Source organism: Allobosea sp. P4_H5 (genome assembly GCF_056400825.1).
Genome location: NZ_JBFUKM010000010.1, coordinates 224,854 through 279,820, shown reverse-complemented (window position 1 = coordinate 279,820; position 54,967 = coordinate 224,854). Strand labels below are relative to the sequence as shown.

Sequence of the window (54,967 nt, the reverse complement as noted above, 5' to 3'; positions counted from 1 at the left end):
GTCTTCTTCACCGGTTCCTCGCCGGCGCCCATCAGCGAGCGGATCGCGGTCGGGGCGGTGTAGAAGATGTTGACCTTGTGCTTGTCGATCACCTCCCAGAAACGGGAGATCGTCGGATAGGTCGGGATGCCCTCGAACATCAGCGTCGTCGCGCCATTGGCGAGCGGGCCGTAGAGGATGTAGCTGTGGCCGGTGACCCAGCCGACATCGGCGGTGCACCAGTAGATATCACCGTCATGGTAGTCGAAGACGTATTGATGTGTCATCGCGGTGTAGACGAGATAGCCGGCGGTCGTGTGCAGCACGCCCTTCGGCTTGCCGGTCGAGCCCGAGGTATAGAGCAGGAACAGCGGGTCCTCCGCCTTGACCTCGACCGGCGGGCAATGGCCGGAAACCTTGGCGACCTCGTCATGATACCAGACGTCGCGGCCGTCCTTCATGGTGACGTTGCCACCAGTGCGCTTGACCACGATCACCGTCGCGATGCCGCCCTTCACCTTGTCGTCGGCGGCATCGACATTCTTCTTCAGCGGCACGGAACGGCCACCGCGCAGGCCTTCATCGGCGGTGATTACGATCTTCGAATCGGAATCCTCGATCCGGCTCGCGAGCGAATCCGGCGAGAAGCCGCCGAACACCACCGAATGCATCGCGCCGATCCGGGCGCAGGCCAGCATCGCATAGGCCGCTTCCGGGATCATCGGCAGGTAGATCGTGACCCGGTCGCCCTTCTTGACGCCCTTGGCCTTCAGCACGTTCGCGAACTTGCAGACCTCGGTATAGAGCTGCCCGTAGCTGATCTTCTTCGACTCGCTGGGGTCGTCGCCCTCCCAGATGATCGCGGTCTGCTTGGCCCGCGTCGCCAGGTGCCGGTCGATGCAGTTATAGGCGACGTTGGTCGTGCCGTCCTCGAACCATTTGATCGAGACTTTGCCCGGCTTGTAGCTGGTGTTGCGGACCTTCGTATAGGGCTTGAACCAGTCGATCCGCTTGCCCTGCTCGCCCCAGAACTTGTCCGGGTCCTTGATCGAAGCCGCATACATCTTCTTGTACTTGGCGTCGTTCAGATAGGCCTTCTTGGCCCAGGAAGCGGGCACATCGTAGATCATCTCGGTCATAACAGGCGTCTCCCCGGACTTCGGCCGTCATCAGGGCCGGCGTGCAGATCGCGACGGCGATGCCACCGCGATCCGACCAGCCTTTTTCAAGTTGGTCGCATCATAGGGCGCGAAGTCTCGCCGACAAGCGCCGCGGGCTCGCACTTTCGTTGCTGCGACTTTCGGCGGAAATCGGAGCCGTCAGAGCCCGCCCATCTTGCAGACGAGGGCCCATTCCTCGTCCGTCACCGGCTGCACCGAGAGGCGGAACGAGGTGACGAGCGACATCTTGGCGAGCTTCGGCTCAGCCTTGACCGCAGCGAGCGAGACCGGCTTCGGCAAGGGCTTCAGCGCCTTGAAATCGACCAGCACCCAGGGCGGGCCGGCCTCGACCCAAGGATAATGCTCCTTGATGACCTCGGCGATGCCGACGACCTCGAGACCCTCGTTCGAATGATAGAAAAAGACCTGGTCGCCGGTCTTCATCGCCATCAGGTTGAGCTTGGCGGTGTGGTTCTTCACCCCGTCCCAATGCGTGCCCTTGGCGCCGGCCTTGACCAGGTCGTCCCAGGAGTAGACCGAGGGTTCCGATTTGATCAGCCAGTGCGCCATCAGCCTTCGTCCTCTTCCTTCAAGGGCACCGGCGGCCGCGATGCCGCCTCGCCCTGCTCGTTCCAGAATCGCACCATCTCACGCGTCAACCCGGCATAATCCTGTGGGCTGAGCTCGACGCGGACCTCGGCTTCGCCGAAGGGCAGGATCAGCACGAAGCGATGGGTGTCCTCGGCGCGCCGGCGGCGCAGCTCGATCACCCGCCCGGCGATGCGCCCGGCCAGCGGCACCGGCTGGCTCTCGGCCACCAGTTCGGCACCGGTGGTCTTGCGCACCTCGGCGATACCGCGCGCGACGCGCTTCGTCAGGTCGGACCAGTCATTCGCCATGCGCCCTCTCCGCTCAGTTTTCCGACCGCACCGGCCGCGCCAGCAGATCGGCAACTGCTTCCCGCACACCGACCCTCCCGGCGATGATGCTCGACACCGCCTCGGCGATCGGCATGTCGATCGCCTCCGCCCGCGCCATCTCGACCAGTACCGAAGCGGTGAAGGCGCCTTCGGCGAGCTTGCCGCCGGCGGCTTCAGTCGGCGCCTTGCCCTGCCCCAGCGCCTGGCCATAGGCGAAATTGCGCGATTGCGCCGTGGCGCAGGAGAGCACGACGTCGCCCAATCCCGAAAGCCCCATCAGCGTCTCGGCCTGGGCGCCATGCGCTTCGCCGAAACGGCGCAGCTCGGCAAAGCCGCGCGCCACCAGAGCAGCGCGAGCGCTCTCGCCGAGGCCGAGGCCGATGGCGATGCCGGCGGCGATGGCGAGCACGTTCTTGGCGGCACCGCCAATCTCGACGCCACGCGGATCATTGCTGTGATAGATGCGCAGCGCCGAGGAATTCAGCGCCTCCGCCAGCGCCTTGGCCAAAGCCGCGTCGGTTGAGGCCAGCGTCAGCGCCGTCGGCAGGCCGCGCGCGATGTCGGCGGCGAAGCTCGGCCCTGACAGCACCGCCGGAACCGCCTGCGGCAGCGCCTCGGCGATGATCTGCGTGGTGAAGCGCCCGCTGCCCTGCTCGATGCCCTTGGCGGCCGAGATCACCGGCAGCCCTTCCGGCAGCGCTGGAGCGAGCAGTGTCGAGGCCGAACGCAGCGCCTGCGTCGGCACGGCCAGGATCAGCGCCTCGACCTTTCCCAGCGTCGCGATGTCCGACACCGGCTCGATCGCCTCGGGCAGCTTCGCGCCGGGCAATCGCGGCGCCTCGCGCTGCTCGCGCAGGCTCGCCACGGTCTCGGCATCACGGGCCCAGAGCAGGACGCGCCGCCCTGCCCGCGCCGCAGCGAGCGCGAGCGCCGTGCCGAAGGCGCCGGCACCGGCGACGCCGATCGTCCGGTAGCGGCTTTTTGCGCTCACGCCTGGGCCCTGAGTTCGTCCAGCGGCCAGCGCGGACGCGCCACCGCGCTCATGTCGTCGACGAGACCGAGACGCAGGCGCTCCAGCCCGGCCCAGGCGATCATCGCACCATTGTCGCCGCAGAGTGCCGCCGGCGGGGCGACCATCGGCAGGCCAGCCTCGGTCGCGAGGCGCACCAGGCCGTTGCGGATCTGCTGGTTGGCAGCGACGCCACCGGCCACGACCAGGGAGGTTGGCTTGATTCCGGCTTCACGGCAGGCGCGCAAGCCGGCCCGCGTCCGGTCGACCAGCACGTCGACCACCGCGGCCTGGAAGGAGGCGCAGAGGTCGGCGACATCGCGGTCGGACAAGGGCGCGATCCGCTCGGCGACCAGCCGCACCGCCGTCTTCAGGCCCGACAGCGAGAAATCCGGATTGGGCCGCCCGCTCATCGGCCGCGGGAACTCGAAGCGCTCGGGATCGCCCTTCAGGGCCTCGCGCTCGACCGAAGGGCCGCCCGGATAGGGCAGGCCGAGCATCTTGGCGATCTTGTCGAAGGCTTCGCCGACGGCATCGTCGATGGTCGTGCCGAGCCGGAGATAATCGCCGACACCGCGCACTGCGAGCAATTGCGTATGCCCGCCGGAGACCAGCAGCAACAGATAGGGGAAGGCGAGGTCGTCGGTCAGCCGCACCGTCAGCGCGTGCCCTTCGAGATGGTTGATCGCGATGAAGGGCCGGCCCGTCACCAAAGCGATCGCCTTCGCCGTGGTGAGGCCGACCATGACGCCGCCGACCAGCCCCGGCCCGGCCGCTGCAGCAACGCCGTCGATCTCGGACGGCTTCATACCAGCGCTCTCGAAGGCGCGCGCCACGATCCGGTCGATCGCCTCGACATGGGCACGCGCCGCGATCTCGGGCACGACGCCGCCATAGGCGGCATGCGCCGCGATCTGGCTGAGAACCTCGTTCGACAGGATCTTGGCCTCGCCGGAGCGTTCGACGCAGACGATCGCGGCGGCCGTCTCGTCGCAAGTCGTCTCTATGCCCAGAACTCGCATGCTCGTCATGGTGTTGGGCGGGCATCGGCACTGGTCGCCGGGCTGCCGCCGAGGTGCGCGGTTTCGCGCGGGGATTTCCTCCGTATAGTGCTGCATGAAGGAGAAGGCCAATGCCCCGCGCCGGCCCATCTGCACAGAACCGGAGACCTCGCAGCACATGACGGACATGCCGATCGCCGGTTACGCCATCCTTGTCGGCGAATGCCTTGGTTCCGTCACGGAGGCCGCGCAGGGAGCGAGGATCGGGCGCGGATCTCGCGTCCGTATCCAGCCCGGCAGCTTCGATCCGGCCTGAGCCCGCCCGAGGAGACGATATGCGCGTTTTGGTGTTCAGACCGCTTGAGGATGCCGAGCGCAGCGCTCAGAGCTTGCGCGAGCGTGGCAAGGACCCGGTGGTCGCGCCGCTGTTCCAGGTCCTGCCAACAGGCGAGAAGCCGCCCAAGGGACCGTTCGACGCGCTGGTGCTGACCAGCGCCAATGCCGTGCCGGCGCTGGAGGGCCTGCCGAAGAGCTGGCGCGGCGTCCTGCCCGCATTCTGTGTCGGCACGCGCACTGCGGACGCTGCCGGCAAGCTCGGCTTCACCGCCCACAGCGCCAGGGGTGGGCGCGCCGAGCTGCTGGCGCTGATTCTGGAACAGTTGCCGAAGGGCCAGAAGCTGCTCCTCGTCGCCGGCCGCGACCGGCACGAAGACCTGCCGCAGCAACTGGGCGACGCCGGCCACGAGGTGACGATCTGGACCGCCTATGAGGCCAAGGCGGTCGAGGCCCTGCCCACTGCTGCCGCCGATGTGTTGCGCGACGGCTCGGCCGATGCCGCCCTGCACTATTCGCCGCGCAGCGCCGAGGTCTTTTTCGACCTCGCTGGCAAGGCCGGGCTCACCGAGCAGGCGCAGGCCCTGCCGCAGCTGGCGCTCTCGGCCGCGATCGCCGCACCGCTGATCTCGGCCGGGTCCGACACCGTGCTCGTCGCCGAGCATCCCGAGGAGGCCGCGCTCTTCGCCGCGCTTGATCAGCTTCCCGCTCGCACTTTGCTGACCGGCGATGCTAAGGAGCCGGCAGCGGCGGACGACAAGGCGGACAAGGACGAGATGACGGCGGGACCGAGCAGCGACCAAGGCCAGACCGGCAAGCGCCGCAATCGCTCCGGCCGGACGCCGCCGACCATCGAGCTTGCTGCCACCCAGGCCGTGGAGACGCCGCCTGTGGAGGCTGCCGCCTCGGCTACGACCGCAGCCGAAGCCGAACGCATCGAGACCGCCGCCGAAGCGGTCTTGCCGACCGAGGCGCTTCCTGAGGAGTTCACGCCGCCGCCGGTGCCCGAGCAGCAGCGCCGCTACAGCCTGCCGACCGTCGCACTCGCCGGCCTCGCCGGTGGGGTGATCGGCGCCGGCCTGGTGCTGCTGGCTTTACGCCTGGCCGGTCCCGATGAGGGCGCGCGGCTGGCCGAGCTCACCAGGCGCGTCGAGAGCCTGCAGGCGCAGAGCGCCGCGATCGGCGCCATCGACCGCAAGGCGGCGGCGGCGGCCGAAAGCGCCGCCAAGGCGGGCAGCGAGGCGCAGGCCAATGCCGCCCGGCTCGCCGAGCTGGCCAAGACCGCCCCTGCCGGCGCAACCATCCCCGCCGGGCTCAACGAGAAGCTCGACCGCGCCGACAGCACCGCCGCTGCCGCCCGCGATGCGGCCGCGACGCTCGGCCAGCGCCTCGCCGGCGTCGAGGCCGCGACCAGGAGCGCCGCCCAGCCGAGCAGGCAGGCACTCGCCGCGGCGCGCGTCGTCCTGGCCGAGCGCATCCGCGACGCGATCGGCTCCGGCCGGCCCTTCCAGGCCGATCTTACCGCGCTCGGCGATATCCCGGCCGATCAGAAGACGGCGCTCGCCGCCGTCGCCGGCACCGGGGTCGCGACGCGCGACAAGCTGCTGGCGCAGTTCAAGAGCCACCACGCTTTGTTCGTGCGCGAGACCACGCCGGCAGCGAACAGCTGGGAAGACAAGCTGCTCGGCCTTGCCAGCCGCATCGTCACCATCCGTCCGGTCGGTGACTCCGGCTCCAGCGATCCTGCGACCCTGCCGATCCGGCTGGAGGGTGCGCTCGCCCAGAACAACGTCGTCAAGGCGGCCGATCTCTGGACGCAATTGCCCGAGCCGGCGCGGCGCGGCAGCGAAGCCTTCGGTGCGGCGCTGAAGCAGCGCGCGAGCGCGGAGACGACGATCAACCGCATCGCGCAGGATGCGGTCGCGGCGCTGGGCACGGCAGGCTGAGAGGATAGATCCCGATGGTTCGCGTACTGGTCTATCTCCTCGTCATCGCCGCCCTCGCCGCCGGCGCCGTCTGGCTCGCCGACCGGCCGGGCGAGGTCTCGATCCTCTGGCAGGGCTACCGCATCGAGACCAGCGTCGCGATCGCGGCGATCGGCGTCGTCGTGCTCGCCTTCCTCGCTCTGGTCGCTTGGGCGGTGATACGCTTCGTCTTCGGGCTGCCTACGGCCTTCGGCTTCGCCTCGCGAGCCCGGCGCCGAGCCCGCGGCTTCGAAGCGATCTCGCGCGGCATGGTCGCGATCGGCGCAGGCGATCCCATCGCCGCCGGACGCCATGCCGTCGATGCCCGCAAATTCGTTGCCAACGAGCCGCTGACCTTGCTGCTCGAAGCGCAATCGGCCCAGCTCTCCGGCGATCGCGGCCAGGCCGAGGCCGCCTTCAAGGCGATGCTCGACAAGCCGGAGACGCGCGTGCTCGGCCTGCGCGGCCTCTTCGTCGAAGCCCGCCGGCGCGGCGACATGACCGCCGCCCGCGCCTTCGCCGACGACGCGGTGCGCCGCTCGCCCTCGCTTGCCTGGGCCAATGACGCCCTGCTCGATTTCCACACCGCCGCCGGCGACTGGCAGGCGGCTCGCACCGCGGTCGAGCGCCGCGCTGCGCTGCGCCTTGCCGACAAGGGCGAGGCCAAGCGCCAGCGCGCCGTCCTCCTCGCCGCCGAAGCGCTCGAGGCCAAGGACCGCGAGCCCGAAAAGGCGCTCGCCGCGGCGCTCGAAGCCGTCAAGCTCGCACCAGGCCTCACCCCGGCCGCGGCGCTCGCCGGCCGGATGCTCTCCGAGCGCGGCGACATCAAGAAGGCGGCGCGCCTGCTGGAGGCGGCCTGGAAGCAGGTCTCGCATCCCGACATCGCCGGCGCCTATCTCGATGTCCGTCCCGGCGACAGCGCCCGCGACCGCCTCGCCCGGGCGGAGACGCTGACCAAGCTCAGGCCGGCCGATCCCGAGGGCGTGCTGGCGCTCGCCGGCGCCGCCATCCATGCTCAGGACTTCGCCCACGCCCGTACGACCTTGAAGCCGCTGCTCGCCGGCGGCGCCTCGGTCCGCGCCTGCCTGCTGATGGCCGAGCTCGAGGAGGCCGAGCACGGCGCCACCGGCCGCGTCCGCGAATGGCTGGCGCGCGCCACCCGCGCCCCGCGCGACGCCGCCTGGGTCGCCGACGGGCTCGTCTCCGACCAGTGGCTGCCGATCTCGCCGATCTCGGGCCGGCTCGACGCCTTCGTCTGGACGGTGCCGCCGGCAACGCTCGGCAGCCAGGGCTCCCATCTGGACGACGACGTCCTCGCCGATCTCGACGACCCCTCTGCGCCGCTGCTCGAAGGCAAGGCGGAGGTCGCGGAGGCAGTGACGGTTCGCGCCGCCGCCGGGCTTGCTCCTCCCGTGACGGTCGAGCAGCCGAAGGCCGAGGCGAAGCCGGAGCCTAAGGCTGAAACCAAAGCGGAACCGCCCGTCGTACCAACTCCGCCGCCGGCTGAGCCCGTCGTCGAGATCGCTCCGGCAACGACCAAGCCGGCGCCGCAGCAGGCCAAGCCTGCTCCGGTCATCTTTCCGGTCGCGCATGCGCCCGACGATCCCGGCCCGGAGCAGCAGGCGCCGGGCGAGACCAAGGGCCGCTTCCGGATCTTCAGCTAGTGTCGCAACACCGCTGCTGAGTCTCGGCGCAGCTGAATCGCACATAGGAATTTTTGTGAAATAATCACAGGAATGCTACATTGGCCCGGAATGGAGGCCAATATGGCGACTATGACCATCTCACTGCCTGATCCGATGAAAGACTGGATCGAGGCCCGGATCCGGCAGGGCGACTACGCAAGCACCAGTGACTATGTCCGCGATCTCGTGCGCCGTGATCGTGAGCGATCCGCCCATGCCGAGCTGACGCTCACGGACTTGCAGCGCATCGTGGCCGACGCGCGCGCGAGCGGCGTGACTGAGCAGAGTGTTTCTTCCATCCTGGCCGAGGCAAAGGCTGCGGTGGAGGCCAAGCGTGGAGGGCGGGCCTAGCTACGGCCTGACGCGGCGCGCCAGGAACGATCTCTTTGATATCTTCGTCTACGGATACGATCGGTTTGGCGCGCGGCAAGCGGAAACCTACGCCACCAGCCTTGAACACGCGTTCGAGCTTCTTGCCGCGAACCCACGAATGGGGCGTGAAGCAAGATCGATCGGACCAGGCGTACGTCGCCACGAGCACGCATCCCACATCATCCTTTATGAAGAAGCGCCGCCAGGAATCCTGATCCTCGCCCTCGTGCACTCTCGCAGTGTGCTAAGACTTTCCTTGTGAGAGCGTCGCAGGCGACCAATGTTCTGAACCGACGACAGCGCCTGATGCGGTTCTCTTCAAGCGCGCCTATAGAACCCTCATGACCGCTTCCACATCCTCATCTTCTTTCTCATCCACCGCCACCGAACTCGTCATCGCGCCCGAGCAGGCCGGACTGCGCCTCGACAAGGCGCTTGCTCTGCTCGGCGGCGAGGTCTCGCGCGCCCGCCTGCAGCAGGTGATCAAGGAAGGCGGCGTCAGCATCGACGGGGTGGTGGTCGCCGATGGCAGCCGCAAGGTCGCCGCCGGCCAGCGGCTTTCCCTCGTCATGCCCGAGGCCAAGCCCGCCGCGCCGATCGGTCAGGACATCCCGCTCACCGTCGTCTTCGAGGACGAGCACCTGATCGTCATCGACAAGCCGGCCGGGCTCGTCGTCCACCCCGCCGGTGGCCATGAGGATGGCACGCTGGTCAACGCGCTGATCGCCCATTGCGGCGAGAGCCTTTCGGGCATCGGCGGCGTACGCCGGCCGGGCATCGTCCACCGGCTCGACAAGGACACCAGCGGCCTGCTCGTCGTCGCCAAGAACGATAGGGCGCATCGCGGCCTCGCCAAGCAGTTCGCCGATCATGGCCGGACCGGCCCTCTCGAACGGGCCTATCTCGCTCTGGTCTGGGGTTCGCCGCGCCGGCAGACCGGCACGATCGACGCTCCGATCGAGCGCTCGAATCGCAATCGCGAGAAGATGATGGTGGTTGGCGAAGGCCGCGGCCGCGAAGCGATCACCCATATTGAGCTGATCGAACGTTATCCGCCCTTGCTGCGCGGCCATGAGGAGGTCGAGGCGCTGGCGAGCCTGGTCGAATGCCAGCTCGAGACCGGCCGCACCCATCAGATCCGTGTCCATATGAGCCATATCGGCCACCCGCTGCTCGGCGACCAGCTCTACGGCTCCGGCTTCATGACCAAGGCGAGCCGCCTGCCCGAGAAAGCCCGCGCCGCGCTCGCCGATCTCGGCCGTCAGGCGCTGCATGCGCGCCTGCTCGGTTTCGAGCATCCGGTCACCGGCGAGGAATTGCGCTTCGAGTCGGAACCACCGGCTGACTTTGCACGTTTGCAAGCAGAACTCTCGATCCTGTGACCGATTTTTGCTGCGCCGCCCACTTTCCGCCACCCTCGCATCGTCTATACTGCGTTGCGAAAGCGGATGGCTAAAGGGGCGCCGCTAGGGTGTCATCGCGGGCGACAGGGCGAAGGTCGTCGTCAACGCACAGCACCGAACGATCCTGCCCGATGGAACATCGGGTGGTTGGCTCGCCGCAGAGCGGGAGCCGGAAAGGAGTACGAGCATGGCGACTGCGTCGTTGCCCGTCATGTCCGCGGAGGGCGGACTTTCACGTTATCTTGACGAGATCCGTCGGTTCCCGATGCTGGAGCCGAATGAGGAATTCATGCTGGCCAAGAGCTGGCGCGAGCATGGCGACCGCAACGCGGCGCACAGGCTCGTGACCTCGCACTTACGCCTCGTCGCCAAGATCGCCATGGGCTATCGCGGCTACGGGCTGCCGATGGGCGAAGTCGTATCGGAAGGCAATGTCGGCCTGATGCAGGCGGTCAAGCGTTTCGAGCCCGACAAGGGCTTCAGGCTCGCGACCTATGCGATGTGGTGGATCAAGGCCTCGATCCAGGAGTACATCCTGCGTTCCTGGTCGCTGGTGAAGATGGGCACCACCGCCAACCAGAAGAAGCTGTTCTTCAACCTGCGCAAGGCCAAGAGCAAGATCTCGGCACTGGGCGAGGGTGATCTCAAGCCCGATCAGGTCAAGACCATCGCGACCAAGCTCGGCGTCAACGAGCAGGACGTGATCGACATGAATCGCCGCCTCGGCGGCGATGCTTCGCTGAACACGCCGCTGCGCGAGGATGGCGAGGGCGAGTGGCAGGACTGGCTCGTCGACGACAGCGAGAGCCAGGAGCGCCGCCTCGCCGATTCGGAAGAGAGCGACAACCGCCATCTGGCGCTGCGCGAGGCGCTGGGCGTTCTGAACGACCGCGAGCGCCGCATCTTCGAGGCGCGCCGCCTCGCCGAGGACCCGATCACCCTGGAGGAGCTCTCCGAGGAGTTCGGCGTGTCGCGCGAGCGCGTCCGCCAGATCGAGGTCCGCGCCTTCGAGAAGGTGCAGGACGCGGTCAAGAAGGCGCTGGTGAAGATCGAGGCGCCGCGGGCGGCCCTGCCCGCGGCCTGATCAATAGAGCGGCAGCAAGGGCTGCAGAGGCAGCCTGAGCGGGCCGAGAAAGACCCTGCCCTCGCGCAGGACGAGCGGCGGCAGCGGCGAAAGCCCTGCCGCCGTATTGCTTTGCCCGCCATCGCCGGTGCGCCCGCCGAGCAGGGCGCCGAGCCCCGCTGTCAGCCCGCCGACCTTGATGCCGGCGATGCGGTCGACGCCGGCCACCGCCGCCACGACCTTGCCGGCCGGCCGGTGCGCCTCGTCGAGCGTCACCTGGCCGCTCGCCTCCAGCCGCGTCGGCCCCTTGACCAGGACGAGCTTGGTCACATCCAGGATGCCGCCGGCCGTGCGCCAGGCTTCGAGCGCATCGGGGTTGAAGCCGCGCCGGAAGGACGGGGCGCGCGACAGGCTGGTCTGCAGATCGAGATCGGCAGGCTGGCCATTGCCGATCAGCACCTCCAGCGCCGGCAGCACGCCGCCCTTGGCGTTGACGGCGAGATCGACCGTGCCGTCGCTGGCAAAGCGCTGTGGATTGGGGCGCAGATGCGCCTCGGCGGCGCTCGCACGCCAGGTCTCGGCGGCACCCTGCCCCGGCTCTGTGACGGTCAGCACCGGCTCGCCCAGCACCAGCGAGAAGCGCTCGAAGGCGAGCCCGCTGAGATGCAGGCTCGCGGCCAGTTCCTTCCAGTCGAGCGCGGCCTTGCGGCCTTGCGGCAGGTTGGCCAGCATCGGCCCGGTCATCTGCAGGATGATGTGGCCGGGCGTCCAGACCTGTGCGACCGCGACGGCCGGCCCGGCGTCGACCTTCACCTCGTCACCCCAACGCGAGGAGGTCAGCGTCAAGCTGGCGCAGCGCACCTCGATGCGGAAGGGATAGCCACCGACGCTGCGGTCCCGGCAGGTCCAATTGCGGCCGGCCCGTGCCTCGCGGGCGATGCCGGCATCGAGTTCCTGGTCGACCTTGCTGCGCGCGAAGCCCCAGACGCCCGACCAGCCGGCGGCGAGGAGCGCCAGCAGCACGAAGGGCGCGTAGAGCCAGAAGCGGCCATGCCGGCGCACGGGCGTGGTATCGGACATGCGCGGGCGCTCCATTGCGAAAATCTCGGCAGGTTGATAGCGACCGGGGCCGCGGCACGCCAGCGCTGACGCAGATTATCCGCCAACCGGTCGCGAAGCCTCTCTGGCGAGGCAAACGGGCTAAATTGTGAGGATCGGATGACGGCGCCGCTTCCGCCGGAAGATCTCTGGGTGTTCGGCTACGGTTCGCTGATCTGGCGTCCCGGCTTCGCCTTCGTCGAGCGCTCGGGCGCCCGCCTGCACGGTTATCACCGCGCGCTCTGCATCTACTCGCATGTCCATCGCGGCACGCCCGAGGTGCCGGGACTGGTGCTGGGCCTCGATCGCGGCGGCATCTGCCGCGGCGTCGCCTTCCGCATTCCAGCCGACCAGGCGGAGGAGACGATCGATTATCTGCGCGCCCGGGAGCAGGCGACAGCGGTCTATCTCGAACGGCGGCTGGCGCTTCGGCTCGACGACGGACGGCGGCTCAACGCACTCACCTACATCGCTGACCGCAACCACGAGCAATATGCCGGCCGCCTGCCCGAGGAGGCGGTGCTCGCCTTCGTGCGCCAGGGCAAGGGCGTCTCGGGCGAGAACCCGGACTATGTCCGGCGCACCCATGAGCATCTGCACGAAATGGGCATCCACGACCCGCTGTTAGCCCATCTCGTGGCGGAGCTGGATAGAGCGAGCAGGCCAGCGATCGGCTGAGCTCCCTCTCAGCCCTCATCCTCAGGAAGCCCGCAGGGCCATCTCGAAGGATGAGGCCTGAGGAATAGGCGACACGGCGCTCACGCCTCCGGCATCAGGTCGCAGAGCGCAGCACGGCGGCCGGCGCTGTCTTCCGCCAGGAGATGGACATGGATCTCGCTGGCGCCGGCCATGGCGACGGCGTCGCGCCAACGCGTCAGAGCCGCATCGATTCCGAACGGGCCACTGTCGCGCGCCGCAACGATCTTGCGGTCCGGCGACACCGCCAGCAGCACCGCATCGGTGAAGCCGAGCGCATGCCCATCCTGGATGGCGAAGACCGAAGCGACATAACGCCGCCCCGAGCGACCGCGCCAGGCGGTGAAGCGACGTTCTGCAAGCTGAGCGGTGGCGCGCAGCGGCATCTCGCGAACCTGCCCCGGCAAGGCTGAAGCATCGTCGAACAGCGAAGCCGCGCGCTCCGCCTTGGCAGGCTGCAGCGCCTCCAGCAGGTTGAGCTGGCGCGGCATCTTGTCGAGTGACCGGTTGCGGTCGAATGGGAAACGGGCTCGGGCCAAAGCAGCCATGTCGTTCCTCCTTTGTTCTAGAACAAAATCGGAACAGAACGATCCAATGTCAAGGCCGATCAGGCGCCGGCCTGCGGCTCCTGCCGTATGCTGACAGGAGCAGGCACCCCGAGCCGCTCGAGTTCGGCCAGCCCGTCCGCGAGAAGACGGTTGCTCGCAGTCTCGATCTGCTCCTGCAACAGGGCGTGGAACGCCGTCTTGTGCATGCCCGGCGGGATCGCCGGCATGATCTCGACCTTGACCGTGCCCGGCCGCTTGATCAGGCTGCGCCGCGGCCAGAACAGCCCGGCATTGAGCGCGACCGGCACGCAAGGCACGCCCAGCTCGGTGTAAAGATGGGTGACGCCGTATTTATAGGCCGGCTCGGCCCCGGCCGGCCGGCGCGTGCCCTCCGGAAAGATCATCAATTGGCGCCCGTTCTGGCCGAGTTCGATCTTGGCGCGCCGGGTCACGGCCTGCAGAGCCCGGCTACGGGCGCCGCGATCGACCGGGATCATCCTGAGCTTCAGCAGGCACCAGCCGAAGAACGGCAGCCAGGTCAGTTCGCGCTTGAGGATGTAGACGGGATTGCGGAACACCGTGATCAGCGCGAAGGTCTCCCAGGTCGACTGGTGCTTCGCCGCCATGATGATGCCGCCGGGCGGGATGTTCTCGAGGCCCTTGATCTCGTAGCGCGTGCCGACGATCACCCGCATCCACCAGAGCGAAGTCTGCGCCCAGCACAGCGCGATCTTCAGCAGGAAGCGCGGCGGCAGCACCATCGTCACCATGGCTGCGAGCAGCCAGAATGCGAGGTTCAGGTAAAAGGCGATGTTGAACAGGATCGAGCGGATCAGCAGCATGGTCCGCAAGAACCCCGGCCACCGATGCGCGTCAAGAGCCCGCCGGAAAGATCAGGCGCCGCGCGCCGGTGCCGGCGCCCGCGAGCGCTTGTCGTAATCGGGGCCGATCAGCTCGCCCGGCTTGGGCGAGATCGGCTTGCGGCCGCCGATGATCACTGAGAGCCGCGAAGTCTCGGGGTCGGTCTCGAGCTTGCTGCGCAGCGCGGCGACCAGGTATTTGAGGTATTCCGGCACCAGCAGGCGGATCGCGTGCCAGTCGCGCCACCAGCCGGCGACGTCGACCTGATCGGTCACCACCGGGTGCGGCACGAAGCGCACGCCCGGCATGGCATGGCGAAGCTCGAGCAGCGTGCGTGGCATGTGGTAGTTCGAGGTCACCACCAGCAGCGAGCGGAAATCGTGGCGGCGGACCCAGCGTCGCGTCTCGATGGCGTTGCCGATCGTGTTGCGGGCGCGATAATCGAGATCGACGCAGCAGGCGAGCGCCTCGCGCGCGCTCGGATTGAGCTTGGCCAGTTCGTCGCGGCCGGTCCGCTCGTTGACGCCGCTGATCAGCAGGCGCCGTCCGCGATCGGCATTGAGCAGGCTGACGGCGTCGCCGATGCGCTGCGCTCCCCCGGTGACGACGACGATCGCATCCGTGCGCGGCGGCGAGCCGGCTTCGGTCAGCGACAGGCCGGTGGCGAACCGGACATAGCCGGCAGCCACGACGAAAGAGCCGAGAAGGAAGGTCCAGAACAGGAAACGGCGAAACCAGCGGCGCCGCGGGGAAGCAGGCGTCGTCATCGGTCGCAGGGCAGCCGGGCTGTCCTCAACGCAGGGAAAATGACCTTGCCGGGTTCCAAGCAGCACCATGAGATCAGGATACTAACGGCCCAATCGGGCACAATGACGGCATTCCCACAACCCCGCCGCGCAGCGAGTCAGCCCATTGCCCTGAGATAATGGCGCACCGTCAACCGCGAGACGAGTCCCGCGATCGTCGCAACCACAGCCGCGACCAGGATGACGACTGCATAGCCGGACCAGCCGATTTCAAAGGCGCCGAACAACGCCTGCAACTGGTCGGCCTCGGGCGTTGCGCTCCAGGCCGAGGACAGGAAGCCGAGCAGCGCGATCGCGATAATCGCCGCCAGTCCCCCGGCCGCGCCGCCGCGCAGGCCGAGCGCGACGAAGCGCGTCTGGAATTCGCGGGCGATGAACTCGTCGGTCGCTCCCACGAAATGCAGCACTTCGACCGAGTCGCGGCTGCCGGCCATGGCGCCGCGGGTCGCGAAGGCGACGGCGAGCCCGGCCGCCACCAGCACCAGCAGCACCACCGCGACGCCCGCGAGGATGATCGTGCTGGCCATGGTCGAGAGCCGGCGAACCCAGAGCCGGTGATCGTCGAGCGTCGCGCTCGGCACCTCGCGCCGCAATGTCTGGCCGAAGGCGACGAGTTCACTGGCGGAGGTCGAGGACAGCCGCAGCACGATCAAACGCGGGATCGGCAGTTCGACGAGGTCGAGCCCGGCTCCGAGCCAGGGCTCGAGCAGCTTGTCCGATTCCGCCTTCGGCATCGGCTTGGCCTCGGAGACACTCGGCACGGCTCGCGCCAGTTCGACCGCGCGGGCGATGTCCCGCTCGATGTTGCGGCGCGGATCGGGCCTGACCTGGATCGTCATCTCGTTGGCAACCGCCCCCCGCCATTGCTCGGAGGCGCGGGCGGCGAGCAGCGCCGCGCCGGCGCTCAGCGCCGCCAGGAAGGTCAGGATGGCGATAACGACGACAAGCGCGCGCCCGGCAACCGAATCCACCGGCACCAGTGGCTGGTCGCGGCGCAGGCTCGCCGGCAGGCGCTGACCACCGCGCGGCCGCTCTTCCTCGGCCTCGTCCATGTCGAGGGGCTCAGGCATCGACATGCAGATGCCCATCCGCCAGCACCAGACGCGGCGCGTCGTAGAGTTCCATCAGCGCGATGTCGTGGGTCGCGATCACCACCGCCGTTCCCAGCGACTGCAATTCCATGAACAGCCTGAGCAGACGCCGGCCGAGGCCGGGATCGACATTGCCGGTCGGCTCGTCGGCGAGCAGCAATTGCGGCCGGCTGATCAGGGCGCGCGCGATCGCGGCGCGCTGCTTTTCGCCGCCGGACAGGACCGCCGGCACCGCATGCATGCGCTCGCCGAGCCCGACCCAGCGCAGCAGCTCGACGACCTCGGCGCGATAGCTCGCCTCGTCCTTGCCGAGGACGCGCAGCGGCAGTGCGACGTTCTCGTAGACGGTCAGGTGATCGAGCAGACGGAAATCCTGGAAGACGACGCCCATGCGCCGACGGAAATCGGTGAGCGTGGCAGCTTCGAGGCGCGAGACGTCCTGGCCGAAGAGATTGACCAGGCCGCGCGTCGGTTTGAGCGCCATCAGGACCAGGCGGATCAACGTGGTCTTGCCCGCGCCCGACGGCCCGGTCAGATACTGGAAGGAGCGCGGCGCGATGCTGAAGTTGATGTCCTTCAGCACCTCCGGCCCCATCCCGTACCGCAAGCCGACATTCTCGAACCGAACCAACGCACTTCCTCTCGCTGATCTTTTCCGAATCGTGCCGGACGAGCGCCGAGCCGACACGACCTTACACCGAGACCTCGCCCCGGCGGAAAGCGCCGGCAGGTTTTCCTCAGCCCTGCACGGCGCAGGCTTTACGCGACGTTAACCATAAATCGACCCTATGGGAGGCGGAGCCGCTGACCGCACCCGCTTGCGCTTGCGCGCAGCGGCGAGAGGATCAGGCTCCGGACCGACATCTCTGGGATGCAGCGCGGAGCGAGCATTTTTAAGGCCATGCAGATCGTCTGCCCCAACTGCGCCAGCCGGTACGAGATCGCCGAGGCCAAGATCGGGGCCGGCGGCCGCAAGGTGCGCTGCGCCAGCTGCCAGACGACCTGGCAGATCGAGGCGCCGCGCGCCTCCGACGCGCAGCCGGCAGAGGAAGTCCTGCAATCCGAGCTGGATGCCGCGATCCCGGAGCTTCCCAGTCCCCCCAGCGCCGAACAGACCGCCGCCGAGCTGGAGGAGGAGCTGCGCCGCGCCGCCGAGATCGACGCCAACATCTCGGCGATCGCGTCGGAGCAGACCGAGCCTCCGCAGCCGGACGCAGCACGATCACCGCCTCCTGGGCGCAAGCGCAGCTGGATCGCGCCCCACAATCCGGCGGCACGCCTGTCGTCGGCAGCAGCCGGCATCTTCGTCGCCGCCGGTCTCGCCGCGCTCGGCCTCGGCCTCTGGCAGCGCGAGCGCATCGTCCGGATGGTGCCGCAATTCGCCGGGCTCTACGCGAGCATCGGCTTGCCGGTCAATGTGCGCGGGCTCGCCTTCAGCGCCGTCGAGAGCGAACTGGTCCAGGATCAGCAGGGTCGCTTCCTCGTCGTCTCCGGCGATGTCACCAACATCGCCAAGGGCGCGACCAGGGTGCCGCCGATCACGGTGATGGTGCAAAGCGAGGACGGCAAGGTGCTCTACAGCTGGACGACGGAGCCGCCGCGCCCGTCGCTGGAGCCGGCGGAGCTGATGCATTTCCGTGCCCGCCTCGCCTCGCCGCCCAATGACGGACGCTCTGTGCAGCTTCGCTTCGGCGCCGGCAGCCCCGGCGGCATCGCCAGCCTCTACTGATCTCTCCCGACTGGTTTCCACACCGCCACGGCCCAGCCGCTTCAATTGTCGGCGCATGGACGCTATGACTGGGGCCTGAAGAGATTAGCCCGCGATCACGGGGCTGCGCGGGCATCGGCCCGCGCCGAAAGGAACGGTCGTCGATGTCCCAGCCCAAGCGTATCCGCGTTCTCTACGACGAGGCGGCGATCGCCGCGCGCAATGCCGAAATGGCCACCGAGATCGCCGCCAATGCCGGCGAGGACCTGCTCGTCGTCGCGGTGCTGAAGGGCAGCTTCATGTTCGTCGCCGACCTGATCCGCGCCATGCATCGCGCCGGCATGACTCCGCAGGTCGAATTCGTGCATTTGTCGAGCTATCGCGCCGCCACCGTATCCTCCGGCCAGGTCGAGATCCTGCGGGATGTGCAGAGCGACGTCCGCGGTCGCCACGTCCTGCTCGTCGACGACATCCTCGAATCCGGCCGTACGCTTGCCTTCGCCAAGGACCTGCTCGCGGCGCGTGGCGCCGCCCGCGTCTCGACCGCCGTGTTGCTCGAGAAGCCGGCCAAGCGCGCCGTCAACATCGAAGCGGATTATGTCGGCTTCGAATGCCCTGATTATTTCGTCGTCGGCTACGGCATGGACGTCGCCCATTCCTATCGCCAATTGCCCTATGTCGGCGTGATCGAGACCGCCGACCAGGCCGGCCTGCCGGGGATCTGAAGCAATGTCGCGCATTCTCGTGGTCGATGACGAGGAGAGCCTGCGCTCGCTGGTCGCGCGCGGCCTCGCCATGGACGGGCACGATTGCCTGACCGCCGGCGACGGCGCCGAGGCGCTCGACATCCTGATGGCCGAGCAGGGCCATTTCGACCTGCTGCTCACCGATATCCGCATGCCGCTGATGGACGGCATCGCGCTGGCGCTCGCCGCCAAGCAGCACTTCCCCGACCTCACCATCATGCTGATGACCGGCTATGCCGAGCAGCGCGAGCGGGCAAAAAGCCTGGAGACGATCGTCTCGGAGGTGATGACCAAGCCTTTCACCATCGCCGAACTGCGCGAGACGGTGCTGCGCGTGATCGAGCGCTCGATCGGGTGAGCAGCCGCGAGGCTAGCCGTTCAGCCACCAGATCGAGGCGTTGAGCAGGCTCGCGAACGAGACCCAGGCGAGATAGGGCACGAACAAGGCCACGGACACTCGGTCGCCCAGCCCTTCGAAACGGCGCATCGTCCAGATCATCGCCGCCAACAGCAGCGCGATCACGACCAGTCCGCCCGCCGGGCCGTTCAGGCCGAAGAACACGCAGGACCAGAGCATGTTGAGCGCAAGCTGGACATGGTAGGCGAACAGCGTCTGCGCCCTGCCCGGCGTCTCGACCGGCCGGCGCAGAACGCGGAACGCGGCCAGAGCCATCAATGCGAACAGCGTCGTCCACACAGGAGCGAACAGCCAGTTCGGCGGATTGAAGGGTGGCTTGGCGAGGCCGGCATACCAGCCCGGAATCTGCGGCACCGTCACGGTGCTGCCGATCAGCGACGCCGCGACCACCGGCAGGATGGCGAGGAGTGCGGCAAGCCACACATTCAGCTGACGAGCGGTGCTGCCTGTCGATATGCTCATGCGGCGAGAATGGGGTGCGCCTGCGCGCCGCACAAGACGAGCCTCTTGCACCGCAACAATTCAGATGAGATGAATTTTCTCACATAGTGGAAATCGGATCGCCCCCATGACCAAGCGCCTGCTGCATCCCCGTTCGCTCGCCGCTCAGGCCATGGGCAAGATCGACCCGCTGACCAAGGCCGTCGTACCGCCGATCCATATCTCCACCACCTATATTCGCGACGAGGACAACGCCTATTCCTCCGGCTTCATCTATGGCCGGCCGGACAATGAGACCGTGCATGAGGCGCAGGCCGTGCTCGCCATGCTGGAGGAGGCCAAGGCCGGCGCCCTGCTGTTCGGCTCGGGGATGGCCGCGGCGACCGCCGTGTTCCAGGCGCTCTCCCCCGGTGACCATGTCGTCGCCTCCAAGGTGATGTACTGGGCGCTGCGCTCCTGGCTGCTGACCGAGGCGACGCGCTGGGGGCTGAAGATCGACTTCGTCGAGAGCGACGATCTCGCCAAGCTGAAGGCCGCCGTGAAGCCCGGCGTCACCAAGCTGGTCTGGATTGAAACGCCATCCAACCCGCTCTGGACCATCACCGATATCGCCGCCGCCGCCGAGATCGCTCATGCGGCCGGTGCCAGGCTCGCGGTCGACTCGACCTGCGCCTCCCCCGTGCACACCCGCCCGCTCATGCTGGGCGCCGACATCGTCATGCATGCCGCGACCAAGGTGCTGAACGGCCATTCCGACGTGATCGCCGGCGCGCTCTGCGCCAATGCCGATGACGATTTCTGGGCCCGGATCAAGACCGTGCGCAAGGGCCAGGGCGGCATCCTCGGGCCGTTCGAGGCTTACCTGCTGATGCGCGGCATGCGCACGCTTCATGTCCGGCAGGAACGGCAGTCGGCCTCGGCCATGGCGCTGGCGCAGAAGCTCTCGGCGCACCCGCTGGTCTCGCGCGTGCTCTATCCCGGCCTGCCGCAGCATCCCGGCCACGACATCGCTGCCCGCCAGATGGAAGGCGGCTTCGGCTTCATGCTCTCGGTCCAGGTCAGCGGCGGCGAGGCCGCGGCGGTCAAGTCAGCCGCCCATGTCGAGCTCTATAAGCGCGCGACCTCGCTCGGCGGCGTCGAGAGCCTGATCGAGCACCGCGCCTCGATCGAGGGCGCCGGCTCCCCCTGCCCGCCCGACCTGCTGCGCCTCTCGACCGGCATCGAGGATGTCGAGGACCTCTATGCCGATCTCGACCAGGCGCTGAAGACCGGACACGCCTGAGCGGCTCGGCTTTCGCGTCGCTGCGCTGGAGCATTGGCGCGATTCGGAGAATCGCCGGAATGCTCTAGCCAGCCTTGAGTCGAACAAGGTCGGCAGCATCGCGCCGTCCATCCGGCGACGACCAGCTGTGGGCCAGGAATTCCGTGTCGTCCGCACTGACCGCGACTTGGTCGCGGCCACCCCGCTTGGCTGCATACAGCGCCTTGTCCGCATCATGCAGAAGCGTGTCGAAATCGATGGCGACGTCCTCGGAATAGGCGACGCCGGCGCTGACAGTGCTTGTGAACGAGCCGCCACTCCCGCTGAAATGGCGCTTGGCGAGGCGCCCGCGCACGCCATCGGCGAGTTTCGCAGCTGTGACGAGCGAGGCTCCCGGCAACAACAGCGCGAATTCCTCGCCGCCAAGCCGAGCAGCAAGGCCCTCCGATCGGCAAGACAGCGCCAGGATCTTCCCGAAGCTTCGCAGCACGTCGTCGCCTGCCAGATGACCATGGACATCGTTGGTCGTCTTGAAGTGGTCCATGTCGAAAATGACGAGCGCGGTGGGGCCTTTGATGTCGCCCGCAATACGGCTGAGCAGCGCCCGCCGGTTGAGCAGACCGGTCAGAGGATCGGTCTCGGCATCGCGCTTGTGGCTGCGCGCCAACCGCGCCTGGTTGAGCGCCAGGGAAAGAGCGCCGATCCCGGAAAGGGTGGCCAGACAGATGACGATATTGAGGTCTTCGGCCCAATTCGACGGAGCCTGCGACAGGCGCCACTCGCCGTCCTGCAGCAGCAGGATGGCGCAGGGGACGAAGGAGAGCCCCGTCACGACATAAAGAGCCGTCAGCAGCGGGATGGCCAAGCGGGCTTCGGCGCGCCCGAGCCAGTAGTCCCATGCCGTGATCAGAAGGATGATCGTCGCTGCCGCATTGAGCATGACGATGGCGGCGCCGTTGTAGCCGGCCAGCATCGGGACCGCCATGGCGATGGATGATGCGATCGCCATGATCGCCATGCTGCGCCAGGGCAGAACGCCTGTGCGGAACTCCCGGCCGGCGCCGAACACGAAGGCAAGGCCAGTCAGCAGGATCATGTACCCGGCCGCGCCGACGGCCGGCGACATGGTCTGGGCGTACCAGCTGTAGATCAGCACGCCGAGCGCCATGAACCCCACACCGAAAGTCCAGGCTATCAGGAAGCGTTCCGTCCTGGAGGCAAGCCAGCTGACGAAAAAGGTGATCGCCAATCCGCAACCGGAAAGAGCAAAGGCTGTCAGCAGCGAATGGTAGTCCAGCGGCAAGGCATACTCTGCGGCAGTTGGCGAGAGGTGCGCGGGTTATGGACCAGCTGCCGTTGCAGAAAATTTAAACTGATCGCGTGGATTCCGAGCTATCGCGGTGGGCCGTGATCAGGATCGGCGTTGAGCCGGGCCTCCTGCCTCGCCCTAGAACCAGATCCCCTTCGCCGTCGTCAGCAATTGACGGCGCTCGGCGAGGCCGTTCAAGCCGCCATTGATCAGCTGGGTGACGCGAGCCGCGTCGTCGCGGTCGGCGGCGGCGTTGATCTTGCGGTCGCGCCAATAGGCGAAGGCGATCTGCACCGAGATGCGCGGATCGAGCGCCAGCTCCGGCCGCCCCTCCAGATCGATGTTTAGCATCCGGCCGATGCGCTTGTAATTGGCGCGGCCGGTGAGCTGGAAGATGCCGCGCCCATGATAGCGCGCCCCGTCGCCGGGCTCGGTGTTGCCGAGATCCTCGCGGCCTTCGTATTTGGCGAACTGCTTCTTCCCGCCCTTTTCCTCGAGCGTGCGGAAGCGGTCGGTCTCATAGGCTGCCTGCGCCAGGAAATGGCAGACGCGCAGCGGGGTCGTCAGGTCGGCCTCGGCCGCGAGCCGCGTGAAATGCAGGGCGACATTGCCCATGATCTCGGCCTTGCCGATCGGCGCAAGGCGCGAGAGCCGCTCGAAGCTGACGGCAAGATCCGGCGGCCGCGGAGCCTGCGGCTCCTCGACCGGTACGTCCTCGGCTGGCGATCCCTGCATCGACATGGCGGCACTCCTGTTGCGCGTTTGCGCGAGTATGCATCGGTTTCGCGGTGCGGGGATAAGTTCGCTTGCAGTACCGTCATGGCCCTGAAACAGCCGGCGTTTAGCGAGGGCGCCCGCCCCAAGGAACGCCCGCCATGACCAACGACACCGCTCTCAATCGCCGCGCATTGCTCGCCGGCCTCGGCACCGCCGCTCTCGCTGCTGCCGCGGCAGCGCCCGCCCTCGCCCGCTCGCTGCCCGCGCTGCCGACCAGCAACCACGGCACCGACACCGGCTATTGGGATGCGGTCCGGCGCCTCTACAGCGTCACGCCCGACATGGTGAACCTGGAGAACGGCTATTGGGGGATCATGGCCGAGCCGGTGAAGGCCGAATTCAAGCGCCTGACCGACTTCGTGAATTTCGAGAACACGGTCTACGCCCGCAGCAAGATCGGCCAGGATCTCGACAATGTCCGCACGCCGCTGGCCGATTTCCTCGGCGTCGCCCGCGAGGAGATCGCGCTGACCCGCGGCGCCACCGAGGCGCTGCAGACGCTGATCGCCGGCTACAACAAGCTGAAACCCGGCGACGGCGTACTCTATGCCGATCTGGACTATGATTCGATGCAGTACGCGATGAACTGGCTGAAGAACCGGCGCGGCGTCGAGGTCGCGAAGTTCGACATCCCCGAACCGGCGACCAAGGCCAATGTGCTCGCGGCCTATGAGGCCGCACTCAACGCCAACCCGAAGACCAGGCTGCTGCTGCTCACCCATATCAGCCACCGCACCGGGCTGATGGTGCCGGTCAGGGAACTCGCCGCCATGGCCAAGGCGCGCGGCATCGACGTCATCCTCGACGCGGCCCATAGCTGGGGCCAGGTCGACTTCAAGGCGAGGGATCTCGGCGTCGACTTCATCGGCTTCAACCTGCACAAATGGATCGGCGCGCCGCTCGGCGTCGGCCTGATCTACATCGCGCGCGAGCGGCTGGCCGACATCGATACCCATTACGGCGACGAGGATTTCAAGCCGGACGATGTCCGCTCGCGCATTCACACCGGCACCCCGAATTTCGCCGCTCAGCTCACCATCCCGGCCGCTTTGGCATTGCACCAGGAGGTCGGCCCGCAGGCCAAGGAGGCGCGCTACCGCCATCTGCGCAATTACTGGGTCGCCAGGGCGCGTGAGCTGAAAGGCGTCGAGATCCAGACGCCTGACGATCCCGAGATGGTTGCCGGCATCACCTCCTTCGCACTCACCGGCAAGCGCTCAGCCGCCGACTGCAACGCCGTCGTCGCGGCGCTGCGCGACCAGCATAAGGTGATGACGGTGCGCCGCGGCGGCGTCGCCAAGGGCAACACCATCCGCATCTCGCCGGCGCCCTATCTGACGGAAGCCGATCTTGACCGCTTCATCGCGGCGCTCGCGGTGGTTTCGGGCAACCGGGCGGGCTGAGCGGCCAGTACCGCAACCGTCTTTCCGGGGCATGCCGAAGGCATGAGCCCGGAATCCATGAACACAGGTCATCGCAATTAAAGCGCGGTGATCGCCGCGTTCCACTTAGCTGCGACGGAGTTCATGGATTCCGGGCTCGCCGCTGCGCGGCGCCCCGGAATGACGGTGAAACAGCGGGATCAATTCCGTCGCAGCAGGCGCTCGAGATAATCGAGCTCCTCGGTCGGCCGCAGCGGGTCGCCGAGGCGCCGCCGCAGCTCTTCGAGGATGCGCCGCGCCCGTTGGGTCGCGCTCTCGTCGGCACCCGGAACGCGCACGCGGCCATCGGCCCAATCGCGCTGGCGCTGCGGCCGCCCGAGCGGATCGTTGTTGTCGCTCTGCTGCGCCGAAGGTCGGCCGGCCGGGCGCCCATCCGGATCGCCATAGGCGTTGTCGTTGCCTTCGCCCTCGCCGGGCTCGCCCTGCATCTGCTGGGCGAGGTTCTGGCCGCCTTTGCGCAGCGCCTCGAGCGCGCGACCTTGCGAGTCGACTGCCGACCCCTCCTGGCCCTGGCCGAGCTGGCCCTCGGCCTCGCGCATCGCATCCTCGGCCTCGCCGAGTTCGCCGGGATCGGCGCCCATGCCGCGCATCCGCCGCTGCAGGTCCTGCAGCCGCTCGCGCAAGGCCTGCTGGCGCTGCGACAAGCCTTGCTGCCCCTGGCCCTGCCCGCCTTCGGCGTTCTGACCGTCCTCGCCCTCGCCGTCCTCCCCCTGCTGCTGCCCGGGTTGCTGGCCACGCTGGCCGCGCTGGCCCTGCTGCCCTTGCTGGCGCTGGCCCTGCTGGCCGGGACGCGCCTGCTGCTGGCCGGGGCGGCGGCCCTGCTGGGTGCGGTTCTGGTTCTGCTGGTCCTGCTGATAGGTCTCGTCGCGCAATTGCTGCTGCTCGCGCGTCATCCGGTCGAGATCGCCCAACGCCTGGTTCATCTCGCGCTGGCGCGGGTCCTGCTGGCCGGGGCGTGCCGTCTTGAGGTTGTTGAGGAGGTTGTTGAGCTCCTCCATCAGGCGCTGCGCCTCGGCCATGTCGCCGCGCTTGGTCAGCTCCTCGATGCGGTTGAGCATGTTCTGCAGGTCGCGCGGCGTCACCGTGCGGAAATTCTCCGGCAGCCGCGCCTGGTTCTGCTCGCCGTTCTGCTGCTGGCGCTGCCATTGCTGGGCAAGCTCGCGCATGTACTGGTCCATGGCGCGGCGCAGATCCTCGGTGAGCTTCTTCATCTCCTCTTCGGAGGCACCGCGCTCCAGCGCCTGCGCCAGGTTCTCCTGCGCGGCCCGCAGCGCCTTTTCGGCATCCGAGAGGTCGCCATCCTCGAGCTGCAGCGCGAAGGCCCACATCATCTCGGCGGCATCGCGCAACTGGTCGTCGCTAGCGGCGCGGCGCAGTCGCTCGCCGATCATGCGCATGCCGAGATAGACGCCGGTCTCCTTCATGAAGCGGTCGGGCTCGATCATCAGCGCGTCGAGCGCAAGCTGAACGTTCTTGCGATTGTCGACGTCCATGACGAGCTTGCGCCGCTGCTCGACCAGTGCCTTGGCCAGCGGCTTGGTGAAGGTCCGCTGCGGCAGCACGACCTCGATGGTCTCGCTGCGCCCTTCCTGCCCGGTCTCGTCGCGCGCCAGGAGGCTCATATTGACCTTGGCGCCGGCCCAGGGATGGGCCGAGAAGTCGACCGTGTTCTTCATCTCATCGTCGCCGGAACCGGAGGGCGGCACCGGCAGCACCTGCTTGGGCGCATCGACCAGCGAGCGGCCGCCCGTAATCGGCCCGACACGCGAGACCAGCATCTCGGCCGAGGCGATGCCGTAATCGTCCTTGGCGCGATAGCTGAGGCCGAGCCCACCCTGCACGCCGCTGACGGGCTTGGGCGCATCGGCGAAGGCGATCTCCGGCTTCTGGTCGATGATCGCGTGCAGGCTCAAGGTCTGCGCCGGCGCGCCCGAGCCGGTGATGCGCAAGGTGCCGTCGCCGGCGACGAGATAGCGTTTCTCGGTCACCGCGACCGTATTCGGCGGCGCCGCCTTGGCCTGCGCCGGCCTGGCGTCTCCGGATTTTGCTTCGCCGGGCTTGCCCTCGACCGGTACGGCATCGAGCCGGCCGGTGGTCGCGACATCCATGCCGCTCTTGCCGGCGATGCGCACCACCACCGTCGACTTCTCGGGCACATTGAAATTCGGGCTCGCCAGCCTGGCGAAGTCGAGCAGGATCGGCGGCATGCGCGTATAGGAAGGCGGGTCGATCCAGGCATCGATCCGGACCGCAGCGGCCGCAAGCGCAGGTCCACGCCAGTCGAAAGCGGCGGCGAGCCGCGGCAGGGCCTCGTGCCCGGCGACGAAGAAGCCGGCGACGGCTGCAACCAGGGGCGCTGTACGCAGCGCCCGCCTGTCACGCCCGGCCATGCGCGGCTGCGGCGGCGCGACCTTCAGCGCCGCGACATGGGCGCTCTGGCGTTGCAGATGCAGCGTCCACAACGCCTGCGAGACCGGATCCTTGCCGCCGACCGCGAGCGTATCCTCAAGCGAGGTCGCCGGACGGTGAGCTCCATCCATCGAGTGATCGAGCCGGGTCAGCGCCTCGCGGCGGCTGGGCCAGCGGCCGGTGACGGCCGGCCAGAAGCTTCCCAGCAGGAGCAGTGCAAAGATGGCGGAGCCGGCAGCCCGGCCCCACCAGGGCAGGTGCAGCCAGAGCCCGAACCAGGAGACGGCGAGGAAGGCGAGGACGACACAGAGCGGCGCCCACAGCTTCGGCCAGAGGCGCTCCCAGGCGAGAGACAGCCGCGAGGCCGCAGTGAGCCGCTCCAGCCTCTTGCGGGTCGTGCCAACCGAATCTGGCGCCGTGCGGCGCGGTGCTTCGCTCATCCGATGCTCCGGGCCGCCCCCCGCGGCGCCTCTCCTAGCTTCATCGATCGAAGAGAGAGGCTAACACGGGAATGTGGCGTGACCAGCGTCGAAGCGCCACGCCCCACAGGTGCTCCGGGAAATGTGAAGCAGACTCAGGGCAGCCAGGGCGGCGCGCGATCCGTGCCGATCAGCTCTTCATAGGTCTGGCGCGGTCGCGTCACCGCGAATTTGTCGCCCTTCACCAGCACTTCGGCGACCAGCGGGCGCTGGTTGTAGGTCGACGACATGCTGGCGCCATAGGCGCCGGCCGTCATGAAGGCGATGAGGTCGCCCGGCTTCAGCGCGGCGAGTTCGCGTCCGGTGGTGAAGGTGTCGCCTGATTCGCAGATCGGCCCGACCACGTCATAAGCGATCGTCTTGCCGTCCTCCGCCGGCTCCGCCACCGGCCAGATCTCGTGATAGGCCTCGTACATTGCCGGCCGCATCAGGTCGTTCATCGCTGCATCGACGACGAGGAATTCCTTGGTCGGGCGCGGATTGAGGTGGAGCACCTTCGTCAGGAGGATGCCGGCATTGCCGACGATCAGGCGTCCCGGCTCGAAGCCGAGCTCGGCATCGAGCCCTTGCATCAGCTTGGCGACCATTCCGGCATAGGCTTCGATCAACCCCGGGCCATGGTCGAAATTCCTGGGGACCTCGTAGGGGATGCCGAGCCCGCCACCGAGGTCGAGCCGGTCGACGCGGTGCCCTTCGGCCCGCAGCGCCAGCACGAGATCGCGCATCTTGGTGTAGGCCGCTTCGAAAGCATCGACCTCTCGGATCTGGCTGCCGATATGCACGGCCAGGCCCATGATCCTGACACCCGCCATATTGGCGGCGCGGGCATAGAGCCGGTGCACCTCCTCGAAGGAGACGCCGAACTTATTGGCCGACGAACCGGTGGTAATCTTGGCGTGGCCGCCAGCACCGATATCGGGATTGACCCGGAACACCGCCTCCTGGCGCTTGCCCAGCCGCTGCGCCACCTTCGACAAAAGGTCGAGTTCGCCTTCGGTCTCGATATTGACCTGGTAGATGCCGGCCTCGACAGCGAAGGCGAGCTCGCTCTCAGCTTTGCCGACACCGGAAAAGACGATCTTGCTGGCCGGGAAGCCGGCGGCGAGCGCCTTGCGGATTTCGCCCTCGGAAACCGTGTCGGCGCCGGCGCCGAGCGCGGCGAGTGTCTTCAGCACGCCGAGATTGCTGTTCGCCTTCATGGCGTAGAAGACATGTGCCGGCTTGCCCGGTGCGGTCGACGCCATCGCCGCCTCATAGAGGCGGTAATGCCGCTCGATCGTCGCCGAGGAATAGACATAGACCGGCGTTCCGACCTTATCCGCGATCTCGCGCAGGTCGACATCCTCGGCGAAGAGCGCGCCGTCGCGATAGGCGAAGTGATGCATTGAGAACTCAGAGCAACGGGTCGAGCACGAAAGGCTTCTCGGGAACCTCGATCGCCTTGTTGCGCTTCGGCGGCTTGCCGAGCGGCGAAGCCTCCGAAGCGTTGAAGCTGTTCTCGACGGCGCCGGTCTGCTGATCCGGCAGGTCGATTGCATTCTTGGCGTTAGGAGGCGGTTCGAGCGGGCCGCGGCGGCCGCAAGCCGCGAGCGCGAGGCCGAGCAGGCCGACCACCAGCACGGTGCGGCCGAATTTCAGGCGGGATTGCGGCACGAACGATGATCCTTAGGCGAAGCTTCGGGACGAGTGTAGCGAATGGCGCGCAAGCTTGCGAGCCTTTGCGCCGGGATCATGATTGCGGCTTCGCGTCCTTGGCGAGCTGCTTCAGCCAGCGCTTGGCCTGCCGCTTCACATTGGCGGGAGCGGTGCCGCCATAGCTGGTGCGGCTCTTCACCGACCGCTCGACGCCGAGCACGGCGAAGATCTCGTCGCTGATCTTGGGCTCGACCTCCTGCATCTCGGCAAGCGAGAGCTTCTCGAGCCCCACGCCCTTGCCCGAGGCGATGCCGACGAGCCGGCCGGTGACGTGATGGGCGTCGCGGAATGGCATCTTCAGCACCCGCACCAGCCAGTCGGCGAGATCGGTGGCGGTGGCGTAGCCGAGCCCGGCCGCCTTCTTCATCGTCTTCAGGTCCGGCTGCATGTCGCGGACCATGCCGGCGCTGGCGGCGAGGCAGAGCGACAGGGTCTGCACCGAGTCGAAGGTGCCTTCCTTGTCTTCCTGCATGTCCTTCGAATAGGTCAGCGGCAGGCCCTTCATCGTCGTCAGCAGGCCCTGCAGCGCCCCGAAGACGCGCCCCGCCTTGCCGCGCACCAGTTCGGCCGCGTCGGGATTGCGCTTCTGCGGCATGATCGAGGAGCCGGTCGAGAACTTGTCGGAGAGCTTGACGAAGCCGAACTGCGGCGTCGCCCACAGCACAATCTCCTCGGCGAGGCGCGACAGGTGCATGGCGCAGATCGAGGCGGCAGAGAGCGTCTCCAGCACGAAATCGCGGTCCGAGACCGAATCGAGCGAGTTCGCCGTCGGACGGGCGAAGCCGAGCGCCTTGGCGGTCATGTGCCGGTCGATCGGGAAAGAGGTGCCGGCGAGCGCGGCGGCGCCGAGCGGGGATTCGTTCATGCGCTCGCGGGCATCACGAAGACGGCTGCGGTCGCGCGCCAGCATCTCGACATAAGCGAGCAGATGGTGGCCGAAGGTGACCGGCTGCGCCGACTGCAGATGGGTGAAGCCCGGCATCACGGCGCCGGCATAAGCATCGGCCTTCTCGGCGAGCGCGAGCTGCAGGTCGGCGACCTGCTCGTCGAGCTGGTCGAGCGCATCGCGCACCCACAGGCGCATGTCGGTCGCGACCTGGTCGTTGCGCGAGCGGGCGGTGTGCAGGCGCCCGGCCGCGAGCCCGATCCGCTCCTTGAGATTGCTCTCGATGTTCATGTGGATGTCCTCGAGCGCGCGCGAGAACGTGAAGCGCCCGGCCTCGATCTCGGCCTCGATCCCCTTGAGTCCGGCGGAGATCACGTCCACGTCCTCCTTCGTCAGGATGCCGGTCTCAGCCAGCATGGCGGCGTGCGCCAGCGAGCCGCGGATGTCCTGGCGCCATAGGCGCTGGTCGAAATCGATGGAGGCGTTGATCTCCTCCATGATGGCGTCTGGACCTGTGGCGAAACGCCCACCCCACATGCGGTTGCTCACGGCGGTCTTTCCTGCTCTTCAAGGACGCGCGATGACGTCTCGGTTGAAAATTGTGGCGGCCTGCGGGGCCCTGGCGCTGCTGGTGTTTGGCGGCGCTGGCGCCTTCTACTCCGTGCGAGGCGGAGCCGGCAATTCCACTTGCAGCGCCGCCGCGACGAAGGTCGAGGCGTTGCGCCCCCTGGCGAAGGGCGAGGTCGCCGCCGTCGAAGTCGCCAAGCAGCCGGCGCTGCTGCCCGATCTCGTCTTCAACGGACCCGACGGCAAGTCGACGAGCCTCTCGGCCTTGCGCGGCAAGACCGTGCTGGTCAATCTCTGGGCGACCTGGTGCCTGCCTTGCCTGACCGAGATGCCGGCGCTCGATGCGCTCCAGGGCGCGCTCGGCGGTCCGGATTTCGAGGTGGTGGCGATCAACATCGACACGCGCCATCCCGACAAGCCGAAAAAATGGCTGGCCGACAAGGCCATCTCCCGCCTCGCCTATTATGCCGACCCGCAGGCCAAGGTCTTCCAGGACATCCGCTCCGTGAAGAAGGTCGAGGGCATGCCGATCAGCCTGCTGATCGACCCTGCCGGCTGCGAGCTCGCTCTGCTGCAGGGTCCGGCGGAATGGGCCGGCGCCGACGCCAAGGCGCTGATATCAGCCGCGATCGGCCGGCGCTGACCTTCACCCTCCGTCGATCACGCCACTGACACACGCAAGAGCGGCAAGCGGCGCAAGGCCTCATCCTTCGATCATGAGATCGCGGGATGCGAACCTCTATCCGCTCAGCCAGTTGCAACATGACCCGCGTCGGCGACGCGGACACCACCGACCGTACAGGAGCGATGCGATGATCCGAATCGACTTGGGCACAGTGCGCCATGCCGCCCGAATAGCCCTTCGGCTGGCCATGGGAGGCTTGCTCGCCGCCGGGTTGGCCGTAACCGCGCAGGCGCAGGATCGAACCGCGATCTCGGGCACGACGGTCTCGCTGGCGCCACTGAAGGGCTTCGCACCTTCGACCAAGTTTGCCGGCCTGGAGAACACCGAGGCGAAGGCATCCGTGCTCGTCGTCGAGATGCCGCCTGAGGCGCATGCGCAACTGTCGGCGCTGTTCAACAATCTCGAGACCGCCAAGACGAACTTCGCCAAGCAGAACATCCTGATCGACGAAGCCGAGGACATCGAGACGGCCGGCGGCAAGGGCCGCATCCTGACCGGCCAGCAGAATGTCGCCGGCACCACCTTCGACAAGTGGATCGTGCTGCTAAAGGGCGCCAAGACCGTGATGATCACGGTGCAATCGCCGGAGGATTCCGATCTCGATGGTGACGACGTCGTCACCATGCTGAAGAGCGTCTCGCTCGGCGCCGAGCCGACGCTCGACCAGAAGCTCGCCGCCTTGCCCTTCCGCGTCCGCGCCACCGAGCCTTTCCGCGTCGTCGACACCTTCGGCGGCCTTGGCGTGCTGATGACCTCGGGCCCGCTGAACGTCGACCCCAAGGGCAGCCAGCCCATGCTGATCGTCAGCTACCAGACGGGCGGCCAGGTCGCGGCCGGCCAGCTTGCTGCCGTCGCCGAGAAGCTGCTGCAGACGACGCGCGGCTTCGAGAAGGCCGAGATCACCAAGCGCGACACCGTCGCCTTCGCTGGCAGCAAGGACGGCGTCCTTCTCTCGGGTAAGACCGGGGAAGGCGGCGCCGGCAAGCGCTTCGTCCAGTATATCGGCCTGGGTGCCGACGGCCGCTTCGTGCGCCTGATCGTCAGCGCCGACGAAGCGACCTATCCCTCGCTGGAGCCGGCGATCAAGGCGATCGCGGACAGCATCGCCTTCGCCCAGTGACCGGCGCCTGACGTCACCGATCTGCAACATTTGCCATGGCCGGCCGGCTGCTCCATACGCTGCCGGCCATGAGCTACACCATCGGCCTCGCCACCACGTTCCACGACCCTGCCATCGCCATCATCGATCCCGGCGGCGAGGTCCTCTTCGCCGAGGCCACCGAGCGCTATCTGCAATACAAGCGCGCCCCGAACTGCGAGCCGGACACGGCTGTGCGGATGGAAAGCCTGCTCAAGCGCTATATTCCCAGGGGCGCCGAGATCAGGCTCGCGACCAGCTGGGGCGAGGAGTTCACCGGTTTCCTCGACCAGATGAGTCGCGCCGGCTCGTTCAGCCTCGACTCACTGCTGAAGCTTTCGCCCGCCTTCAATCGTTCGCTCGTGCCCGAGCGCAGCGAGCGCGCCTTGATCGCCAATCTGCACCACCAGCAGCAGCGCGCCGGCCTCGGCACCCTGCTCGGCCTCGACCGCGCCTTCGGCGAGGCGAAGGTCACCGGGATGAAGCGCTATGGCCACCATCTCAGCCATGCCGCCTATGCCTCCTGGTCCTCGCCCTTCCGCGATGCCGCCTGCCTCGTCGTCGACGGCATGGGCGAGACCGGGGCTTCGGCGATCTTCGCGCTCAGGGATGGCCGCCTCACCGAGCTGAAGCGCCATCGCGGCCGCGAATCGATCGGCTTCTATTTCGGCTTCGTTACCGATCTCGCCGGCTTCGACCAGGCCAAGGGCGAGGAATGGAAGATCATGGGCCTCGCGCCCTATGGCAAAAGCGATCCTGAGCTGCTCGCGCTGCTGCGCAGGCTCTATCGCGTCGAAGGCACCAAGCTCATCTTCTCCGATGCCGCGACGGTCCAGCAGGTCGCCGACGAGATCCTGGCTCGCCGGCCGGCCGATGCGCTCGACAAGGGCTGGGCCGATCTCTCACGCTGCGGCCAGGACGTCTTCGCCGAGATGATGGAGGCGCTGCTCGCCGAGACGGCGGCGCTCTACCCGTCGGAAAACCTCGTGCTCGCCGGTGGCTGCGCGCTCAACTCCTCCTTCAACGGCAAGATCGTCGGCCGCCACGGCTTCAAGCAGGTTTATGTTCCCTCCGCCCCCGCCGATGACGGCAACGCGATCGGCGCCGCCTGGCTCGCCCATGCCGAGGCCAATCCGGGCTGGCAGGCGCCGAAGGGGCCGATGAGCCCCTATCTCGGCTCGTCGCTGTCGACCGAGCCGTTCAAGCGCATGGCGGCCTGGGAGCCGCGACTGAAGAAGCTCTCGCCTGACGAGATCATCACCGCGACGGCCAAGCTCCTGGCCGAGGGCAAGCTCATCGGCTGGGCCCAGGGACGGGCCGAGTTCGGGCCGCGCGCCCTTGGTAACCGCTCGATCCTGGCTGATCCCCGCCCTGCCGACGCCAAGGACATCCTCAACGCCAAGGTGAAGTACCGCGAGGCCTTCCGGCCCTTCGCACCCTCGATCCTGGCCGAGCACGGCCCCGACTGGTTCGAGAACTACCAGGATGCGCCCTATATGGAGCGCACCCTGACCTGGAAGGAAGCGGTGCGCGAGCGCGTTCCCGCCGTCGTCCACGAGGATGCGACCGGGCGCCTGCAGAGCGTCACGGCAGAGCGCAACCCGCGCTATCACGCGCTGATCTCGGCCTTCCACGCGCTCACCGGCGTGCCCGTGATCCTCAACACCTCGTTCAACATCATGGGCAAGCCGATCCTGCACACGAGCGAGGATGCGATCCTGATGTTCTATACGAGCGGGCTCGATGCGCTGGTGGTCGAGGACTGGCTGCTGGTGAAGTGATCTGCTGCCCGACCATGGCCTGCGATGTCGGAGCGTGTTAGCCAAGCGAAATGACAGCCCAACAACCGCAGTTCTGGATTGTCGCCGGGCCTAACGGTGTCGGCAAGACCACTTACGCCTTCCGGCACATCAAGGCCGTTTCGGGCAGCACAAGCTTCGTCAATCTCGACGAGATCGCGCGCGGCCTTTCCCCACTCGACCCGTCGGCCGAGCAGCAACGCGCGGCCCGTGTGGCGCTGGCGATGACCCGGTCGCTGATCGCAGAAGGGCGCTCGTTCTCGATCGAGACGACCTTGTCGGGCAAGACGCATCTGCGCACGATCACTGCCGCGCGCGAAGCCGGCTTCGCGATCAACCTGCTCTTCTTCCTGGTCGCCTCGCCGGAAGTGTCGCTGTCGCGCATCGCCCGCCGCGTCAGCGAAGGTGGGCATGACGTCGCCGAAGCCGATGTGCGCCGCCGCTTCGATAGGGCGATCTCGAACCTGCCGATCTATATCGGCACCGTCGATCAGTGGCGCGTCTTCAACAACGCCACATTGCGCCCGCAGGTTGTCGCCGAAGGACGGCGAGGCTGCCTCGCTCTCCTTGAACGATCCGACAACCTGCCGAAGGCGCTCTGGAGCGCCCTCGACTCATTGCCCGCCTGCGCCGAAGCTTGAGCGAGGCTCAGCTCGCCTGCTTGACGGCGATGCCCTTCTCTTCGAGCAGCGCCTGCAATTCGCCGGCCTGGAACATCTCGCGGGTGATGTCGCAACCGCCGACGAACTCGCCTTTGACGTAGAGCTGCGGGATGGTCGGCCAGTTCGAATAGGCCTTGATGCCCTCGCGGATCTCCTGGTCCTCGAGCACGTTGACGCCCTTGAACGGCACGCCGACGTAGGAGAGTATCTGCACGACCTGGCCGGAGAAGCCGCACATCGGGAATTGCGGCGTGCCCTTCATGAAGAGCACCACGTCGCTGGACTTCACTTCGGCGTCGATACGGGCGTTCACATCGCTCATGGCTTTATCTCCAAATGCGGGTTCAAGGCCCGCCGGATGAACTCGTTCTAATCTTGGGGAACCGTCGTCGTCAGCGCAAGGGCATGCAGTACGCCGCCCATGTTTCCTTGCAAGGCGGCATAGACCATCTGGTGCTGCTGCACGCGTGACTTGCCCTTGAAAGCGGCCGAGGTCACCGTCGCGGCATAGTGGTCGCCATCGCCGGCGAGATCCTTGATCTCGACGATGGCGTCGGGGAACGCCGCCTTGATCATGCGCTCGATCTCGCTTGCTTCCATCGCCATGGCGATCTCCTCAAAGCATTTTCAAGCGAAGTGGAAACCGGTTCGCGTGAAGAAAATGCGTCAAAACAAACTCTATCCGGCCTTGCCGGCCATGTAGTCCGGCAGCCAGCTTTCATGGGTCTTGCGCAGGGCGGCGACCGAGACGGCGGCTTCGCCCGGCAGGGCAAGCTCACTGCCGCCGGTCTTGCCGATGATCTCAGCCGGCACGCCTGCGGCCTTCGCTTCGGCAACGACCGCCTCGGCAGCGTCGGCCGGCAGCGAGAGCAGGTAACGGCCCTGATCCTCGCCGAACAGCACCGCATGAGCCGGCCCCGCGGGCAGAGCCGCGATGGTGGCCCCGATGCCCTTCGCCATCGCCATCTCGGCGAGCGCGACGGCAAGACCGCCATCCGAGAGGTCATGACAGGCGCTGAGCCGGCCCGCGGTGATCAGCCGGCGCACGAACTCGCCATTGCGGCGCTCGACCGTAAGATCGACCGGCGGCGGCGCGCCCTCCTCGCGACCACAGACCGTCGCGAGATAGGATGACTGGCCGAGCCAGCCCTTGGTCTCGCCGATCAGCACGATCGCCTCGCCCTCGGCCTTGAAGCCGATGGTCGCATGCTTCGTCACATCAGCGAGCACGCCGACGCCGCCGATGGTCGGAGTCGGCAGGATCGAGACGCCGTTGGTCTCATTGTAGAGCGAGACGTTGCCGGAGACGACCGGGAAGTCGAGCGCCTTGCAGGCCTCGCCAATGCCGCGGATGCAACCGACAAGCTGGCCCATCACTTCCGGCCGTTCGGGATTGCCGAAGTTGAGATTGTCGGTGATGGCGAGCGGCAGGGCGCCGACCGCGGTCAGGTTGCGCCAGGCTTCGGCCACCGCCTGCTTGCCACCCTCGAACGGATCGGCCTCGCAATAGCGCGGCGTCACGTCGGCGGTCATGGCGAGGCCCTTCGGCCCGTCCTCGATCCGCACGATGCCGGCATCGCCGCCCGGCGTCACCGCCGAGTTGCCGAGGATCAGCGTATCGTACTGCTCGTAGATCCAGCGCTTCGACGAGAGATCCGGCGAGCCGACCAGCGCAAGCAGCGCCTCGGTGTTCGACATCGGAGGCGTCACGCTCGCCGCTTCGACCACTGGCCGCTTCGGTGTCTCGACCCAGGGCCGGTCGTATTCGGGAGCCTCGTCGCCGAGTTCCTTGATCGGCAGATCGGCCATCGTCTCGCCGTCATGCTTGACGACGAAGCGCAACGTGTCGGTGGTCTTGCCGACGACGGCGAAGTCGAGGCCCCATTTGCGGAAGATCGCCTCTGCCGGCTCCTCATGGCCGGGCTTGATCACCATGAGCATGCGCTCCTGGCTTTCCGAGAGCATCATCTCATAGGCGCTCATCTGCTCTTCGCGGCAGGGCACCGCGTTGAGATCAAGTTCGACGCCGAGGTCGCCCTTGGCTCCCATCTCGACCGCCGAGCAGGTCAGGCCGGCCGCGCCCATGTCCTGGATCGCATCGACATGGCCGGCAGCCATGATCTCGAGGCAGGCTTCGAGCAGCAGCTTCTCGGCAAAGGGGTCGCCAACCTGCACGGTCGGGCGCTTCTCCTCGGCACCTTCGCCGAAAGCGGCCGAGGCCATGGTCGCGCCATGGATGCCGTCGCGGCCGGTCTTGGAGCCGAGATAGACGATCGCCTTACCGACGCCCGAGGCCTTGGCGTAGAAGATCTCGTCGGAACGCGCGAGGCCGACCGCCATGGCGTTGACCAGGTTGTTGCCGTCATAGCGGCGATGGAAGCCGGTGGCGCCGCCGACATTGGGCACGCCGAAGGAGTTGCCGTAGCCGCCGATGCCGGCGACGACGCCGGAAACGAGATGGCGAGTCTTGGGATGGCTTGGATCGCCAAAGCGCAGCGCGTCGAGCACCGCGATCGGCCGAGCCCCCATGGTGAAGACGTCGCGCAGGATGCCGCCGACACCCGTCGTCGCGCCCTGATAAGGCTCGATGAAGGACGGGTGATTATGGCTCTCCATCTTGAAGACCACGGCGAGGCCATCACCAATGTCGATGACGCCGGCATTCTCGCCCGGCCCCTGGATCACCCAGGGCGCCTTGGTCGGCAGCGTCTTCAGATGGATCTTGGACGACTTGTACGAGCAGTGCTCGTTCCACATCGCCGAGACGATGCCGAGCTCGGTGATCGACGGCTCGCGCCCGATCAGGTGCAGGAAGCGCTGGTACTCGTCCGGCTTGAGGCCGTGCTCGGCGACCAGCTGCGGGGTGATCTTGATGTCGTTGGGAATCACGCGGCCTGTTCCTGACGGAGGGGGCGAGCCAAGGGCTCGATCTCAAGCGGGGGCAATAGCCTAAAAGCAGCGGGTGAGACAATCGCGATGGGAGCCCGCCAATTGAGTGATCGCCATATGATGTGTATGATGAGCGCGATCCTTACACATCGAGGCGATACATGCGCACCAATATCGAGCTCGACGACGAGCTTTTGGCCGAGGCGATGGAAGCGACAGGCTTGCCTACCAAGCGCGCGACCGTCGAGGAAGCACTACGAAAGCTCGTCCAGGAACACCGGCGGCGGCGGGCCCTGGAAGACCTGCGCGGACTTGGTTGGGAAGGCGATCTTGATGCAATGCGGCTTGGCGAGCCTGACCATCGGCAGAAATGATAGTCGTCGACACCTCGGTTTGGATTTCTCTGCTGCGCGATCGGGACACACCGCAGGTCGAGCGGCTGCTTACGATCCGTAACCGATCGGAAATCCTCCTTCCTGATCTAGTGTTGCTCGAATTACTGCAAGGGAGCCGCGACGATCGACATGCGGCCCGAATCGAGCGCGACCTCAGTGTCTTCGAACAAGTCGCGATCTCCAGCCTAGAGCTGGCACCGATTGCCGCCGGCCATTATCGACGACTCCGCACGCGCGGCATCACGATCCGCAAGACGGTCGACCTGATCATCGCCAGCTACTGCATCGCGCATGGCCACCATCTACTGCATCAGGATCGCGATTTCGATCCTCTCGCCGAGCATTGCGGTTTGCTTATCGCGTGAGCGACTGCTGCAGCGCCTACCCCACCCCGATCTCCGCCATGGCCGCCCGCAGCTTCGCCGGGATCGGCACCGGCGTCTGCGAGCCGCGCTCGACATAGACATGGGTGAAGAGGCCCTGAGCCGCCGTGAGCGCGCCGCCCTGCCGGAAGATGCCGATCCGGTAGGTCACCGAGGAGCGGCCGAGTTTTTCGACGGCGAGCGCCCCCTCGACCACCTCCGGGAAGGCGACGCTCTCGAAATAGTCGCAGCGCGTGCCGACCACGAGGCCGACGATCTTGCTCTCCTTCACGTCGAGAAAGCCCTGCTCGATCAGCCAGGCGTTCACCACCGTGTCGAACCAGTTGTAGTAGATCACATTGTTGACATGGCCGAAGACGTCGTTGTCGGCCCAGCGCGTCGGGATCGTGCGGAACAGGCGGAAATCGGCCCGCCCGAGCCTGACCGGTCTTTCGCTCACCGCTCTTTCCCGCCCGCCTTGTCGCCCGTGCCTATCTCGGGAACGCCGAGCGCGTCCGCCAGCCGCGCCTTGGCCGAACCGGGCCGCAGCGGCTTCTGCTGGCTCTCATGCGGCGCCCAGCCGGAGAGCCAGACGATCTCGAAAGTCGCGCGCAGGCGCCCATCGGGATCGGAAAAGCGCTCGGCATAGAGTTCGGCCGCCCGCAGCAGCACGGCTCGCCGCAGCGGTTTGCGGCTGCGCTCGGTCAGCGCATTGGCCCAGCCCATGGCGCGCAGATCGCGCAGCAGCCCGAACATGTCGCCATAACGGACGGTGACGCTCTCGCTGTCGATGACGGGCAGTGCGAAGCCGGCGCGCTGCAGCAACCCTCCGAGGTCACGCAGATCGGCGAAAGGCGCGACGCGCGGGCTCGCTCCGCCTGTCAATTCGACCTCGGCCGCGAGCAATGATTGGCGCAATTCAGTCAGGCTCTGGCCGGCGAGCAGACAGGCGATGAAGAGCCCGTCCGGCCTGAGTGCCCGTTTGATCTGAATGAGGGCGCCGGGCAGGTCATTGACCGCATGCAGCGCCAGCAAGGAGGCCGCGAGGTCGAGCGATTCCGCGGCGAATGGCAGCGCTTCAAGATCGCCAACGACAGTGGTGCCGGCTTCCGCGACCTCGGCCATGCGTAGCAGGTCGCTCGCCCTCGCCTGCAGCACCGGTCCCACCAATGGCAGCGGCGTGCCGAGATCAGCCGCACGCTCGAAGCGGCGCAGCACGGCCGAGAGCCGCTCGTCAAGATCGGCGGCGCAGCGCGCCAGCAGGAAATCCGGATAGCCGGCCGCAAGCGCTGCCGTAAGGCGGCGGCGATAGAGCGCGCGGTCGAAGACGACTGAGCTCACCGCGCGCCCCGCCTCACTCCATCCCCTCCAGCTCGACGATCAGCCCTTCGATCATCTTGAGTCCGATCTGCCAGAAGGCCGGATCACGCGCATCGAGGCCGAACGGCTTCAGCAGCTCGGAATGATGCTTGGTGCCACCGGCAGAGAGCAGCGCGAAATAGCGCTCCTGAAAGCCCGAGGCGGAGTTCTGGTAGACGCCGTAGAGCGAGTTCACCAGGCAGTCGCCGAAGGCATAGGCGTAGACGTAGAAGGGCGAGTGGATGAAGTGCGGGATATAGGCCCAGAAAGTCTCGTAGCCCGGCCCAAGCCGGATCGCCGGCCCGAGGCTCTCCGACTGTACGCTGAGCCAGAGATCGCAGAGATTCTCGGCCGTCAGCTCGCCCTGCCGGCGGGCTTCATGGACCTTGCGCTCGAAGGAATAGAAGGCGATCTGGCGCACGACCGTGTTGATCATGTCCTCGACCTTGGCCGCCAGCATCGCCTTGCGCTGCTTCTGGTCGCGGGTCTCGTCGAGCAGCTTGCGGAAGGTCAGCATCTCCCCGAACACGCTCGCCGTCTCGGCCAGCGTCAGCGGCGTCGGCGCCATCAGCGCTCCGTTCGGCCCGGCCAGCACCTGGTGCACACCATGGCCGAGCTCATGCGCCAGCGTCATCACGTCGCGCGGCTTGCCCTGGTAATTGAGCAGCACATAGGGGTGCGCCGACGGCACGGTCGGATGCGCAAAGGCGCCGGGCGCCTTGCCCGGCCGCGCCGGCGCGTCGATCCAGCGCTCGTCGAAGAAGCGCTGCGCGATCCCCGCCATATCGGCTGAGAAATTGCCATAGGCCGAGAGCACGGTATCGCGCGCTTCGGTCCAGGGAATCGTGCGTTGCTCGACCTTGGGCAGCGGCGCGTTGCGATCCCAGTAGTCGAGCGTGTCCTGGCCGAACCAGCGCGCCTTCAGCTTGTAGTAGCGGTGCGACAGGCGCGGATAGGCCTCGCGCACCGCCGCAACCAGCGCATCGACCACCTCGCGCTCGACCCGGTTCGCCAGATGGCGGGAATCGGCGACGTCCTCGAACTTGCGCCAGCGGTCGGAGATCTCCTTGTCCTTGGCGAGCGTGTTGGTGATCAGGCCGAAGGTGCGCAAATGCTGGCGGAAGACGGTGCCGAGCACCTCCGCCGCCTCCTTGCGCACGGCGCCGTCGGCGTCCTGAAGCCGGTTCAGCGTCAGTTCGAGCGTGAGGTCGTCGCCGCCGACATTGAAGCGCAGAGAGGCAATGGTCTCGTCGAAGAGCCGGTTCCAGGCGCCATGGCCGGTGACCGACTTCTCATGGAAGAGCTCCTCGATCCGATCCTCGAGCTGGTGCGGCTTGTCCTTGGCAAGATCGTCGAGCCAGGGCTTCCAGTGGCTGAGCGGCGCCTGCACCGCAGCCTTGGCCAGCAGCGCCTCGTCGATCCGGTTGAGTTCGAGCCCGAAGAACAGCAGCTCGGTCGAGATCGCAGTGACCTTGTCCTGCGTGTCGCCATAGAACTTGGCGCGCTGCGGGTCGGTGGTCTCGCCGGAATAGACCAGGCCGGCATAGGACATGATCTTGCCGACCAGGTCCTCCAGGCCCTCATAGGCCCTGACCGCCTCGGCCAGCGCGGCGCTGGCATCCTCGCGCGCGGCGAGCACCGCGAGCTTGCCGCGATAGAGCTCGGCGAAGCGGCGCGCCTCGGTCGCGGCGCGCTCGACATCGGCCGCGAAGGCGGGCGAATCCATCGCCGGGTAAAGATGCGTCAGATCCCATTCCGGCAGGGCGCCGAGCGCCTCGGCCGCGCCTCCGACATGGGCGGCGCGTGCGATTGCGGGACGGTCGAACGGGCGGGTCATGAGCGGTCTGCCTCGGCCTGTCGGGATCGGTGGTGGCCCCCTCATATGCGCGGCCAGCGGCTCTCGATCAACGGTCGCGCTGCCACAGGCGCCCGATTTCCTGCAGGCTTCGCCGGCTTAAGCGGCGCTTAACCGTTCTCCCCGACAGTGACCCGAAACGGAACAGCCGATTCCGGCTAACCGTCTGGCCTGCCGAGGTTTCATGTCAGCCACCGTTCTCGTCGTCGACGACGATCCCGTCCAGCGCCGGCTGCTCGATGCGATGCTGAAGCGCTTCGGTTACGAGGTCGCGCTGGCGGAGGGCGGCGAGCAGGCTCTGGCGGTTCTCGTCGACGAATCGCGCCGTATCGACTGCCTGATCCTCGACCTCGTCATGCCCGGCCTCGACGGCATGGGCGTGCTCGCCGCGCTGCGCGAACGCGGCAGCGCGGTGCCGGTGATCGTCCAGACCGCCAACGGCTCGATCGAGACCGTGGTCACGGCGATGCGCGCCGGCGCCGTCGACTTCGTCGTCAAGCCGGCCGGTGCCGAACGCCTGCAGGTTTCGCTCAAGAACGCGCTCAAGCTCGGGGCGCTCGAGCACGAGATCCGCTACATGAAGCGGCGCGCCTCCGGCCAGCTCGGCTTCCGCGATCTCGCCAGCAAGAGCCAGGACATGGGCCGCGTCATCCAGCTCGCCGAACGCGCCGCCCGCTCCAACATCCCGATCCTGATCGAAGGCGAGTCCGGCGTCGGCAAGGAGGTTCTGGCCCGCGCCATCCAGGGCTCCAGCGACCGCCGGGGCAAGCCCTTCGTCACCGTCAATTGCGGCGCGATCCCGCACAACCTCGTCGAATCCATCCTGTTCGGCCATGAGAAGGGCGCCTTCACCGGCGCGACCGAGCGCCATATCGGCAAGTTCGTCGAGGCCCATGGCGGCACGCTCTTCCTCGACGAGGTCGGCGAATTGCCGCTCGATGCGCAGGTCAAGCTGCTGCGCGCCATCCAGGAGAGCGAGGTCGATCCGGTCGGCGGCAAGAAGTCGGTGCGCGTCGACATCCGCATCATCTCCGCGACCAACAAGAGCCTGCTGGAGCAGGTCAAGCGCGGCGAGTTCCGTGAGGACCTGTATTACCGCCTCAACGTCTTCCCGATCACCCTGCCGCCGCTGCGCCGGCGCCGGGAGGATGTGGCCGACCTCGCCCGCGGCTTCCTCGCCCGCTTCGCCGCCGAAGAGGGCCGCAAGCTGCGCGGCATCAGCGCCGAGGCTCTCTCCCTACTCGCCGACTATGACTGGCCCGGCAACGTCCGCCAGCTCGAGAACGCGATGTTCCGCGCCGTCGTGCTCTCCGATGGCGACGAGCTCACGATCGCCGAATTCCCACAGATCGCGGCGCAGATGGACGGATTCGACGTGCGCATCCCGCCGGCGCCGGCCTCCATTGCCAGCGAGCCGCGTGGCGAGGCGCCGCCCCGCGTCATCCAGGTGCCGGTCCGCGATCCCAATGCGCTCGACCTCGTCGCCGGCTCCGACATGCGCACGCTCGACGAGCTGGAGCGCGAGATCATCAAGTTCGCGCTCGCCCATTACCGCGGCCACATGTCCGAGATTTCGCGCAAGCTCGGCATCGGTCGCTCGACGCTCTACCGCAAACTCAAGGACTATGGGCTGATCGAAGGCGAGGACGCCGCCGACGGCGTCGACGCCGCCTGATCAGCCCGAATCGAAACGCGTTCTGCAACCCACAGGGGACGGGTTGCAGAGGGCGAATATCGGCCGCTGTTGTAGGGCGGCATCTTGTCGAAACAGGCCGAGTCACGCAGTTATCGGCGTGGATCGGCCAGGGACCGGGGAAGTTTATCGATGCGCCTGCGCCGCCTGGCGGAAACCGTCTCAGCCACCACGCTCGGCCTCTCGCTGCTCCTCGCCTCTGCGACCGCGCAGCAGGCAACGGGCGACATCGGCATGCCGCTGCCCGAGCAGCCGGCTCTGGTCATCCTGAACAGCGATACCGGGCAGCAGAAGCTCGACATCCCCGCCCCGGCGGAGGTGACGCTCGACCTGCGCCCATCCACCAATTCGCAATCGGCTGAAGCGGCCGAGGCTAAAGAGATGGTCACCGGCGCGCTCTCGACCAGGCCGGACCGTACTCCGACAGAGCTCGACCTCGACCTGCCCGAGCCGGAGATGCCGCCGGTCGATCCGGCCCTGGTGAAGCCGGCTGAACCCGCGCCGCAGCCGCAATTGGCCAGGCCCTCGCAGATCGACCTGCCGCCTCTTCCCGAAGTCGCGGTCACGATGCCGGCAGGCCTCGAACTCTCCGGCCGGATCGCGGCCCAGGCCGAGATCGCAGCCGCCCTCCCCCGCCTCTCCGCTCGCGAGCGGGCCGACATCGTCGCCGCTTATGCCGCCAACGAGAACCGGCCGTTCTGGATCGACGGCAAGGACCTTGGCGCGTCCGGCAAGCAGATCGTCGCGCAGCTCGGCCATGCCGGCGATGACGGCTTGCGCGCCGGCGACTATCTGCTCCCGGTCTTCGAGGGCAGCGACAAGGACAGCCTCGCGGCGGCCGATATCCGGCTCTCGGCGCTCGCCGTGCTCTATGCCCGCGACGCCCGCGGCGGCCGTCTCGACCCGCGCCGTCTGTCGAAGCTGATCACGCCGAAGCTCGAATTGCCGTCAGCGACCGAGGTACTGTCCGAGCTCGCCGGTGCGGCCGATGCCGGCGCAGTGCTGGCCGCCTATAATCCCCGGCACGCCGGCTATCAGCACCTGAAGGCCAAGCTCGCTGAATTGCGCGCCCACAAGCCGGAGACGCCGGTTGCCCGCGTCCCGGCCGGCCCCACCCTCAAGGTCGGCATGCGCGATGCCCGCGTCCCGCTGATCCGCGCCCGGCTCGGCCTCGGCAGCAGCGAGGAGCCGGTTTATGACCGCTCGACCGCGCTGGCTCTGGCCGACTTCCAGAAGCAGGCGGGCCTGCGCGCCGACGGCGTGCTCAGCGACCAGACCGTCGCCGCGCTCGCCATGCCGCGCTCGACCCGGCTGGAGAGCGACATCATCGCCCAGATGGAGCGCTGGCGCTGGCTGCCGAGCGATATCGGCGAAAACCGCATCGTCGTGAACATCCCCGAATACCGGATGCGCGTGATGCACGGCGACAAGCTCGCCTATGAGTCGCGCGTGATCGTTGGCAAGCCGGAATCGGCGACGCCGGTGTTCTCGCACCGGATGGAGCATGTCGTCGTCAATCCGTCCTGGTACGTGCCGCCCTCGATCCTGAAGAAGGAGTTCCTGCCCGGGCTCGCCAACGATCCGAACTATGCCGCCAGGCGCGGCTATGTCGTGACGCGGGCCAAGAACGGCAGCATCTCGGTGCGCCAGCCGCCGGGCGAGCGCAACGCGCTCGGCTGGATCAAGTTCATGTTCCCGAACGACCATGCCGTCTATCTGCACGACACGCCGAATCGCGGGCTGTTCGGCGCCGGCAAGCGCGCCTTCAGCCATGGCTGCGTGCGCGTCGAGAATCCGTTCGCCCTTGCCGATCAGGTGCTCGGGCCGGAATGGACGAGCGAGCGGCTGAAGCGGCTGATCGGCTCCGGCGAGCGCACCATCAAGCTGCCGCAGCCCCTGCAGATCCATCTCGTCTATGAGACGATCGTCGTAGACGCAGCCGGCGCCGTCACCACCTTCGACGATATCTACGGTTTCCACAGGCTGGTCAGGAACGCCCTCGAGCAACGTTCCTGACGGCTCCGGCCTGGGAAAAGTCCCATTCGGCACGGTTTCGCCACGATCTGCCGGTAGCGAGCAATCTTGCTTGCCGGATTCCGGCGGGGAGTTGTCTCGCCGGTAACCTCCCGTTAAGCCTTCTCGGCAACTGTTCCTTCACGTTTACCGCTCCGGTGCGCCGGGTGCTTCGAGACGGGTCTGGCAGAGTGAGCAGGTCGAAAGCCGAGATTGCAACACGGCTCCCGCGTTTTTTGCGGCTGAGTGCGCATGCCGGCTTCCTGCTCGCCACGAGCGCAAGCGTCCTGGTGCTTGGCGTGCGCGGCACGCAGAATGCCGTCGCCAATGGCGACACCCGCACGATCACGATCAAGCATATGCACACCAAGGAGGAGACGACCGTCACCTTCAAGCGTGACGGTCGCTACGATTCCGCGGCGTTGGAGAAGCTGAACTGGGCGCTGCGCGACTGGCGCATCGACGAGCCGATCCGGATGGATCCACGGCTGTTCGATATCGCCTGGGAAGTCCATCGCAAGGTCGGCTCCGACCAGCCCTTCCACGTCGTCTCCGCCTATCGTTCGCCCGGCACCAACTCGATGCTGCGTCGGCGCTCGCGCGGCGTCGCCAAGCACAGCCAGCACATGCTCGGCAAGGCGATGGATTTCTATCTGCCTGATACCCCGACTGCCCGCATGCGCGAGACTGCGATGCGGATGCAGCGCGGCGGCGTCGGCTTCTACCCCGGCGCACACACCCCTTTCGTCCATCTCGACGCCGGCTCGGTCCGTTCCTGGCCGCGCATGACCCGCGACCAGCTGGTCCGGCTCTTCCCCGACGAGAAGACGGTGCACCTGCCGGCAGACGGCAAGCCATTGGGCGGCTATGAGGTCGCCAAGGCCGAGATCCTGTCCAGCGGCGGCTCGGTGATGGGCTACGCCGCCGGGGATTACGACGAAGGCGCGATCATGGCGTCCAGCGGCGGCGGCAAGAGCTTCTGGGCCGCGCTGTTCGGCGGCGACGACGAAGAGGCCGACGCCCGCCCGACCCGTGGCCGTGCGGCCGCGGCACGTCGCGCGCCGACGCAGCAGCCGACCGTCATGGCCTATGCCGGCGACAGCAACAGCGGCGATGGCGGTCGCTTTGCCGTGTTCAATGCGCAGCCGGCCCAGCCCGAGCCGACCGGCCGTTCCGTGCTGCGCGAGCGGTCGAATCGCGCGACGACCACCACCGCGCCGCCGCCGGAGGAGACGCAGGTCGCCGCTTTGGCTCCTGCCCAGGTTGCACCGCCCGAACCGCAAAAGCCCGCTCCGATCGCGACCGCGCTTCCCGTGGCGCGCCCGAGTGGCCTGACGCCGCCGGCGCCGAATCCGCCGTCCGGCTCGCCGCAGCTCGCCGCCCTGGCGGCGGAAGCCACGGCCCTGCCGCTGCCCGCCTCCGAGCAGAAGCTCATCCTCGCCTCGCTGCCGCCGCGTAGGCCGACCGACCTGCCCGGCCCGTCGCTGGAGACCATCCTGACGGGCAAGGCCGTCTCGGCCCCGCTGCCGCCGTCGCGCCCGGTCGCGCTGGCGAGCCTATCGACCGAGGGACTGCGTCTGAGCGACGACCCCGAGGACGCTGTTCCCGCCGTTCCCGCCGGCGCCAAACTGGTCGCGATCAATCATCCGATGCCGCCGATCCGGCCGCGCTCGCCGGGCGCCGCGCCGGAGCAGGCCGGCACGACGCAGATCGCCGCGCGGCCGCGCAGCACTCCGATCGCTGCGGAATACAACGCTGACCGGGCCGGCCTCGACTCGCTCTTCGCCGCCGTCTCGGCGCCGGAGACGCCTCCCGCACGCCGCGCCACCATCGCGACCGCCAAGGCGAAGGCCGGTTCGGAGGCTCAAGCCAGGGGCTGGGTCGCCGGCGCGAACCCCGCCGCCTCGCTCGGCTTCTCTGCCGCCGAGCCCAGCGATGTCGGCACCAGCGGCTTCAGCGGCCCGGCGGTCAAGGCGCTGCCGACGACCTTCGTCCAGAACTGAGCGATCCCTCAGACTATTCCTTGTCGATCGGCCAGGCCTTGAACACCGGAAGCGCCTCGCAAGCCGCGGCCTGCTGCGCCAGCGCCGGCCAGCGCCCCTCCGGGGCAAAATCCGGAATGACGAAGCGGCAGAACCCCCAGGCGATCGCGGCGGCGATGTCGCCCGGCCTGAGGTCGGGTCCCGAGCCGATTTCGCCGCGTCCCGCCGCCTGGTCGAGCAGATCGAGCGCGGTGTGGAGCTGCGCCAGGATGCGCTCCTGCCAGTTGTCGTAGCGCTTCTCTTCCGGCCGCTTGCGCTCGTATTCGACCGAGACCGCCTTGTCGGCAGCGACAATGCCGATGCCGGTCAGGCTGAGATCCCTGACCCGCTGCACCTTGTCGGTCGGCCGCAGCGAGCGACCGGCGATATCCTCGAAATGCTGGATGATCAGCAGGGATTCGCTGAGCACCGTGCCGTCATCGGCGACCAGCGTCGGCGCCTTGATCAACGGGTTGATCTTGCGGAACTCCGGCATGTGCCGGAACACCGAGACCGAGCGATGCTCGAAATCGAGACCGAGCAAGGTCCCGGTGATGGCGGCGCGCCGCACATAGGGACTGTCGAGCATTCCAACCAGCAGCATCGTGATCTCCCATTGTCATGGGCGGAACATTGGCTGCTTGCGGACGCTTTGCCACGCCAATTCGGGTGAAGCGCGACTTCACGCCATTTGATGCTCGTCGGCGGGATAGTCCTCGGGCGCCAGCTCGCCGGCCGCGATCTTCGCCTGAACGGCTGCCTGGCAGGGATCCCAGGCCGGCGTGTTGCCGAAGCGCTCGAGCATGAGATCGATCAGGACCCGCACCTTGCCGGACACATAAGGCCCTGGCGGGCGCACGACATGCAGTGCGCTCTCCCGCATCGGATAGCGCCAGAGGATATGCTCGACCGTCCCGGCACGGATCGCGTCGCTGGCGATGAAGGTCGGCAGCACCACGATGCCGAGCCCGGCCTCGGCCCAGCGCAGCAGCGTATCGCCATTGTCCGAGCGCAATCGCCCGGAGGGGCGCACCGAGGCCCAGCGTCGGCCCATGCGGAAGCCCCAGTCGACCACGCTGTTGCCGGAATAGACCAGGCATTCGTGCCGGGCGAGGTCGAGCGGTGTCTCCGGCCGGCCGTGGCGGGCGAAATAGCCCGGGCTGCCCAGCACCGCTGCCTTCACCGGGGCGATGCGCCGCGCCACCAGGCTGGAATCCTTGAGCGAGCCGATCCGGATCGCAGCGTCGAAGCGCTCGCCGATCAGATCGACTTGGCGATCACTGGCTTCGACATCGAGTTCCAGCCGGGGGTGGCGCTCCGCCAGCTCCGCCAGCACCGGCGCGAGATGGCGGTAGCCGAAGGAGAGCGGCATCGACAGCCTCAGGCGTCCGGCGACGCCTTCAGATTGCTGCGCCATCGCCTCGCGCGCCTCGGCGAGCTCCGACAGGATGCGCTCGCCGCGCGCCTTGAACTCCAGTCCCGCCTCGGTGGCAGCGACGCCGCGCGTCGTGCGGCTGAGCAGGCGCGTGCCGAGGTCGGCCTCCAGGCGGGTAATGCGGCGGCTGACGATCGATTTCGCCAGGCCGAGGCTATGCGCGGCCCGGCCGAAGCCGCCGGCATCGACGACCGCGACGAAGCTCCTGATATCGTCGATCTCGGACATGAAGCGTTCCTGCAGGTGTTCCTGGATGAGCAACAGATTGGTGCCCAATATGGGCATTCTGATGCAGCAAGTGAACCGCTACCTCTCCCTCATCAAATCCCGCTTTCGCAGGAAGGCCGCCTAGAGGCGCGCTCCGAGACAAACAGTCCCGTTTCATCGGCCTGCCGGCGTAACACGCGTTCACAGATGAGGAAGCCATGCTCGACAAGCTCAAGAAGCGCCGCACGCAATATGCCCTCGGCAAGAATCTGCCGATCTCCGAAACGCAGGTCGATGCCCTGATCAGGGAAGCGGTCCGCCTGTCCCCGTCCAGCTTCAATTCGCAGAGCTCGCGCGCCGTCATTCTCTTCGGCAGGGAGAGCGACAAGTTCTGGAGCATCGCCAAGGAGGCGCTTCAAGCGATCGTACCGGCTGCCGACTTCGCCGGGACAGCCAAGAAGATCGAAGGCTTCGCCAGCGGCGCGGGTACCGTGCTGTTCTTCGAGGACCAGGAGCCGGTCAAGGCGCTCCAGGCCAATTTCCCGCTCTATGCGCACAACTTCCCGATCTGGTCGGAACACTCGACCGGCATGGCGCAGCTGGCGGTGTGGACCGCGCTTGCCGACGCCGGCATCGGCGCCAGCCTCCAGCACTATCATCCGCTGGTCGATGCCGAGGTCGCCAAGACCTGGAACATCCCGGCATCCTGGAAGCTCACCGCGCAGATGCCGTTCGGCTCCAATGAGGCGCCCTTTGGCGAGAAGACCTTCATCGACGACGAAGTCCGGTTCCGCACCCATCGTTGATCGGGGGCAGCTCAGGCTGATTGCCTGAAGCAACACCCTGAAGAATAAAACGCCGCCCGGGGAGCATCCTCCGGGCGGCTTTTTTGTGCGATGCACACCGATTCCGGCTGAAATGGGGCTGCTCTCGCCTGGATTGAGGTCCCCGGCGCTGGTCACGAGCCTGCCGACCGGCCGGCTCGATCTGTCCGGCGCGCGCCTCGGCGCTTGCAAAGACGCCGCTCCTGTCGGATGCCATAGGGAAATGTCTGCAGGTTTTGAAGTTGCTCGCTAGGCTGAACGGCCGGGCTCACAGCAGGAGGGGGAGCGTAGTGAAGATCGGTTCGCCTAAGGAACTCTTCGCGGGTGAGGCACGCGTGGCGATGACGCCCGACAGTGCGCAGCAGCTGCAGAAGCTTGGCTATGACTGCCTCATCGAGACCGGAGCGGGCCTCGCCGCCGGCTTCACCGATGACGCCTATCGAGGCGCCGGGGTCACGGTGGTCGACAACGCCGCCACGCTTTGGGACGAGGCCGACATCATTGCCAAGGTGCGCCCGCCCGAGACCGCGGAGGCCGAGCGGCTGAAGGCCGGCAAGACGCTGATCTCGTTCTTCTATCCGGCGCAGAACAAGGACTTGCTGGAGTTCTGCAAGGACAAGGACGCCAACGTCATCGCCATGGACATGGTGCCGCGCATCTCGCGCGCCCAGAAGATGGACGCGCTCTCGTCCATGGCCAACATCGCCGGCTATCGCGCCGTGATCGAGGCCGGCAACAATTTCGGCCGCTTCTTCACCGGCCAGATCACAGCCGCCGGCAAGGTGCCGCCGGCCAAGGTGCTGGTCGTCGGCGCCGGCGTCGCCGGTCTTGCCGCGATCGGCACCGCGACCTCGCTCGGCGCCATCACCTACGCCTTCGACGTCCGCCCGGAAGTGGCCGAGCAGATCGAATCGATGGGCGCCGAGTTCGTTTATCTCGACTTCAAGGGCCAGCAGCAGGACGGCGCCGCGACCGGCGGCTATGCCGCCCCTTCCAGCCCGGAGTTCCGCGAGGCCCAGCTCAAGAAGTTCCGCGAGCTTGCCCCGCAGATCGACATCGTCATCACCACGGCGCTGATCCCCGGCCGCGATGCGCCGGTGCTGTGGACCAAGGACATGGTCGAGGCGATGAAGCCCGGCTCGGTCATCATCGACCTCGCCGCCGAGCGCGGCGGCAATTGCGAGCTGACCAAGCCGGACGAGAAGATCGTCACGCCGAACGGGGTCACGATCGTCGGCTACACCGACTTCCCGAGCCGGATGGCGGCCCAATCCTCGACACTCTACGCTACGAACATCCGCCACATGATGACGGATCTGACGCCGGCCAAGGACGGCAAGCCCGTCCACAACATGGAGGACGACGTCATCCGCGGCGCGACCGTGACCTTCGAAGGCGCGATCACCTTCCCGCCGCCGCCGCCGAAGATCGCCGCGATCGCGACCCAGAAGCCGAAGGAGAAGGCCAAGGAGCTGACGCCCGAGGAAAAGCGGGCGAAGGAAACCGCTGCCTTCAAGGCGCAGACCCAGTCCCAGCTGATGCTGCTCGGCATCGGAACGGTGCTGATGCTGATCGTCGGCGCCTATGCGCCGGTGAGCTTCATGAGCCACTTCATCGTCTTCGCCCTCGCCTGCTTCGTCGGCTTCCAGGTGATCTGGAACGTGTCGCATTCGCTGCACACGCCGTTGATGGCCGTCACCAACGCGATCTCCGGCATCATCGTGCTCGGTGCCCTCTTGCAGATCGGCTCATCCAGCTGGCTCGTCACCTTCCTGGCGATGATCTCGGTGCTGATCGCCTCCATCAACATCGTCGGCGGCTTCCTGGTCACGCGCCGGATGCTCGCCATGTTCCAGAAGTCCTGAGGGGGCCGCAGTGAGCATCGGTATCGTTTCTGCGGCCTACATCTCCGCCGCCATCCTGTTCATCCTCTCCCTCGGCGGCCTCTCGAACCAGGAAAGCGCCAAGCGCGCGGTCTGGTACGGCATCGTCGGCATGGCGCTTGCCGTCATCGCCACGGTCTTCGGGCCGGGCAGCGGCAAGCTCTGGCTCGTCATCGTCATGTTCGCCATCGCCGCGGCGATCGGCTGGCAGGTGGCGATGAAGGTGCAGATGACCGAAATGCCGCAGCTGGTCGCGGCGCTGCACTCCTTCGTCGGCCTCGCAGCCGTGCTGATCGGCTTCAACGCCCATATCGAACTCGCCGCGGTGATGAAGCTCGACGCGGCCGCCCGCGAGGCGCTGACGGGCTTTGCCGGCGTGCTGGCGCACAAGACCGGGGTCGAAATCAGCATTCTGAAGGTCGAGGTCTTCCTCGGCGTCTTCATCGGCGCGGTCACCTTCACCGGCTCGATCATCGCCTTCGGCAAGCTCGCCGGAAAGGTCGACGGCAAGGCCAAGAAGCTGCCCGGCGGCCATATGCTCAACGCCGGCGCCGCTGCGCTCTCGCTGCTGCTGCTGATCCTCTATGTGCAGGGCGCCGGTTTCTGGGCGCTCTTCCTGATGACGCTGCTGGCCTTCTTCATCGGCTACCACCTGATCATGGGCATCGGCGGTGCCGACATGCCGGTCGTGGTCTCGATGCTGAACAGCTATTCCGGCTGGGCCGCGGCGGCGATCGGCTTCACGCTCGGCAACGATCTGCTGATCGTCGTCGGCGCGCTTGTCGGCTCGTCGGGCGCGATCCTCAGCTACATCATGTGCAAGGCGATGAACCGGTCCTTCATCTCGGTCATCCTCGGCGGCTTCGGCAATACCACCGGCCCGGCGCAGGCGATCGAGGGCGAGCAGATCGCGATCGACGTCGACGGCGTCGCCACGGCGCTGAACGACGCCGACAGCGTCATCATCGTGCCGGGCTACGGCATGGCGGTGGCGCAGGCGCAGCAATCGGTGTCGGAGCTGACCCGCAAGCTGCGCTCCGCCGGCAAGGAGGTGCGCTTCGCCATCCACCCGGTGGCCGGGCGTCTGCCGGGCCATATGAACGTGCTGCTCGCCGAGGCGAAGGTGCCCTACGACATCGTCATGGAGATGGACGAGATCAACGAGGACTTCCCGTCCACGGACGTCGCGATCGTCATCGGCTCCAACGACATCGTCAATCCGGCGGCGCAGGAGGACCCGAACTCGCCGATCGCCGGCATGCCGGTGCTCGAAGTCTGGAAGGCGAAGCAGGTCTTCGTCTCCAAGCGCGGCCAGGGCACCGGCTATTCCGGCATCGAGAACCCGCTCTTCTACAAGGAGAACACGCGGATGTTCTACGGCGATGCCAAGAAGAGCCTCGACGAGCTGCTGCCCAAGATTGCTTGATCGCACACGCCGTACAGCCCAGGCTCACCGGGCTGTACGGGCGACCTGGCAGAAACAGAAAAGCCCGCCCGGCGACATCGCCGGGCGGGCTTTATTCTTGCGCTAAGGCGTTGGTTCAGGCGGCCTTTGCCAGCTCTGGCGCCACCGTGAACGGGGCAGCCGTCTTGGCCTTGACCTCGTCGAGCGTGACGTCGGGTGCCAACTCGATGAGGGTCAGCCCTCCGCCCTTGGCCTTGTCGCAGGCCATGACGCAGAGATCGGTGATGATCAGGTCGACGACGCCCTGCCCGGTCAGCGGCAGCGAGCAGCGCTCCAGCACCTTGGATTCGCCCGCCTTGTTGGCGTGATCCATCACCACGATGACCTTCTTGACGCCGGCGACGAGGTCCATCGCGCCGCCCATGCCCTTCACCATCTTGCCGGGGATGGTCCAGTTGGCGATGTCGCCATTCGCCGCCACTTCCATGGCGCCGAGGATGGTCAGGTCGATGTGGCCGCCGCGGATCATCGCGAACGAGTCGGCCGAGGAGAAGAAGCTCGAGCTCGGCAGGACCGTGATCGTCTGCTTGCCGGCATTGATCAGGTCGGGATCGGCCTCGCCCTCATAGGGGAAGGGACCGATGCCGAGCAGGCCGTTCTCCGACTGCAGCGTCACGTCGACGCCCTCGGGAATGTAGTTCGCCACCAGCGTCGGGATGCCGATGCCGAGATTGACGTAGAAGCCGTCCTGCAGCTCCTTGGCGGCACGGGCGGCCACCTGTTCACGGGTCCAGGCCATCAGGCGGTCTCCCTCTTGCGCTCGGTGAGCTTCTCGATCTTCTTCTCGTTGATCGTGCTCTTGATCAGGCGGTCGACATAGATGCCGGGCGTATGAATCGCCTCGGGATCGAGCGAGCCAACCGGCACGATCTCCTCGACCTCGGCCACCGTCACCTTGCCGGCGGTCGCCATGTTCGGGTTGAAGTTGCGGGCCGTGCGCCGATAGACGAGGTTGCCGGCCGTGTCGGCCTTCCAGGCCTTGACGATGGCAAGGTCAGCCCGCAGCCAGGTCTCGCGGACGTAGAGCTGACCCTCGAATTCCTCGACCGGCTTGCCCTCGGCCACCACCGTGCCGACGCCCGTCTTGGTGAAGAAGGCCGGGATGCCGGCGCCGCCGGCGCGGATGCGCTCGGCCAGCGTGCCCTGCGGATTGAGCTCCAGCTCAAGCTCGCCGGAGAGATATTGCTGCTCGAACAGCTTGTTCTCGCCGACATAGGACGCGATCATCTTCTTGATCTGGCGGGTCTGCAGCAGCATCCACAGGCCGAAGCCGTCGGCGCCGGCATTGTTCGAGATCACGGTGATGTTCTTCACGCCGGAATCGCGGATCTGCGGGATCAGGCTCTCGGGATTGCCCGACAGGCCGAAGCCGCCGGACATGATCGTCATCCCGTCGAACAGCAGCCCATCGAGGGCCGCCGCCGGACTATCATAGACCTTCTGTGTCATTCAGTTCACTCCCGTTGTTGTGGTTGCCTTGGCAGCTAGCTGTCAGGCGCGTTCAAGTCCGATGGCGATGCCCTGGCCGACACCGATGCACATGGTGGCGAGCGCCCGGCGCTTGCCGGTCAGCGAGAGTTCCAGCGCGGCCGTGCCGGCAATGCGGGCGCCGGACATGCCGAGCGGATGGCCGAGCGCGATCGCGCCGCCATTCGGGTTCACATGGGCGCCGTCCTCGGCGATGCCGAGTTCGCGCAGCACGGCGATGCCCTGGCTGGCGAAGGCCTCGTTCAGCTCGACGATGTCGAAGTCACCGGGCTTGATGCCGAGGCGCTCGCAGAGCTTGCGCGTCGCCGGGATCGGCCCGAGGCCCATGACGCGCGGCGCGACGCCGCCCGTTGCGCCGCCGAGCACACGCGCCAGCGGGGTCAGGCCGTATTTCACTGCCGCCTTCTCGGAGGCGACGATCAGCGCCGCGGCGCCGTCATTGACGCCCGAGGCGTTGCCGGCGGTGACCGTGCCGCCTTCCTTCCTGAAGGGCGTCGGCAGCTTGGCGAGCTTCTCCAGTGTGGTGTCGCCACGCGGGTGCTCGTCACTCTCGACGCGGATCGGTTCACCCTTGCGTTGCGGGATCACGACCGGAACGATCTCCTTGCCGAGCCGGCCGTTCTGCTGGGCGGCCACGGCCTTGAGCTGCGAGCGCAGCGCGAACGCG

General features: G+C 67.3%; 54 protein-coding genes (1 of these 54 cut by a window edge). 25 read left to right on the top strand and 29 right to left on the bottom strand.

The window, feature by feature from the left end:
* The 5 genes from AC1DS0_RS21495 to tsaD all read right to left on the bottom strand — a co-directional run.
* Positions 1-1,118 (bottom strand): AMP-binding protein (locus tag AC1DS0_RS21495; RefSeq protein WP_476816307.1); only part of this gene is annotated, 1,118 nt, incomplete at its 3' end.
* Positions 1,119-1,298: 180 nt separating this feature from the next.
* A complete protein-coding gene (locus AC1DS0_RS21490; protein ID WP_476816306.1) occupies positions 1,299-1,709 on the bottom strand; it encodes an EVE domain-containing protein in 411 nt (136 codons plus the stop codon).
* Positions 1,709-2,038: a hypothetical protein gene (locus tag AC1DS0_RS21485; protein WP_152011974.1), complete on the bottom strand. Its 330-nt coding sequence runs from the start codon at positions 2,036-2,038 to the stop codon at positions 1,709-1,711. The genes AC1DS0_RS21490 and AC1DS0_RS21485 overlap by 1 nt, the downstream gene beginning before the upstream one ends.
* A gap of 13 nt (positions 2,039-2,051) precedes the next feature.
* Positions 2,052-3,050 (bottom strand): NAD(P)H-dependent glycerol-3-phosphate dehydrogenase, encoded by a 999-nt coding sequence (locus AC1DS0_RS21480; RefSeq protein WP_476816305.1) that lies wholly within the window; start codon positions 3,048-3,050, stop codon positions 2,052-2,054.
* Positions 3,047-4,090, bottom strand: a complete 1,044-nt coding sequence (gene tsaD, locus AC1DS0_RS21475) for a tRNA (adenosine(37)-N6)-threonylcarbamoyltransferase complex transferase subunit TsaD (protein WP_476816304.1) — start codon at positions 4,088-4,090, stop codon at positions 3,047-3,049. Before tsaD ends, AC1DS0_RS21480 begins: the two co-directional genes overlap by 4 nt.
* Before the next feature lie 94 nt (positions 4,091-4,184).
* Here tsaD and AC1DS0_RS21470 point away from each other — a divergent pair, with 94 nt between their 5' ends.
* The 7 genes from AC1DS0_RS21470 (at position 4,185) to rpoH (ending at position 10,910) form a co-directional block, all read left to right on the top strand.
* On the top strand, positions 4,185-4,385 hold the full coding sequence (locus AC1DS0_RS21470; protein WP_476816303.1) for a hypothetical protein: 201 nt from the start codon (positions 4,185-4,187) through the stop codon (positions 4,383-4,385).
* A gap of 31 nt (positions 4,386-4,416) precedes the next feature.
* A complete protein-coding gene (locus AC1DS0_RS21465) occupies positions 4,417-6,348 on the top strand; it encodes a uroporphyrinogen-III synthase (protein ID WP_476816302.1) in 1,932 nt (643 codons plus the stop codon).
* A gap of 14 nt (positions 6,349-6,362) precedes the next feature.
* Positions 6,363-8,030 (top strand): heme biosynthesis HemY N-terminal domain-containing protein, encoded by a 1,668-nt coding sequence (locus AC1DS0_RS21460; protein WP_476816301.1) that lies wholly within the window; start codon positions 6,363-6,365, stop codon positions 8,028-8,030.
* A gap of 102 nt (positions 8,031-8,132) precedes the next feature.
* The gene (locus AC1DS0_RS21455) at positions 8,133-8,402 is read left to right on the top strand and encodes a type II toxin-antitoxin system ParD family antitoxin (RefSeq protein WP_476816300.1); all 270 of its coding nucleotides are present in this window, start codon (positions 8,133-8,135) and stop codon (positions 8,400-8,402) included.
* Positions 8,338-8,685, top strand: a complete 348-nt coding sequence (locus tag AC1DS0_RS21450; protein ID WP_476816299.1) for a type II toxin-antitoxin system RelE/ParE family toxin — start codon at positions 8,338-8,340, stop codon at positions 8,683-8,685. Before AC1DS0_RS21455 ends, AC1DS0_RS21450 begins: the two co-directional genes overlap by 65 nt.
* Positions 8,686-8,764: 79 nt before the next feature.
* The gene (locus tag AC1DS0_RS21445) at positions 8,765-9,805 is read left to right on the top strand and encodes an RluA family pseudouridine synthase (RefSeq protein WP_476816298.1); all 1,041 of its coding nucleotides are present in this window, start codon (positions 8,765-8,767) and stop codon (positions 9,803-9,805) included.
* 208 nt (positions 9,806-10,013) lie between these two features.
* Positions 10,014-10,910 carry an RNA polymerase sigma factor RpoH gene (gene rpoH / locus AC1DS0_RS21440; RefSeq protein ID WP_326875681.1) on the top strand — a complete coding sequence of 299 codons (897 nt, stop codon included), beginning with the start codon at positions 10,014-10,016 and terminating at the stop codon, positions 10,908-10,910.
* Here the strand turns inward: rpoH and AC1DS0_RS21435 are convergent, their stop codons facing one another.
* On the bottom strand, positions 10,911-11,969 hold the full coding sequence (locus tag AC1DS0_RS21435) for a DUF2125 domain-containing protein (RefSeq protein WP_476816297.1): 1,059 nt from the start codon (positions 11,967-11,969) through the stop codon (positions 10,911-10,913).
* 138 nt (positions 11,970-12,107) lie between these two features.
* Here AC1DS0_RS21435 and AC1DS0_RS21430 point away from each other — a divergent pair, with 138 nt between their 5' ends.
* On the top strand, positions 12,108-12,665 hold the full coding sequence (locus AC1DS0_RS21430; RefSeq protein WP_476816296.1) for a gamma-glutamylcyclotransferase: 558 nt from the start codon (positions 12,108-12,110) through the stop codon (positions 12,663-12,665).
* Between the two features lie 80 nt (positions 12,666-12,745).
* On the opposite strand, the gene AC1DS0_RS21425 is transcribed toward AC1DS0_RS21430, so the two are convergent.
* The 5 genes from AC1DS0_RS21425 to ftsE all read right to left on the bottom strand — a co-directional run bounded on the left by AC1DS0_RS21425 (position 12,746) and on the right by ftsE (position 16,620).
* Entirely contained in the window at positions 12,746-13,231 is a 486-nt protein-coding gene (locus tag AC1DS0_RS21425; protein ID WP_476816295.1) for a hypothetical protein, read from the bottom strand.
* Positions 13,232-13,290: 59 nt separating this feature from the next.
* Positions 13,291-14,073: a lysophospholipid acyltransferase family protein gene (locus AC1DS0_RS21420; protein ID WP_476816294.1), complete on the bottom strand. Its 783-nt coding sequence runs from the start codon at positions 14,071-14,073 to the stop codon at positions 13,291-13,293.
* A gap of 51 nt (positions 14,074-14,124) precedes the next feature.
* Positions 14,125-14,859: a YdcF family protein gene (locus tag AC1DS0_RS21415; RefSeq protein WP_476816293.1), complete on the bottom strand. Its 735-nt coding sequence runs from the start codon at positions 14,857-14,859 to the stop codon at positions 14,125-14,127.
* Between the two features lie 137 nt (positions 14,860-14,996).
* Entirely contained in the window at positions 14,997-15,974 is a 978-nt protein-coding gene (locus tag AC1DS0_RS21410; RefSeq protein WP_476816292.1) for a cell division protein FtsX, read from the bottom strand.
* Positions 15,961-16,620: a cell division ATP-binding protein FtsE gene (gene ftsE / locus AC1DS0_RS21405; RefSeq protein WP_091836354.1), complete on the bottom strand. Its 660-nt coding sequence runs from the start codon at positions 16,618-16,620 to the stop codon at positions 15,961-15,963. Before ftsE ends, AC1DS0_RS21410 begins: the two co-directional genes overlap by 14 nt.
* A gap of 270 nt (positions 16,621-16,890) precedes the next feature.
* On the opposite strand from ftsE, the gene AC1DS0_RS21400 reads away from it, so the two are divergent.
* From AC1DS0_RS21400 to AC1DS0_RS21390, 3 genes are all read left to right on the top strand, one after another.
* Positions 16,891-17,718 carry a zinc-ribbon domain-containing protein gene (locus AC1DS0_RS21400; RefSeq protein ID WP_476816291.1) on the top strand — a complete coding sequence of 276 codons (828 nt, stop codon included), beginning with the start codon at positions 16,891-16,893 and terminating at the stop codon, positions 17,716-17,718.
* Between the two features lie 143 nt (positions 17,719-17,861).
* On the top strand, positions 17,862-18,422 hold the full coding sequence (gene hpt, locus AC1DS0_RS21395) for a hypoxanthine phosphoribosyltransferase (RefSeq protein WP_476816290.1): 561 nt from the start codon (positions 17,862-17,864) through the stop codon (positions 18,420-18,422).
* A 4-nt stretch (positions 18,423-18,426) separates the two neighbouring features.
* Positions 18,427-18,801 (top strand): response regulator, encoded by a 375-nt coding sequence (locus AC1DS0_RS21390; RefSeq protein ID WP_091836358.1) that lies wholly within the window; start codon positions 18,427-18,429, stop codon positions 18,799-18,801.
* 12 nt (positions 18,802-18,813) lie between these two features.
* Here AC1DS0_RS21390 and AC1DS0_RS21385 read toward each other — a convergent pair whose 3' ends face one another.
* The gene (locus tag AC1DS0_RS21385) at positions 18,814-19,284 is read right to left on the bottom strand and encodes a TspO/MBR family protein (protein ID WP_476816289.1); all 471 of its coding nucleotides are present in this window, start codon (positions 19,282-19,284) and stop codon (positions 18,814-18,816) included.
* Positions 19,285-19,429: 145 nt separating this feature from the next.
* Between AC1DS0_RS21385 and AC1DS0_RS21380 the strand changes: the two genes are divergently transcribed.
* Positions 19,430-20,584: a trans-sulfuration enzyme family protein gene (locus AC1DS0_RS21380; RefSeq protein WP_476816288.1), complete on the top strand. Its 1,155-nt coding sequence runs from the start codon at positions 19,430-19,432 to the stop codon at positions 20,582-20,584.
* A 64-nt stretch (positions 20,585-20,648) separates the two neighbouring features.
* Here the strand turns inward: AC1DS0_RS21380 and AC1DS0_RS21375 are convergent, their stop codons facing one another.
* Together AC1DS0_RS21375 and AC1DS0_RS21370 are read right to left on the bottom strand one after the other, a co-directional pair.
* On the bottom strand, positions 20,649-21,866 hold the full coding sequence (locus tag AC1DS0_RS21375) for a GGDEF domain-containing protein (protein ID WP_476816287.1): 1,218 nt from the start codon (positions 21,864-21,866) through the stop codon (positions 20,649-20,651).
* A 144-nt stretch (positions 21,867-22,010) separates the two neighbouring features.
* Positions 22,011-22,613: a glycoside hydrolase family 19 protein gene (locus AC1DS0_RS21370; protein ID WP_476816286.1), complete on the bottom strand. Its 603-nt coding sequence runs from the start codon at positions 22,611-22,613 to the stop codon at positions 22,011-22,013.
* Between the two features lie 134 nt (positions 22,614-22,747).
* Here AC1DS0_RS21370 and AC1DS0_RS21365 point away from each other — a divergent pair, with 134 nt between their 5' ends.
* Complete coding sequence (locus tag AC1DS0_RS21365; RefSeq protein WP_476816285.1) at positions 22,748-24,052, top strand: aminotransferase class V-fold PLP-dependent enzyme; 1,305 nt, start codon at positions 22,748-22,750, stop codon at positions 24,050-24,052.
* Positions 24,053-24,231: 179 nt separating this feature from the next.
* Here AC1DS0_RS21365 and AC1DS0_RS21360 read toward each other — a convergent pair whose 3' ends face one another.
* From AC1DS0_RS21360 to argH, 4 genes are all read right to left on the bottom strand, one after another.
* On the bottom strand, positions 24,232-26,940 hold the full coding sequence (locus AC1DS0_RS21360) for a TIGR02302 family protein (RefSeq protein WP_476816284.1): 2,709 nt from the start codon (positions 26,938-26,940) through the stop codon (positions 24,232-24,234).
* Between the two features lie 134 nt (positions 26,941-27,074).
* Complete coding sequence (gene lysA / locus AC1DS0_RS21355) at positions 27,075-28,364, bottom strand: diaminopimelate decarboxylase (RefSeq protein ID WP_476816283.1); 1,290 nt, start codon at positions 28,362-28,364, stop codon at positions 27,075-27,077.
* 7 nt (positions 28,365-28,371) lie between these two features.
* Positions 28,372-28,632, bottom strand: a complete 261-nt coding sequence (lptM, locus tag AC1DS0_RS21350) for an LPS translocon maturation chaperone LptM (protein WP_326875698.1) — start codon at positions 28,630-28,632, stop codon at positions 28,372-28,374.
* Positions 28,633-28,708: 76 nt separating this feature from the next.
* Positions 28,709-30,109 carry an argininosuccinate lyase gene (argH, locus tag AC1DS0_RS21345; protein WP_476816282.1) on the bottom strand — a complete coding sequence of 467 codons (1,401 nt, stop codon included), beginning with the start codon at positions 30,107-30,109 and terminating at the stop codon, positions 28,709-28,711.
* A gap of 31 nt (positions 30,110-30,140) precedes the next feature.
* Between argH and tlpA the strand changes: the two genes are divergently transcribed.
* The 4 genes from tlpA to AC1DS0_RS21325 all read left to right on the top strand — a co-directional run bounded on the left by tlpA (position 30,141) and on the right by AC1DS0_RS21325 (position 34,390).
* Complete coding sequence (tlpA, locus tag AC1DS0_RS21340; RefSeq protein WP_476816281.1) at positions 30,141-30,770, top strand: thiol:disulfide interchange protein TlpA; 630 nt, start codon at positions 30,141-30,143, stop codon at positions 30,768-30,770.
* A 169-nt stretch (positions 30,771-30,939) separates the two neighbouring features.
* Positions 30,940-31,932 (top strand): hypothetical protein, encoded by a 993-nt coding sequence (locus AC1DS0_RS21335; protein ID WP_476816280.1) that lies wholly within the window; start codon positions 30,940-30,942, stop codon positions 31,930-31,932.
* A 68-nt stretch (positions 31,933-32,000) separates the two neighbouring features.
* Positions 32,001-33,731 (top strand): carbamoyltransferase family protein, encoded by a 1,731-nt coding sequence (locus tag AC1DS0_RS21330; RefSeq protein WP_476816313.1) that lies wholly within the window; start codon positions 32,001-32,003, stop codon positions 33,729-33,731.
* 50 nt (positions 33,732-33,781) lie between these two features.
* Positions 33,782-34,390 carry an ATPase gene (locus tag AC1DS0_RS21325; RefSeq protein WP_476816279.1) on the top strand — a complete coding sequence of 203 codons (609 nt, stop codon included), beginning with the start codon at positions 33,782-33,784 and terminating at the stop codon, positions 34,388-34,390.
* A 7-nt stretch (positions 34,391-34,397) separates the two neighbouring features.
* Here AC1DS0_RS21325 and grxD read toward each other — a convergent pair whose 3' ends face one another.
* From grxD to purL, 3 genes are all read right to left on the bottom strand, one after another.
* A complete protein-coding gene (gene grxD, locus AC1DS0_RS21320) occupies positions 34,398-34,733 on the bottom strand; it encodes a Grx4 family monothiol glutaredoxin (RefSeq protein ID WP_091836387.1) in 336 nt (111 codons plus the stop codon).
* Positions 34,734-34,780: 47 nt separating this feature from the next.
* Positions 34,781-35,017, bottom strand: a complete 237-nt coding sequence (locus AC1DS0_RS21315) for a BolA/IbaG family iron-sulfur metabolism protein (protein ID WP_476816278.1) — start codon at positions 35,015-35,017, stop codon at positions 34,781-34,783.
* 72 nt (positions 35,018-35,089) lie between these two features.
* Complete coding sequence (purL, locus tag AC1DS0_RS21310; RefSeq protein ID WP_476816277.1) at positions 35,090-37,300, bottom strand: phosphoribosylformylglycinamidine synthase subunit PurL; 2,211 nt, start codon at positions 37,298-37,300, stop codon at positions 35,090-35,092.
* Positions 37,301-37,461: 161 nt separating this feature from the next.
* On the opposite strand from purL, the gene AC1DS0_RS21305 reads away from it, so the two are divergent.
* Together AC1DS0_RS21305 and vapC are read left to right on the top strand one after the other, a co-directional pair.
* Positions 37,462-37,674, top strand: coding sequence for a type II toxin-antitoxin system VapB family antitoxin (locus AC1DS0_RS21305; RefSeq protein WP_476816276.1), 213 nt, complete (start codon positions 37,462-37,464; stop codon positions 37,672-37,674).
* Entirely contained in the window at positions 37,671-38,060 is a 390-nt protein-coding gene (vapC, locus tag AC1DS0_RS21300) for a type II toxin-antitoxin system VapC family toxin (protein WP_476816275.1), read from the top strand. Before AC1DS0_RS21305 ends, vapC begins: the two co-directional genes overlap by 4 nt.
* A 16-nt stretch (positions 38,061-38,076) precedes the next feature.
* On the opposite strand, the gene AC1DS0_RS21295 is transcribed toward vapC, so the two are convergent.
* From AC1DS0_RS21295 to AC1DS0_RS21285, 3 genes are read right to left on the bottom strand one after another with little or no spacing between them, the layout of a single operon-like run.
* Positions 38,077-38,517 (bottom strand): acyl-CoA thioesterase, encoded by a 441-nt coding sequence (locus AC1DS0_RS21295; protein ID WP_476816274.1) that lies wholly within the window; start codon positions 38,515-38,517, stop codon positions 38,077-38,079.
* Positions 38,514-39,398 carry a methyltransferase domain-containing protein gene (locus tag AC1DS0_RS21290; RefSeq protein WP_476816273.1) on the bottom strand — a complete coding sequence of 295 codons (885 nt, stop codon included), beginning with the start codon at positions 39,396-39,398 and terminating at the stop codon, positions 38,514-38,516. The genes AC1DS0_RS21295 and AC1DS0_RS21290 overlap by 4 nt, the downstream gene beginning before the upstream one ends.
* A gap of 13 nt (positions 39,399-39,411) precedes the next feature.
* Positions 39,412-41,253 (bottom strand): M3 family oligoendopeptidase, encoded by a 1,842-nt coding sequence (locus AC1DS0_RS21285; protein ID WP_476816272.1) that lies wholly within the window; start codon positions 41,251-41,253, stop codon positions 39,412-39,414.
* Between the two features lie 202 nt (positions 41,254-41,455).
* Here AC1DS0_RS21285 and AC1DS0_RS21280 point away from each other — a divergent pair, with 202 nt between their 5' ends.
* The 3 genes from AC1DS0_RS21280 (at position 41,456) to AC1DS0_RS21270 (ending at position 46,980) form a co-directional block, all read left to right on the top strand.
* On the top strand, positions 41,456-42,946 hold the full coding sequence (locus AC1DS0_RS21280; protein ID WP_476816271.1) for a sigma-54-dependent transcriptional regulator: 1,491 nt from the start codon (positions 41,456-41,458) through the stop codon (positions 42,944-42,946).
* Positions 42,947-43,096: 150 nt separating this feature from the next.
* Positions 43,097-44,980 (top strand): L,D-transpeptidase family protein, encoded by a 1,884-nt coding sequence (locus tag AC1DS0_RS21275; RefSeq protein WP_476816270.1) that lies wholly within the window; start codon positions 43,097-43,099, stop codon positions 44,978-44,980.
* Positions 44,981-45,213: 233 nt separating this feature from the next.
* The gene (locus AC1DS0_RS21270; RefSeq protein WP_476816269.1) at positions 45,214-46,980 is read left to right on the top strand and encodes a peptidoglycan L,D-endopeptidase MepK; all 1,767 of its coding nucleotides are present in this window, start codon (positions 45,214-45,216) and stop codon (positions 46,978-46,980) included.
* 13 nt (positions 46,981-46,993) lie between these two features.
* Here the strand turns inward: AC1DS0_RS21270 and AC1DS0_RS21265 are convergent, their stop codons facing one another.
* Entirely contained in the window at positions 46,994-47,602 is a 609-nt protein-coding gene (locus AC1DS0_RS21265; RefSeq protein WP_476816268.1) for a glutathione S-transferase family protein, read from the bottom strand.
* Positions 47,603-47,680: 78 nt separating this feature from the next.
* The gene (locus AC1DS0_RS21260; protein WP_476816267.1) at positions 47,681-48,661 is read right to left on the bottom strand and encodes a LysR family transcriptional regulator; all 981 of its coding nucleotides are present in this window, start codon (positions 48,659-48,661) and stop codon (positions 47,681-47,683) included.
* Positions 48,662-48,858: 197 nt separating this feature from the next.
* Between AC1DS0_RS21260 and AC1DS0_RS21255 the strand changes: the two genes are divergently transcribed.
* The 3 genes from AC1DS0_RS21255 (at position 48,859) to AC1DS0_RS21245 (ending at position 52,773) form a co-directional block, all read left to right on the top strand.
* On the top strand, positions 48,859-49,446 hold the full coding sequence (locus AC1DS0_RS21255) for a nitroreductase family protein (protein ID WP_152011941.1): 588 nt from the start codon (positions 48,859-48,861) through the stop codon (positions 49,444-49,446).
* 308 nt (positions 49,447-49,754) lie between these two features.
* Complete coding sequence (locus AC1DS0_RS21250; protein WP_476816266.1) at positions 49,755-51,329, top strand: Re/Si-specific NAD(P)(+) transhydrogenase subunit alpha; 1,575 nt, start codon at positions 49,755-49,757, stop codon at positions 51,327-51,329.
* A 10-nt stretch (positions 51,330-51,339) separates the two neighbouring features.
* Positions 51,340-52,773: an NAD(P)(+) transhydrogenase (Re/Si-specific) subunit beta gene (locus AC1DS0_RS21245; RefSeq protein ID WP_476816265.1), complete on the top strand. Its 1,434-nt coding sequence runs from the start codon at positions 51,340-51,342 to the stop codon at positions 52,771-52,773.
* A gap of 115 nt (positions 52,774-52,888) precedes the next feature.
* On the opposite strand, the gene AC1DS0_RS21240 is transcribed toward AC1DS0_RS21245, so the two are convergent.
* The 3 genes in view from AC1DS0_RS21240 to pcaF are tightly spaced (at most 42 nt apart) and all read right to left on the bottom strand, a layout consistent with a single transcriptional unit that may run on beyond the window.
* Entirely contained in the window at positions 52,889-53,551 is a 663-nt protein-coding gene (locus AC1DS0_RS21240) for a 3-oxoacid CoA-transferase subunit B (RefSeq protein WP_152011938.1), read from the bottom strand.
* Positions 53,551-54,261, bottom strand: a complete 711-nt coding sequence (locus tag AC1DS0_RS21235; protein ID WP_476816264.1) for a CoA transferase subunit A — start codon at positions 54,259-54,261, stop codon at positions 53,551-53,553. Before AC1DS0_RS21235 ends, AC1DS0_RS21240 begins: the two co-directional genes overlap by 1 nt.
* A gap of 42 nt (positions 54,262-54,303) precedes the next feature.
* Positions 54,304-54,967, bottom strand: the 3' portion of a protein-coding gene (gene pcaF / locus AC1DS0_RS21230; RefSeq protein WP_476816263.1) for a 3-oxoadipyl-CoA thiolase. Its footprint extends 545 nt past the window's final position; the window shows 664 of its 1,209 coding nt (coding positions 546-1,209); the start codon falls outside the window, past its right edge; its stop codon occupies positions 54,304-54,306.

Coding starts and splice junctions, on each gene's coding strand:
- AC1DS0_RS21490 (WP_476816306.1), bottom strand. CDS start 1,709: ATGGCGCACTGGCTGATCAAATCGGAACCCTCGGTCTACTCCTGGGAC.
- AC1DS0_RS21485 (WP_152011974.1), bottom strand. CDS start 2,038: ATGGCGAATGACTGGTCCGACCTGACGAAGCGCGTCGCGCGCGGTATC.
- tsaD (WP_476816304.1), bottom strand. CDS start 4,090: ATGCGAGTTCTGGGCATAGAGACGACTTGCGACGAGACGGCCGCCGCG.
- AC1DS0_RS21470 (WP_476816303.1), top strand. CDS start 4,185: ATGAAGGAGAAGGCCAATGCCCCGCGCCGGCCCATCTGCACAGAACCG.
- AC1DS0_RS21460 (WP_476816301.1), top strand. CDS start 6,363: ATGGTTCGCGTACTGGTCTATCTCCTCGTCATCGCCGCCCTCGCCGCC.
- AC1DS0_RS21455 (WP_476816300.1), top strand. CDS start 8,133: ATGGCGACTATGACCATCTCACTGCCTGATCCGATGAAAGACTGGATC.
- AC1DS0_RS21445 (WP_476816298.1), top strand. CDS start 8,765: ATGACCGCTTCCACATCCTCATCTTCTTTCTCATCCACCGCCACCGAA.
- rpoH (WP_326875681.1), top strand. CDS start 10,014: ATGGCGACTGCGTCGTTGCCCGTCATGTCCGCGGAGGGCGGACTTTCA.
- AC1DS0_RS21435 (WP_476816297.1), bottom strand. CDS start 11,969: ATGTCCGATACCACGCCCGTGCGCCGGCATGGCCGCTTCTGGCTCTAC.
- AC1DS0_RS21430 (WP_476816296.1), top strand. CDS start 12,108: ATGACGGCGCCGCTTCCGCCGGAAGATCTCTGGGTGTTCGGCTACGGT.
- AC1DS0_RS21425 (WP_476816295.1), bottom strand. CDS start 13,231: ATGGCTGCTTTGGCCCGAGCCCGTTTCCCATTCGACCGCAACCGGTCA.
- AC1DS0_RS21420 (WP_476816294.1), bottom strand. CDS start 14,073: ATGCTGCTGATCCGCTCGATCCTGTTCAACATCGCCTTTTACCTGAAC.
- AC1DS0_RS21415 (WP_476816293.1), bottom strand. CDS start 14,859: ATGACGACGCCTGCTTCCCCGCGGCGCCGCTGGTTTCGCCGTTTCCTG.
- AC1DS0_RS21410 (WP_476816292.1), bottom strand. CDS start 15,974: ATGTCGATGCCTGAGCCCCTCGACATGGACGAGGCCGAGGAAGAGCGG.
- AC1DS0_RS21400 (WP_476816291.1), top strand. CDS start 16,891: ATGCAGATCGTCTGCCCCAACTGCGCCAGCCGGTACGAGATCGCCGAG.
- hpt (WP_476816290.1), top strand. CDS start 17,862: ATGTCCCAGCCCAAGCGTATCCGCGTTCTCTACGACGAGGCGGCGATC.
- AC1DS0_RS21390 (WP_091836358.1), top strand. CDS start 18,427: ATGTCGCGCATTCTCGTGGTCGATGACGAGGAGAGCCTGCGCTCGCTG.
- AC1DS0_RS21380 (WP_476816288.1), top strand. CDS start 19,430: ATGACCAAGCGCCTGCTGCATCCCCGTTCGCTCGCCGCTCAGGCCATG.
- AC1DS0_RS21370 (WP_476816286.1), bottom strand. CDS start 22,613: ATGTCGATGCAGGGATCGCCAGCCGAGGACGTACCGGTCGAGGAGCCG.
- AC1DS0_RS21365 (WP_476816285.1), top strand. CDS start 22,748: ATGACCAACGACACCGCTCTCAATCGCCGCGCATTGCTCGCCGGCCTC.
- AC1DS0_RS21360 (WP_476816284.1), bottom strand. CDS start 26,940: ATGAGCGAAGCACCGCGCCGCACGGCGCCAGATTCGGTTGGCACGACC.
- lysA (WP_476816283.1), bottom strand. CDS start 28,364: ATGCATCACTTCGCCTATCGCGACGGCGCGCTCTTCGCCGAGGATGTC.
- tlpA (WP_476816281.1), top strand. CDS start 30,141: ATGACGTCTCGGTTGAAAATTGTGGCGGCCTGCGGGGCCCTGGCGCTG.
- AC1DS0_RS21335 (WP_476816280.1), top strand. CDS start 30,940: ATGATCCGAATCGACTTGGGCACAGTGCGCCATGCCGCCCGAATAGCC.
- AC1DS0_RS21330 (WP_476816313.1), top strand. CDS start 32,001: ATGAGCTACACCATCGGCCTCGCCACCACGTTCCACGACCCTGCCATC.
- AC1DS0_RS21325 (WP_476816279.1), top strand. CDS start 33,782: ATGACAGCCCAACAACCGCAGTTCTGGATTGTCGCCGGGCCTAACGGT.
- grxD (WP_091836387.1), bottom strand. CDS start 34,733: ATGAGCGATGTGAACGCCCGTATCGACGCCGAAGTGAAGTCCAGCGAC.
- AC1DS0_RS21315 (WP_476816278.1), bottom strand. CDS start 35,017: ATGGCGATGGAAGCAAGCGAGATCGAGCGCATGATCAAGGCGGCGTTC.
- AC1DS0_RS21305 (WP_476816276.1), top strand. CDS start 37,462: ATGCGCACCAATATCGAGCTCGACGACGAGCTTTTGGCCGAGGCGATG.
- vapC (WP_476816275.1), top strand. CDS start 37,671: ATGATAGTCGTCGACACCTCGGTTTGGATTTCTCTGCTGCGCGATCGG.
- AC1DS0_RS21285 (WP_476816272.1), bottom strand. CDS start 41,253: ATGACCCGCCCGTTCGACCGTCCCGCAATCGCACGCGCCGCCCATGTC.
- AC1DS0_RS21280 (WP_476816271.1), top strand. CDS start 41,456: ATGTCAGCCACCGTTCTCGTCGTCGACGACGATCCCGTCCAGCGCCGG.
- AC1DS0_RS21275 (WP_476816270.1), top strand. CDS start 43,097: ATGCGCCTGCGCCGCCTGGCGGAAACCGTCTCAGCCACCACGCTCGGC.
- AC1DS0_RS21265 (WP_476816268.1), bottom strand. CDS start 47,602: ATGCTGCTGGTTGGAATGCTCGACAGTCCCTATGTGCGGCGCGCCGCC.
- AC1DS0_RS21260 (WP_476816267.1), bottom strand. CDS start 48,661: ATGTCCGAGATCGACGATATCAGGAGCTTCGTCGCGGTCGTCGATGCC.
- AC1DS0_RS21255 (WP_152011941.1), top strand. CDS start 48,859: ATGCTCGACAAGCTCAAGAAGCGCCGCACGCAATATGCCCTCGGCAAG.
- AC1DS0_RS21240 (WP_152011938.1), bottom strand. CDS start 53,551: ATGGCCTGGACCCGTGAACAGGTGGCCGCCCGTGCCGCCAAGGAGCTG.
- AC1DS0_RS21235 (WP_476816264.1), bottom strand. CDS start 54,261: ATGACACAGAAGGTCTATGATAGTCCGGCGGCGGCCCTCGATGGGCTG.